Consider the following 54246-nt stretch of genomic DNA (forward strand, 5'->3'; position numbering starts at 1 on the left):
ACGCGAACTGTCGTGGCTGCGCCGGCGCGCCGACCGGGTGCTGTGGCTGAATCCGCTGGCGACGGCGGCGGAGTACGAACCGACCGCGCGGGGGATGGCCGCCGCCCTCCCTTTCGTCGACGGCCTGTTCGCGTTCGCCGGCGAACGCGACGTGCGCGAGATGGCCCGACAATTGTGTCGGCAGGGCGCGGGCGGCCGCGTCGGCTACGAGTTCGACCCAAGGCGGACGGCGGCGGCGACGGAGGGGACGGCGGCGACGGACGCGAACGGACGACCGACCGCGCGGTCGACGCGCGAGACACGCGGAACGAGGACGAACGACCCATGAGCACGACCGACTGGAGCCTCCCGGAGACCGACGTTTTCGACCAGATACGCGCAGCGCTCGACGACGACGCGGACGCCGTCCTGGCGACCGTCATCGACGTCGAGGGGAGCGCCTACCGCAGGCCGGGCGCGAAGATGATACTCAGACCCGACGGCAGCGGCGCGGGCAGCATCACCGCCGGCTGTCTGGAGGACGAGGTGCGCGCCCTCGCGGCCGACGTGCTGGCCGACGGCGACCCGCGCGTGGAGACGTGGGACCTCACCGGCGAGGACGACGTGTGGGGTCTCGGCGTCGGCTGCAACGGCGTGATAACCGTCCTGCTGGAACCGCTCGGCGACTCCTACCGACCGGTCGTCGAGGCCCGACTCGGCGGTGACCCCATCGGCGTCGCCACCGCCGTCGGCGGCGAGGGCGGAACGAGCGCGGGGTCTCCCGCGTTCGGCGCCCGCGCGTACTACGACGGGGAGGGCTTCTCGGGCATCGCCGCCGGCGTCTTCTCGGACCCGGACGTCCTCGCCGAACTCGAACCCGCGATGGCGACGCTGTACGAGGGCGGAAAGGCCGAGACGGTCACCGTCGAGATGAACGGCGGGACCGTCGAGGTGTTTCTCGAGGGCGTCCGCCCGCCGCCGGAACTCGTCGTCTTCGGCTCCGGACCGGACGTCGCGCCCGTCGTGGAGTTGGCGAAACTCGTCGACTTCCGCGTCACCGTCGTCTCCTTCCGCGGCGGGAAAGCGGGCGAGGAACGGTTCCCCCGCGCCGACGAGGTGGTCTCCTCGGCGCCCGCCGACGTAGACACGGCGTGCGAGTGGGACGAGGACACCTACGCCGTCGTGATGACGCACAACTTCCTCGACGACCGTATCGCGCTCGAAGAACTGCTCGAAACGCCCGTGCCGTATATCGGGCTGATGGGCCCACACGACCGCTTCGAGGAGATGTGCGAGGAGTTAGCCGAGGACGGACGAACGCTCACCGAGGCCGAACGCGAGCGGATTCACACGCCCATCGGACTCAGCCTCGGCGGCGACTCGCCGTACCAAATCGGCTACAGCATCGTCGCCGAACTGCTGGCCGTCGCCAACGACCGGACGCCTCAGCACCTCAGTCGGCGCGCCGGCCCCATCCACGACCGGGTGGAGGTGGGGGCAGATCCGAGCGAATCACCGGAGTGAGTCGAACCCGACCGTCAGGGTTCGCCGGTGAACACCTTCGCCTCGCCGCTCTCCGTGAGGCCTATCTCGACGGACGTGTCGAGGTGGTTCCGACTGGAGTGGCCTTCGAGCATCCCGTACAGGTGTGCGTACAGTTCCGGGCGGCAGTAGGCCACCTTCACGCCGGCGTCGTCGCCGCGGGCGTACACCTCGTCGACGAGGGCGTCGAACGACGTGCCCGACGGGACGGTAAAGCGCACGGGCGCGCGGAGCGTTCGCACGAGTTCGAGCGTCCGGCGCGCCTTCTCGACGTTCGTCTCCGCGGCGCGTTCGACGGCGCTCACGTTCGCGTCCGTGGTCCCCAACCGCTCGGCCACCTCCTTCTGCGTGTGCCCCTTCTCGCGGAGTTCGAGCACCTCTCGCTGCCGGTCGGTCAGTATCGTCGCCTCGGTCGCCACCATGGGGACTCAAACAGAACCGTTTGAGATAGTCTTATTGGTCGAACGACTCTCTTTGACCGCATGCCTGACGCTGACTCGTCGGTCCGCCGTCGGTCCGTTCTCGCGGGCGCGGCGACGGCGATGGCCGGCCTCGCCGGCTGTACTCGCGTTCTCGGCCACGCCGGTGACGGCGCGAGCGATGTCGGCAGGAACGCGACGGCCGGCGGCGGAGACGACGGGTCGGCGACGGTGTCGATGCTCGCGGCCGGGAGTCTGAACAACGCTATCGAGAACGGACTCGGACCCGCCGTCGACGCGACGATTCAGGTGGAGGCGCACGGCTCCGCCCGCGTCGCCCGCCTCGTCGCCGAGGGACAGAAGGACCCCGACGTCGTCTCCGTCTCCGACGTGGCGCTGTTCGACTCGCCGCTTCATCCGGACTGGTACGTCGAGTTCGCCACGAACTCCGTCGTCGTCGCCTACAACGCCGACACCGAGGGAGGCCGACGCGTCGCGGACGCCGGCGCTGACGGTTGGTATCGGCCACTGCTCTCCGGGGAGGTGTCGCTCGGCCGGACGGACCCGGACCTCGACCCCCTCGGCTACCGGACGCTGTTCGCCCTCGAACTCGCCACCGACCACTACGGCACCGACGCGAACCTCCGGGAGGCGATACCCGCGAAACGGCAGATATACCCGGAGACGCAGCTCGTCAGCCAGTTCGAGACGGGGGCGATAGACGCCGCGTTCACCTACCGCAACATGGCCGCCGAGCGCGGGTACGACTACGTCGAACTGCCGCCGGAGATAGACCTGAGCGACCCCGACCGCACGGAGGCGTACGCGACGGCCGACTACGAACTGCCGAGCGGCAAGGTGGTTGAAGGCGGCCTCATCAGCTACGGGTCGACGCTCCGACACCACTCGCCCGCGGCCCGCGCGGTGTTCGACGCGCACGTCGCCGGCGACTATCTGTCCGATTTCGGGTTCGTTATCCCCGACGAGTACCCGCGGTACACCGGAGATGTTCCCGACGCCGTCGCGGACTGACGCCGCCGGCCGGTTCGACCGGCTGTCAGTCGCCCTGCTGCTCGGCGCGGTGCTTTTGTGCTACTATCTCGTCCCCCTGCTGTCGCTCCTGGTCGCCCAGTCGCCCGCGGCCGTCCTCCGCCGCCTGTCCGACCCCGCCGTCGTCTCCGCCGCGAGCACGTCGCTCGCCGCCTCGACGGTCAGCGCGGCCGTCGCCACGGTGTTCGGCCTGCCCCTCGCCTACTGGCTGGCGCGCGCGGACGGACGCGCCGCGACGCTCGTCACCGCCGTCGTCGTCCTTCCCCTCGTCCTCCCGCCCATCGTCAGCGGCATGGTGCTTCTCACCGTCGTCGGCCCCGGCACGTTTCTCGGAGACCTCGGGGCGTCGGCCGGCGTTCCCCTCACCCGCTCGCTCGCCGGCGTCGTGTTGGCCCAGACGTTCGTCGCCTCGCCGTTCGTCGTCGTCACGGCGAAGTCGGCCTTCGAGGGCGTTGACCGGAGCCTCGAACACGCCTCGCGGTCGCTCGGGAAGAGCCGTCTGTCGACTGTTCGGCGCGTGACGCTCCCGCTAGCGTGGCCGGGCGTCGTCGCCGGCATCACGCTCGCGTTCGCCCGCTCGATGGGCGAGTTCGGGGCGACCATCATGCTCGCGTACTACCCGCGGACGATGCCGGTCCAGATATGGGTCTCCTTCTCGACGCTCGGTCTGGAGAACGCCTTCCCCGTCGCCGTCGTCCTCCTCGGCGTCGCCGTCGCCACGCTCGTCGCGCTGAACGCCCTCGGCACCAATCCCTTGGAGTGAGATGCTGGAACTGACCGGACTGCGGAAGTCCTACGCCGGGTTCGAGTTCGGGCCGGCGGACCTCGCCGTCGACTCGGAGGTGCTCTGCGTGCTCGGCCCCTCCGGGAGCGGGAAGACGACGCTGCTCTCCGTAGTCGCGGGCATCCTCTCGCCCGACGCCGGCCGCGTCTCGCTCGACGGGAGACGACTCGACGGGCTGCCGCCGGAGCGGCGCCGCACGGGAATCGTGTTTCAGGACGGCGCGCTGTTCCCCCACATGACCGCCCGCGAGAACGTCGCCTACGCGGCGGACGGCGACGATTCCGTCGAGGAACTCGCGGACCTCTTGGAGATACGCGACGCGCTGGACCGCAAGCCGGCGGCGCTCTCCGGCGGGGAGCGACAGCGCGTCGCCCTCGCCCGCACCCTCGCCGCCGACCCGGACGCTCTCCTCCTCGACGAACCGCTGTCGAGCCTCGACGCGCCCATCCGCAACCGCCTCCGCGACGAACTCCACGACCTGTTCGACTCGCTCGACGTTCCCGTCGTCTACGTCACGCACGACCAGCGCACGGCGACGGCGCTCGGCGACCGCATCGCCGTCCTCCGCGACGGGACCGTCGAACAGGTGGGGACGCCCGCGGACGTGCTCGACCGGCCGCGGAGCGAGTTCGTCGCCCGGTTCACCGGTACCGACAACCTGTTCGACGCGACGGTGACGGGCCGGGCGGACGGCGGGGACGGGAGCGACGCCGGCGACGAGGTCCGTCTCCGCGTCGGTGACCTCCGACTCCGGGCGGCGGCCCCGCCCGGCGCGCCGGCCGAGGGGGACGTCGTCGCCTGCGTTCGCCCCTCGCGCGTTCGACTCCGGCCGACGGCCTCGGTCGGCGGGGAACCCGACGACGGAAACGACCCCGACGAGGAGGGGAACGTGCTTCGGGGGACCGTCCGTCGATGGCTGAACGAGGGCGACGGCTACCGGGTCGTCCTCGACGTCCGCGACGCCCCCGTCTCGCTGACGGCGCGTGCGACGCCGCACCGCTTCGAGCGAGCGGGGATACGAGACGGCGCCGCCGTGGCGGCCGTCGTCCCGGCGGCGGCGATTCACCTGATCCGGTGAGACGGCCTCGTCTCCGTCCGCTCCGACCGGCTTCGGATGAACAATCCCCCTCCAGCGGCAATATTCTCTCCAATATTTCTAACATCTTTTTTAGACTGCCAGCAGGCTTTTGAATTAACAAATTATTATTATGGAGCATGTCTCGAACGACGGCGGACAAAAACCGATGGCTCATCGCCCTCTCGGCGGTGGCGATTCACCTGTCCATCGGGAGCATCTACGCGTACAGTATCTATCAGATACCGTTGAACGAGTCGCAGGGGTGGGGAACGTCGAGCGTCACGCTCGCGTTCTCCATCGCCATCTTCGTGCTCGGCATTACGGCCGCCTTCCTCGGCAAGTACGTCGAGGAGTACGGACCGCGGCTGGCCGGGTTATCCGCGGCCGTCCTGTACGGTCTCGGGATGGTCGGGTCGGGCGTCAGCGTCCTCATCGGGAGCCTCCCGCTGTTTCTCGCCACGTTCGGCGTCGTCGGCGGGATGGGACTCGGACTCGGCTACATCTCCCCCATCGGAACGCTCGTCGAGTGGTTCCCCGACCGACGCGGGATGGCGACGGGCCTCGCGGTCATGGGCTTCGGCGCCGGCGCCCTCCTGACGGGGCCGCTCGGTAACTTCCTCATTCAGAGCACCGACGTCGCGACGACGTTCTTCGTCCTCGGCGTGCTGTACTTCGTCCTGATGTCGCTCGGCGCGAGTTACCTCGCGAAGCCGCCGGAGGGGTGGCTCCCCGAGGGGATGGAGGACGAGGAGAACGCCCACGAGAAGGCCAAGAGCGCGCTCTCGGGGCTCGACAACCTCACCGCCGTGGAGGCGCGGACGACGCCGCGCTTCTGGATGGTGTGGCTCATCGTCTTCATCAACGTCTCCGCGGGCATCATGCTGCTCGCGTTCGCCTCGCCCATGCTCCAGCAGGTCGGCGGCGCGACGGCGACGACGGCGGCGTTCATCACCGGCTACATCGGCATCTTCAACGGCGGCGGTCGCATCTTCTGGTCGACGCTCTCGGATTACATCGGCCGGACGACCACGTACGGGGCGTTCATGGTCATCCAGATAGTCGCCTTCTTCGTGATGCCGGCGATAACGGCCGTCTGGACGCTCGCGGCGGTCATGTTCCTCGTCATCACCTGCTACGGCGGCGGGTTCGCCTGCCTCCCGGCGTACCTCAGCGACCTCTTCGGCACCGAGGAGGTCAGCGCCATCCACGGCTACGCCCTCACGGCGTGGGGCGTCGCCGGCGTCGCCGGCCCGCAACTCGCCTCGTTCGTCCTCGAAGCGACGGGCAACTACACCAGCGCACTGTACGTCATGAACGGCGCCCTCGTCGTCGGGTTAGTCACGGTCCTCGTTCTCCGCTGGCGCATCGGACGCGTCCAGTCGTCGAATCGGACGAGCGAGACGGCCGCGAGCGACTGACTCGCCGCCTCCTCGGACCCGTCTTTCTCTTCGCTTTTCTCTCCGACCCCAGTCGCGGACTCTCGGCGAAAACGTTTTGTCGATTTAGGTGGGCCTAAACAGTATGCTCGGCGAAGCGACGAACGAGACGGGACCGGCGCGGCCTCCCGCGGCGGGGCGGAGGTAGGTCCCGATGGTGGGAACGACGCTGGTCGAGATACGCGAACACCTCGAAGCGCTGGCGGACGACGAGGGGGAGTTCGCCCTCGTCTGCGGGCGCACCGGCGAGCGGCCTGCTCCGGTCGCAGGCGAGCGGTTCGAGACGCGCGCCGTCGCGCGGAACGCCGCGCGGGCGGCCGAGCAGTACCGCACGGCGCTCCGCCGCTACGACCCGCACCTGCCGTTCTACGACCTCGTGGTGTGCCAGGGCGTCGGCGCGCGCGGCCGCGGCCGGACCGACGCCGTGACCGGCGAGCGAGCGCATCCTGATTCCACAGACTCCGCGAGAGCGGCCGATGCGGCCGCGTCAGACGCCGTTCGGTCGCGGCGCGTCGAGTTCTGTCACGGCGTCGCCGCGGCGGTGTTCGAGACGCTCTCCGAGGCCGGTTACGGCGCCGTCGAGACGGCCGTGATGGACGCCTATCTGGAACTCGCGGAGCGCGTCCCCGACCCCGACGACCTCTGTCTGTGCCTCCTGGAGAGCATGGCGACGGAACTCGACGGGCGACTCTCGGCCGCCGAGCAGGCGGACGTGCTCGCGCGCGCCGCCGACCGACTCGCCTCGGCGGCGGTCGGACCGAAGCGGGTGAAGCGCCCCCTCCGACGGAGTGGAACGAGGCATGCGACGGAACCGGCGCGTCGGTGACGGCGACGCTCGCCCGCCTCCGCGCGTTGGGTCTCGTCGGCGACTACAGCCGTCTGTCGGCACCCGCGACGGACGAGGCGCAGACCGTGGTGGCGGACGTCTCCGGCTACGCGCTCTCGCCGCAGAGCGGCCGACTCCCCGTGCTCCCGGTCGTCCTCGAACTCTCGCGCCGCCGACCCGACCGCCCGCCCTCGGCACTCCGGGTGACCGAGGCGGACGGGGGGTGGCGAGTCGCGTTCGCGTTCTCCGCGACGGACGAACCGGCGGGGCTGACGTGCGCCCCGATTCGACCGGCGGGCGAGACCCGATGACGAACGACGCGCGACGGACCCGCGGCGACGCGTGGGCGTGGGCGCTGCTCTCGCTGTTCGGACCCCCCTCCGCGGACGATGGGACGGACGGAGAGAACGGCGACGGAGCGAGCGGGCGAGAAAGAAGCCGACGCTGACGCCGGTACCCGTACACCCGGTGACCGTACTCTCGGACCTCTTCTCGTTCCCGCCGACTCGAACCGCGTTCTTTTTCACTTTAGGCCCACCTAAACACTCGTGATGAGCGTCGAACGACGACCGTCCGAGGAGGGTTCGGCGGAGTCCGAATCGGCCGCCGCACCCCAGTTGTCCGTCTGCGAGAGCCGCCCCGGTCGGTCGGTGTTCCTCGAATCGGGGAACGCCGACGGCTGGATAGCCAGCGACCTCACGCTCGACGTGGGTGAAAAGCGATGAGCGACGACCCCGAGTCAGACTCCGAACGGACCGTCATCCGTTCGGGACGCGACTTCGAACAGGAGTTCCGCCTCGACGCGCAGGAGGCGGGCGAGTTCCTCGTCGCCCTCGGCGAGCAACTCCGCGACGGCGACGAACTCACTCTCTCGACCGACGAGTGGGAGCTTCCCTTCGCGTTCGGCGAACCCGTCGAACTGGAGATAGACTTCGAGGGCGTCGGCGAACCGGAGCTCGAAATCGAACTCGAACTTCCGGGCCGGACCGACGAGACGGCCCCGAACGTCGACTGAACTCCCTCAGCGGTCGGCGTTCGGGTCGTACTGCGACGACGTCCGGAGGTGGAGTCTGAGCCCGGCGGCCCCGACGGCCGCGAGCAGTCCGGTCGTCCCGGCGACGGCGGCGACGCCCGTCGGCGTGAGCGTGTCCACCGGCCCCTCGCCGACGAAGACGACGCCGCGCATCCCGCGGTCGCCGTACGTCGTGCACTCGTACTTCGAGAGGCCGTCGCCGTCGAACGCGAGGGCGAACTCGTGGTCCGTCCCGCGGACCCGTTCGCTCGCGTAGCCGAGTTCGTCGTCCACCACGTCGTAGGCGCCGGCTGTCCCGACCCACTCCCAGACGACTGTCGTGCCGGGGTCGACGCGTATCGCGGCCGGTTCGAAGGCGAACTCGCCGCCGTTGCCCATCGCCCCCACTTCGACCGTCACCTCCGACTCGCCGCGGCGGTCCGCGACGCCGTCGTAGTTATCTGTCCTGTCCAACCAGCCGTCGAACGACGGTTTCTCCGCGTCGCCGTCGTCGCTCGCGCCGTCGGCGGGTCCGTTCTCCCCTCCGGACCCGCCGGGCAGCGCTACCGCGGCGTCGCCGACGACGAGTGCGCCCCGCATCCCCATCGCCGAGTGGGGCGCGCAGGCGTAGGGGACGACGCCCGCGACGGGCGCCTCGGTCGAGAACGTCGCACCCGCTTCCGAGTAGTACTCGGACTCGAACGACCCGTCCTCGGCGACGACGTTGTGGCTGCCGCCCGCCCCCGTCCACTCCCACGTCACGGTCACGCCGGGGTCGACGCGGACCGCGACCGGCGAGAACCCGAAGTCGCCGCCGTTGCCGGGCGAGCCCACTTTCACCACCACTTCGTCCTCCCCGGTGGCGTCGACGACGGCGTCGGCGCCGTCGGTCTTGGCGAACCACTCGGTCAGGTCCGTCTCCTCCGCCGCGCGAACCGGGCGCGCGAGGAGCGGTCCGCCGACGAGTCCGGCCCCGACCAGCGCGCCGGTGCCGGCGAGCACGTCGCGTCGCGTGCAATCGGTCATGGTTACGCCTCGTACCCCGCGTACGCCATCACCTGCTTGAACAGGTCGGTGTCCATGACGGGCGTGTAGACGATGGCCGTGAGCATCCCGCCCGGATACGACGACCCGTTGCGGACGTGGTCCACCTTGTGGCAGTGGACGAGGTAGATGCCGGGGTCGGCGTCCGCCTCGAACTCGACGGTGTAGCGCTCCGCGGGCGCGACGTTCACCACGTCCTGTTCTATCTGCATCGCCTCGGGGATGGGTGACCCGTCCTTCTCGACGACGCGGAAGCGGTGGTTGTGCAGGTGCATCGGGTGCGCCTGGAAGCCGCCGTTCACCCAGTGGATGCGGACCGTGTCGCCGGGGTCGACGATGAGGGGCGACCCCGTCTCCGGGTGGAACGTCGCCGGCGCCGACTTCCCGTTGACGGTGAACGTGTCCATCTGCCGGGCGGTGATGTCGTAGACGGCGTCCTCGCCGCCGTACTGCCGCGAGAGGCGGGTATCCCACTCCTTGACGGTCATGTAGTACTCTTTGTCAGCGCGCTCGTACCCCTCGGGTTCGACCCGCAGGACGCCGTACATCCCCATGTCCATGTGCCGCGGCGTCTGGTAGTGGCAGTGGTACAGGTGCGTGCCGGCCACGTTGGCCGTAAAGTCGTAGGTGTGCTTCTGGCCGGGTTCGACGGTGACGCCCGTCGTCGTCGGCACGCCGTCGTTCTCCCACGTCTTCCGCAGGCCGTGGACGTGGAACGTGTGCGGCATGTCCATCCCCGTGTTGTCGAGTGTGACGCTGAACTCCTGCCCCTCCGTGATGCGGAGGATGGGCCCCGGCACCGACGGCGTGCCGTCGTCGGCCTGCCACGCCCACACGACGGGGAGCGTGATGGGACCGTTCATCGTCTCGCCCGGGTGCACGTGGTGCACCGCGTTCACCGCCTTCAGCGTCACGTGGTTGTTTCGCTCTTCGAGGCCGACCACTTCCGGCCGGCCGGTCGTCGGCAGGTCGCCTGCGACCTGCGCCGCCGCGCCCGCCGGGTTCACTTTCGTGACCGTCGGCGTCGAACTGGTCAGACACCCGGCCGCGGCGGCCACGCCTGTCGACCCCGTCGCCGCGAGGAACTGTCGTCGCGAGATTCCGTCCCCGGGAGCACCGATTTCACCCTTCATCAGTTTCTCTTTATCGGGGACGGTACATATCGGATACCGGTAACTCCCGAATCGCGAGAATAATGTGTGTGATTCGCACGCATTCACCGGGTAGAGACGCCGGTCGTCGGCGCCTTGAGTTCGCGAAAAGGAGATTCGGTCGTCGGTCGGAAGCCGTCTCCGTTCTCAGGCGCTCGCGCTCGCGTTCGCCGGTGCCTCGGTCTCGGCCGGGGTCGACTCAGCGGCGGTCGCGGTCGCCGTCTCGTCGCTCTCGGTCTCAACCGCCGTCTCAGTCGCGGTCTCGGTCATAGTTTCGGTTTCGGTGGCCGATTCGACTTCGGTTTCCGTCTCGGTCGCGGTCACTGATTCGGTCTGCGTCTCGCTCTCTGTCTCCGTCACCATCTCCGCGCTCGTCTCTTCGTCCGAGTCGGGGAGGTCGGCGAGCGGGTCGGGTTCGTAGAAGCGCCAGAGGCCGTTGTGGCCCTGGTAGGCGTTCTCCTCTTCCTGCTCGAATTCCGTCTTCTTCGAGAACTGATACTCCGCGACCTCCGCGTAACCGCGCTCTATCAGGTCGGCGTTGAGGGTGGCGGTGTCGCCGTCGTCGACGTACACCTGAAGCGTGCCGGAGTCGTCGCGGCGGTCCGCGACGGAGTCCACGTAGATTCGCACCTCTCGGCCTTCAACCTCGCTAGCGACGAAACTGGTCGCCCTGCCGCCCCAGTCGTTGAGCCAGGCTTCGCCGCCCTCTTCGGTCGCCATGCCGAGGTAGTCGTCCTCGGTGTAGTCACCGTCGGGGGCGTCGACGCCAACGAGGTCAACTTTCTCCAAGCGACCGTCGGGGAACTCCACGAGCAGACTGTCGCCGTCGGCGGCCATCGTGACCGTCACGGTCCATTCGGTCTTCGGTTCGGGTTCGGTTTCAGTCTCCGTCTCGGTCTCAGTCGCCGTTTCCTCCTCGTCCGAGTCGGGGAGGTCGGCGAGCGGGTCGGGTTCGTTGAAGCGCCAGAGGCCGTTGTGGCCCTGGTAGGCGTTCTCCTCTTCCTGCTCGAACGCCTCTTTCTTCGAGAACGAGTAGTCGGCGACTTCGGCGTAACCGCGCTCTATCAGGTCGGCGTTGAGGGTGGCGGTGTCGCCGTCGTCAACGTACACTTGGAGGGTGCCGGAGTCGTCGCGGCGGTCGGCGACCGAGTCGACGTAGATCCGCACGTCTCGCCCGCCGATTTCGTCGCTTACGAAGCCGGTCGCCTTGCCGCCCCAGTCGTCGAGCCAAGCCTCGCCGCCGTCTTCCGTCGCCATCCCCTCGAAGTCGTCCTCCGAGTAGTCACCGTCGGGGGCGTCGACGCCGACGAGGTCTACTTTCTCCAAGCGACCGTCGGGGAACTCCACGAGCAGACTGTCGCCGTCGGCGACCGTCGTGACCGTCACGTTCCACTCGGTCTGCGGTTCGGGTTCAGTCTGCGCTTCGAGAGCGCTTGCGGACGACGTCGTCGCCGCTCCGTCGTCGTCGGCCGTCTCACCGTCGGACGCGCTGCCGTCCGTATCGGCGTCCGAGGAGGCGGCGGCTGACGGGTTATCGTCCGCGCTTGACGCGTCGTCGGAGGTGTCGGAGTCCGACGTGGAGGAGTCGGAGGCGGAAGCGTCGGACTCGGGCGCGTCGTCGTCAGCCGACGCGGATTCGTCGTCCGAGTCGTCGCTCGACTGCGCCTCTGTAGTCGTCTCCGTGTCGTCGGCGTTCGCCGACTCCTCGCCCGCGTCCGTCGCGGGGACGGTCGCGGACTCGGCGTCCGTCGCTGTCGCGGAGAGGGTCGAGGCGGCGGCCTCCCCGCGCGTCGAGTCGGCCGCCGTACTGTCTACCGATTCGTTGCTCCTCACGATATCGCCGTCGGAGGATGCCGATTGCGTACCCGCAGCGGTGCAGCCCGCCGTGACGAGGAGGAGGGCGACCACGAGTGTTGCCAGCCGGGACATTCTGTTTGAAATCACTCCATGATAGGACATATAATTCAGCATAATTCTCCGTGATATAATATCGTGTTAGAATGAGTTTCTCTATTTACTACTATTTTAACCGCGGTTGTACGCGGCTAACTCGCCGGAACACGGGCGTTAGGGCGAAACTTCCGCTCGAACGGTCGAACGGCGGACCGCCCGTCATTCGCCCCCGTCGAGGGTCCTCTCGGGTCAGTGAGGTTTCAGATATCTCTCCGCGAAGTCCGAATCGACGGTTCGCACGACGCCCGTGTTCGGGAGGTCCTTCCGCTTCGCACCCGCCAACCGACCCGTCGAAACCTTCGGTTACGAACTTCATTCCGGGCTCGTTACACGAAATATGTCCGTGCAGTAAGGTCACAATTAGAGGCAAAAAAGGTCGTGTCCGGCCGTCGCGCGCGAAATCGATGCGCGGCACGGAAACGGACGGTAGGAGGCTTCAGCGTGCGGTTTTTACGTTTCGGCGCCGCCGCGCCGCGACGGACGGAAGCGCGCGTGCGCGGAGACCGGCAGGTCGGCGCGGACGACGCGCTCACGAGTGCTGAGATGGTCTTTCGAGCGCGTTCGTCCGTCGGATTTCCCTCGGCAACCCCCGGAGTCGGTGCGCCAGCGTGGTCGACGGTGCGTCGAGGCGCATCGTTTCTCGCGCGTCGTGTCGAACTGTACCCCTCGAAGATAGGCTCTTGTCCGTCGCTCGCGGACTCCCCGCATGGACGAGCAGAGTGGGTCGAACCTGGACTGGAGGGCTGCGGCGGGACTCTCACACTGCCCGTCGGCGTCGGCGCGGTGACCGAGAGTCCGCTGTTGGGGGTCGCCGCGGCGTGCTGTCTGCTTTTCGCCGTCGGTGTCATCTACCCGTTCGCCGCGTTCACGGCCGAATCGGGGTGAACGAGCGGTGAAGCGCCCGCCGGTCGGTCCATCGCTCCGACGCTCCGGCTATCCGAGCACCACGTCCAGCGTCAGCATGATGATGGCGCCGGCCATCATTCCGAGCGTCGCGAGTCGCTCGTGGCCGTGCATGTGCGTCTCGGGGATTATCTCGTCGCCGATGACGTACAGCATCCCGCCGGCGGCGAACCCCATCGCATACGGGAGGACGGGGGCGGCGACGACGACGGCCCACGCGCCGAGGAGCGCCAGCGGAATCTCAACGGCGCCCGCGCGGATGCCGGCGACGGCGGCGTAGTAGCGCCGACCCATCCCGGCGTTGACGGCGGCCACGGAGACGGCCAACCCCTCGGGGATGTTCTGGATGCCGATAGCGAGCATGAGAGCGATAGCGTTGCTCACGTCGCCCGACCCGAATCCGACGCCGACGGCCAGTCCCTCGGGCATGTTGTGGAGCGTGATGGCGACGGTGAACAGGAGGACGCCGAGGACGCGCGAGTCGGCGTCCCGCGCCATCTCCTCGGCCCGCTTTATCCCGCCGTCCGTCTCCGCCCGTTCTGACAACCGTCCGCTGACGAGGGGGCTGACGTACCGAACCCAGTGTTCGGCCTGGTCGAGGAGGGCGACGCCGAGGACGAACCCGACGAGCACCGGAACGATGCCGGCGAACTCGAACCCTCCGACGGCGAAGGGCCGATAGGAGGAGTCGGAGGCGAACTCGATGCCGGGCAAGAGCAGACTCGTGAAACTCGCCGACAGCATCACGCCCGCGGCGACGCCCAACGACCCGTCCAGCGCGCGTTCGGTCGGATTCCGCCACACCAGCACCAACACCGCCCCGAGCAGGTTCATCCCGGCGATGACGACGCCGCCCGCGAGACCCTGCATCACGGGATTCGTTCCGACGATATCGACGAACGTCTGTTCTACGGACGCCACGCTCGGTATCCTCCGAAACCGGTGAGATTCGACATGCTCTATCTGTGACGGAGAGCAACGTAAAGCTGTAGCCGGACGTACCGACGCGTGGCCGGTCACCGTTTCCGCGGATTCGCGCCGCTCGGCCGGCCGAACGACCCCACAAGAGTTATCCAGACTGAACGTTCACTTTTCGCCATGGAGCGGAACTCGCAGAAGCGACCGTGGCTCGCCGCCCTCTTCGGGTTGGTCACGGGTGCCGGTCATCTCTATCTCCGACGGTGGAAACGGGCGGTGGGGTGGATCGGTCTCTCGTTCGCCACGTCGCTGTTGGTCGTCGACCCCGCCGCGCTACAGGCGTTCTACGAGGGGACGGGACCCATCGAACCCGTCCTGCCGGTGCTCGTCGTCGGTTTCGCCAGCCTATTCGACGCCTACTTCCTCGCGCGGGCGCAGAACGAGGCGGCGCGCCGCACCGTCGACGCGGACGGGACCATCACGCACTGTCCCCACTGCGGCAAGGAACTCGACGGCGACGTCGACTTCTGCCCGTGGTGTACGACGGAACTCGACGAGTTCCGAGTCGCCTCGCCCGCCGACTCCGCCTTCGACTCGGATTCGGACGCCGACGCGCGCGAGTAACTCCTTTCTCCTCGCCGACCCGTCCGACCGCCGCCCGTTCCCGCGTCACTCCTCGGCGCCGAGTCCGGCCGCGGCGGCGATGCCCTCGGGGTCCTGGAGTTCCTCGGCCAACTCGTCGCGCCGCCGCGTGAGTTTTCGATAGGCGTCGACGTTCGTATCGCCGTTGAACGCCGCGGTCTTCGCCAGCGTCGAGAGGTATCGTCGGACCGTCTCCTCGCGCGGCGTCAGCAGGTCCTCGACCGTCTCCGTCAGCCCCGTCGCCGTCACCGGCTTCCGGAGGTAGCGGTCGAACGGGACGGTCAGCGCCGCCTCGTCCAGTCGGTCCGAGGCGAGGAGCACCACGCGGACCGACGGATACTCTTCGGCGATACGGCGGGCGACGCGTTCGCCGGCGACTTCCGGCATCTTCCGGTCGAGCAGGACCACGTCCACGGTTTCGTCGACCATCGACAGTCCCTCCCGCCCGTCGTTGGCGGCGCGGACCTCGTACCCCTCCAGCATCGACGCGTACAGTTCGGTCAGGCGCGCGTCGTCGTCGACGACCAACACGACGGGCGCGCCCTCCGCGCGATAGCGTTCGGACCACCGACCGAGGTCGAACAGCACGTCGGCGAGGGAGTTTCCGGCCTCCGTCGGGGCGTACTCGACGCGGAGCGGTCGCTCCTGCAGTTCGCGTCGTTCGACGACGCCGGACTCCGTGAGGTCCGCGAGCGTCTCGTTGAGCACCTTCGAGGAGACGTCCAATCGCCGTTCGAGTTCGGAGAACCCCGCCGGCCCCTCGGCCACCAGCGAGTAGACGACGGCCGGGTGCCACTTCTTCCCGACGACGGTCGCCCCGTCGAGCACGGCGCGAAGCGGCGGTTCTCGGTCGCTCATCGTCGGCACATCTACCAGCCCGACTGATAACGATTTCTCTCGTCGGTCGTGGTGTCGGGAAAAGCGCCGCGCGGCGGGACGTGGCGGAGGGGGGATGGATGGGGGTGCGCCGGTGAAGGCGCGTCGCCGTCGCAACCACCGAAAGGGGGGGAAACACCGCGCGAACGCGCGGTATTGGATGACCGGTGGATGCGAGCCCCGCCGTGTCGAACGCTTTCGTGCCGGACGACACAGTGACGCTTCGCAGTGGGGGTCCGTGTCGGCAGGACCCGGTCGCCCTGGCAACTATTGCTACTCTCGGCTGATAAAAGACTCTTAGCTAACCTACCGGTCTGCCCCTCACTTACTTCGAGGTTAGTCTCTCGCGCGAAGTTCGACGACGAACGCGCCGTCGTCGACTCTCACTTCGCCGCCGTAGACGCCGACGAGTCGCTCGACGAGGTATCGGTCGATGTCGGCGTCGGAGCGTTCGAGGTCCGTCCCCGTGCCGAGCGGCGGTTCCGCGCTAACGCCCGCGCCGTCCGAGTCGGCGTCCGCTACGCGGACGCGAACCGTCTCGCCGTCGCGTTCGGCGGAGACGTGGAGCGTCGGGGTGTCGCCGCGGTAGTTCGACACCGCCTCGTTCAATAGACTTCGGAACACCGAGCCGAGGAGGTGGTTGGCGGCGACGCGGCACGCCGGCACCGCCCCGAGTTCGATGCTCGCCCGGGGGAACGCCTCGCGCCGCGACTGCACCGCTTCTCGAAGTGCCTCGCCGAGGTCGGTCGGTTCGACGGCGGTCGCCGCTTCGTCGGTGATGGTCGCCGCCGCGTCGCCCGCTACGTCGGTCAGTTCCAACGTGTGCCGGCCGTTGTCGAGGATTCGGTCGAGGATTTCCTCGCCCTCCTCCGTGACGTGGTCGCGGAGGACGTCCGCCCATCCGACGATGACGGCCATGTCGTTGCGGATGTCGTGTCGGAAGAGACGGTCGAGCGACTCCAACTCCGCCACCCGCTCGGTCGGAGTGAGGCCTCCGACGGTGCGGTCGCCGCCGGAGACGGCCGCGCGGATGCGGCGTTCGAGCGTCGCCGCCTCTCGGTCCGCGATTTCCTCCGCGTCCGCTCCACCCGCCGACTCGCCGGTCCCGCCGTCGGACCGGTCGTCGCTCCCGCAGGCGACGACGTAATCCGCCGCGCCGGCGCGAAGCGCCTCCCGCGCCGTTCGCTCGTCGCCGACGGCCGTGTACAGCACCACCGGTACCCGCGGGGCCGCGGCGCCGACCGCTCGTACCACCTCGACGGCGTCGCCGTCGCTCAACGCGTGGTTCGTCACGACGCAGTCGTACAGTTCGACGTCCCCGGCGGCCGCCCATCCGGCGACCCCCTCCACCTCGATTCCGTCCCGGTCCCCGAGTCGCTCCGCCGACACCGCCGTCGGGTCGTCGTCGCCCTCGACGAACAGCACCCGCACCCGTCTCTCCATATGTCACAGTTGGTGAACGAGTACAAAAGTCCTCGCGCCGTTCGTCCGCGGCCGACGGTCCGCGATTCCGCTCTTCGACGCTCGTCGTCTCGGAGTCGAAGACGACGGTGGCGACGGTCACCGGGCCGCGGCGCCCCCGGGCGCGCGACGTTCGTACCACGTGGGACATCTCCTGCTCGTTTTTGTGCGCTTCTCGTTATTATCCGTCGCACTCTCGAACGGATGGGTTCGTTTCCGCTCGCCCCTCCGGAATCCAACGCAGAACTAAATCCCGCGGGGGCGAACCGTCGGGCGATGACCTACCAAGTCGTCGCCAGCGACTACCACACGGTTCGCCCGGACGTCCTGCGCGAGACGCTCGACGGCGTTGCCGACGTGACGCTCGTCGAACTCGGGTCGACGGAGCGTCTCGTCGACGCCTGTCGGGAGGCCGACGCGGACGCCCTCATCACCGACATCGCCACGCCCGTCACCAGCGAGGCACTCGACGAACTCGACCTGTCGGTCGTCGCCCGCGCCGCCGTCGGCTTCGACAACGTCGACGTGGTCGCCGCCGAGGAACGCGGCGTCGTCGTCACGAACGTCCCCGGCTACTGCACCGACGAGGTGGCGACGCACACCGTCGCGCTCCTGTTGTCGGCGGTCCGCGCCGTTCCCGAGGTGAACGACCGAATCGTCGCGGGCGAGTGGCCGACCGCCGACTCGGTCGCCCACGAGGTCCACCGCCTCTCCGGGCGGACGGTCGGCTTCGTCTCCTTCGGCGCTATCGCCCGCCGGACCGCCGAGATGGTCTCCGGGTTCGGCCTCGACGCGGTAGCCTACGACCCCTACCTCGACCCCGAGGACCTCGACGACGACTCCGACGTGGACCTCGTCGACTTCGAGACGCTCTTGGAGCGCTCTCACTACGTCGTCGTCAACGCCCCCGCGACCGACGAGACGCGTGGGATGTTCGACGCCGAGACGTTCGAGCGGATGCGCGAGGACGCCGTCCTCGTGAACACCGGCCGCGGGGCCGTCGTCGACGAGGATGCTCTGCTCGATGCGCTCGACGCCGACGAGATAGACTGCGCCGCCCTCGACATGTTCGAGTCGGAACCCCTTCCTCCCGAATCGCCGCTCCGCGACCGCGCGGACCTCGTCGTCACCTCGCACACGGCGTGGTACTCCGAGGAGGCCAGCGCCGAGGTGAACGAGACGGCCGCCGCGGACGTGCGCCGCGTGCTGACGGGGGAGACGCCGGCGCACGCCGTCGACCCCGACTGGAAGTGACTCAATCGCGGACGTACGTGTCCCGCACCGTCGTCGCCAGCATCCCGTCGCGGTCGAAGACGATGTAGACGGCGAGGAACGGTTCGTCCACCGGTCGCAGCACGAACACCTCGCGGGCCTGCTCGGACTCCGGCGGCACCTCCACCTCTCCCTCGCCGACGTCGACGCGGCGAACCAGCGGTTCCAGCGGCGTGACGCCGTCGCGGAACTCCTCGAAGAGGTCGCGCGCGCCGGACTGCTTGGCGAAGACGTACAGCGCGCCGTTCGGGTCGCCGTCGGTGTTGCGGGTGACGCGGCCGTTCATCCCCTCGTTCTCCGCCTCCGCGACCATCCACGCCTGCTTGGCCGCCTCGAACATCCCGGTGACGCCGTCGGCGAAGGTGAACGTCGTCTCGGCGACGACGGAGACGTCCGCGAACCGCGGGTCGCCGTCGCGCCACGTCAGATCGGCGTCGACGACGTTGCCCGCGGCGAGCGAGTCGACCGCCGCGGCGAGTTCGCCCTCGTAACCCGTCGCGTCGACGTATGTCGGGTCGTAGGACTCCTCGGGCGGCGCGGCGTCCGAGTCCGCCTTCGAGTCCGAGGCGTCCTCGGACAGTTCCACGAGGAGGAGTTCGTCGGGGTCGCGGGGGCGTCCGAGGACACGGTAGCGACCCTCGGTTGTCAGATCCATGCCACCGCTTCCGGCCCAATCGAGAAAAGGCGGGCGGTTTCGGCGCCGACCGGCGCTCAGTCCTCAGTCGTCGCCCAGCGACTCGACGGCGCCCTTGAGGCCCGCCGTCGTCTCCTCGGACTGCTTCGTGATGCGCCATCCGGTCACGCCCATGACGATGAGGATGGCCGGCGAGAGGAAGCCGAGGAAGTAGTACGGCGCGTACTGGAGCGTCGGCACGCCGAGCACCGTCGCCATGTAGACACCGCCGGCGTTCCACGGAACGAGCGCGCTTGTCGTCGTCCCCGCCGCCTCGACCGCTCTGGAGAGGTTTCTGCTCTCTAAGTCGAACTCGTCGTAGAGGCCCCGGAGGCTCATGCCGGGGACGACGATGCTCATGTACTGCTCGGCGGCGAGGACGTTCATCCCGAACGCCGAGAGCGCCGTGCCGGCGGTCAGACCGCCGACGCTGCGGATGGACTGCCCGAGGCGGTGGGCGACGACGGCGAGGACGCCCGTCCGTTCGAGGATGCCGCCCAAGGAGAGGGCGGCGACGACGACGGTGATGGTCCACGCGGACCCGACCAGTCCGCCGGACGAGAGCAGGCCGTTCACGAGTTCGACCCCCGTGTCGGCCGTCGTGCCCGACTGCGCGACTTCCATCGCGGCGACGACGCCCTCGACGGATCGCGGTCCCTGCACGAGAATCTGCGTCGCCACGCCCGCGAACACGCCCGAGGTGATGGCGGGCAGGGCGGGATAGCCGCGGATGGCCAGCGCGAACGTCAGCGCGAGGGGGGCGAACGTCAGCGGCGAGACGACGTACGCCCCCGAGATGGCGGACTGAATCTCGGCGATGCGGCCCGGCGGGATGGTTCCGGTCGCCGCGAAGCCGAGGTAGGTGTACAGAGCGAGCGAAATCAGCATCGCGATACCCGTGCCGACGCGCATCGTCCGCACGTGCGTCATCAGGTCGGTGTTCGTCACGGCTGCCGCGAGGTTCGTCGTGTCCGACAACGGCGACACCTTGTCGCCGGTGTACGCGCCGGTCAGAACGGCGCCGGCGGTCATCGGTTCGGGGACGCCGAGGCCCGCGCCGATGCCGATGAACGCGACGCCGAGGGTGCCGGCCGTCGTCCACGACGACCCGATGGCGAACGCGACGACGGCGGCGAGCAGCGTCGCCACCGGCAGGAACACCCGCGGGGTCAGGAGTTCGAGTCCGTAGTAGATGAGCGAGGGAATCGTCCCCGCGCCCGTCCACGTCGAGATGAGCATGTAGATGACGAAGATGATGAGTATCGCCTGCATGCCCATCCGAAGGCCGTCGACGATGCCCTCGTACATCGACTCCCAGGAGACGCCGTACCAGTACCGACCCACGAGGCCGGTGAAGGCGATACCGAACAGGAGCGGTATCTGGGGGTCGAGGTCCAAGGCGATGGCGCCGACGCTGAGGAAGACGAGCATCCCGACAATCGGGACGAGCGCCTGCCCGACGGAGGGGCGCACCTCCGCCGGGATGTCCTCGTACGTCAGCGGTTCGAACGATAGTGTCGCCATTACGACGCCGGATATGCCGCTACAGCATTTGTAGCCGTCGTCTCTATGCGCTATAGATATTCCTTCCCGCGGTGCTCGGTCACACGGAAGCGAGCCACCCACGGCGCGGACTACCGCGGTGCCCGTCGCCCCCTTACTCCACTCGCTCCGCGGCGAGTCGGAGTAGCCCGTCGAGTATCTCCGGCGTCGTCGGGTGGTACGCCCGGTCGGGCACCTCGCGCACGTCCATCCCGCGTTCGACGACCACCTGCATCGTCTTCGCCATCACGTCGGCGTGGAGATGGAGGCCCTGGTAGCCGAGGACGGTGCCGTCCGTCCCGACGACGAGCGTCGCCCGCCCCCGAGGGGCCAGCTTCGTCTTGAACACGCCGTCGCGGGCCGCTTCGCGGCGGACGGCGACGTGGTCGAGGCCCGCCTCCTCGGCCGACGCCTCGGAGTGGCCGACCCGCGCGTACGGGTAGACGGCCGCCCCCGAGAAGACGACGTGGTGGTGGACGTTCTCGTAGGACTCGGGCGACTCGCCCCGTTCGGCGGCGAGGATATTGTCGGCCGCCACCTGCCCCTGCTCTTTCGCCACGTGCAGTATCGGCTCCTTTCCGTTCGCGTCGCCGACGACGGACACCCGGTCGTTCCCCCGCGCCCGCATCGTGTCCGCGACCCACCCCTCCTCGCCGGGGTCGATGCCCGCCATCTCCAGTCCGAGGCCGTCCAGCGCGGGGCGGCGGCCGGTGAAGAGGAACAGCGACTCGGCGTCGAGTGCGTCCGGTCCGTCCGGCCCGTCGACGTGCACGCGGACCCCGTCGTGGGTCTTCTCGACCCGCTCTTCGGTCGTCTCCGTGCGAATCTCGACGCCGAACTCCTCGCGGTACAGCGAGAGTACGTCGTCGCCGAAGGCGGGGTCGGCCTCGTCCAACGGTCGCTCGTCGTGTTCGACGACGGTGAGGTCCACGCCCGCCTCCGCGAGGTAGGGGACGAGTTCGAGACCGACGTAGCCGAACCCCATCACGACGCCGGAGTCCGGCAGGTCGGTCGCGTCCAACACGTCGGCGCTGGTGAGATAGTCGACCGAGTCGAGGCCGGACACGTCGGGCACGTTCGTCGTCGACCCGGTGGCGACGACGACGTGGTCGGCCTCGATTTCGTCCTCGCCCACGCGGAGCGTCCGGTCGCCGACGAATCGGGCCGTCTCGTGGCGGAACTCGACGCCGTCGCGACTCGCCATCTCGCGGACCGCTTCGCGGCGGTGCGCCGCGAAGTTCGAGACGTGCTCGTTCTTCGTCCGTACGACCGCGTCGAGGTCTATCTCCGGCGGGTCGCCGTCGAGGCGGTGGTCGTGGCGGGCCCGGTAGCGGTGCTCGGCGGCCGACAGGACCTCTTTGGAGGGCATACAGCCCCGGAGGATACAGAGGCCGCCGCCGGGTTCGCCGTCGTCGACGAGCGTCAGTCGGTCTATCTCGGAGCCGACGGCGTCGAGGAGTCCCTCGGCGGCGGCGACGCCCGCGCTTCCGTATGCGCCGACGATGACCACGTGCGTCATATCCGATAGGAGGACTGCGGGGGAATAGTCGTTCGGGGTTCGCGGAAGCCGACCGACCCGGGGTCGACGCTCCCCGCTCTCGCCGGGGACTACCGGCGCCGAACCGCGACCAGCGCGGCGCCCGCGAGGGCGAGGAGCGCCGCCGTCGCGCCGAATCCGGGCATCGAAGACGCGGTTTCGGTTTCGGTCTCGTCTCCGCTTTCGGCGCTCGACGACGTCTCTTCGCCGTCCGCGGCCGTCGTCTCGGCGGCACCGGCGTCGTCCGTCGTTTCGGCCGTCGTCTCCGTCGACGCGTCCCCGGCCGACTGCACCGTCACGGTCCGCTCGGAGAAGTGATTGAGGGCGACGTACACGTCCGTCGACGCGTCGGCCTCAGCGTCCCCGTCGGCGACGGCGTACGCCGGTCGCTCGCCGTCGTTCGCGGCGGCCCGGAGTTCGCTCGCGGACTCGACCCGCGCGGCCGCCTCGCCGTCGACGGTCACTTCGAGCGAGTCGCTCGCGTTCGCCGCCGCGCCGGAGACGGAGGCGAGGACGACGGCGCCCTCTTCGACCGAGCGCTCGACGGCGAACGTCGCGCCCTCGGCGGACCGTTCGGCGACGGTCACCGTCGTGTTCCCGTCGTAGCGGACGACGCTCGCGGACTCCTCGCCCGCCTCGCCGGTGAGGTAGAGTTCCGCCGCCGCCGTGCCGTCGGCGATGAGTTCCTCCGCCTCGCGGTCGCTCTCGGTTCGTTTCTCGCCTTCGTTGTAGGCGCGGAGGACGATGCGTCCGTCCTCGCCGACGCGGGCGACGACGTCGCCGTCGTCGCTCGTCGTCACGGAGGCGTTACCGACGGCGACGAAGACGCCCGTCGCGTTCCCGCTCTCGACGACGACGCGCGAGTCGCCCTCCGCGGACGCCGTCGCGCCGTCGCTGACGTTCGTGCGGAGCACCTGCGACCCGTCGTCGCTGGCGACGACGAGGTTCCCGTTCGGCGTGTCGTGGACGCGGAGCGTCGCGCCGCTCTCGGCGGTCACCGTCGCCGCCGCCTCGGCGTTCGCGGACGTGGAGAGGGAGACGGCCGACCCGGAGACGTCCGCCGCCGTCGACAGCGAGGCGCCGACGTCGGTGCCGAGGCCGTTCTCGGTCGACCCGCCCGAGTCTCCGGACCCGGCGGATTCGACGCGGAGCGAGTCGAACACCGTCGCCCCGCCGACCGTGTAGTTGGCGACGGCGTCCGCCCGCGCGTCGAACGCGACGTGCGCTCCGGCGTACGCGTCGTTCTGTTCCTGCGTCGCGGCCGCCGCCCCCGACGCGGGGACGACGGCGGCGACGACGAGCATCGCTGCGAACACTGCGACTGCGCGTTTCATTACACTACGTACTAGCGAACTTCACCGTAGAGTACCTTTTGGTATAGCGTACTTTCACCTGTAGCTACTAAAACAACGCTCGAAAACGACCGTTAGAAGCCGTTACCTCGAGATGCCGCCCGCGTCCTCCTCGACGACGGCGTCGACTTCCGCGGCGGTGACGACGGCCAGGTCGCCGTCGACGGTCCGCTTCAGCGACGCCGCCGCCGCACCGTAGGCCAGCGATTCGGACACGCCGCCGCCGTCGAGTCGCTTGGCGAGGAACCCGCCGACGAACGCGTCGCCGGTGCCGATGGCGTCGAACGTCTCCGACTCGTAGACGCCCTGTTCGTGCAGTTCGCCGTCGTGGTACGCGAGCGACCCCTCGTCGCTCAGCGTCACGACCACCGTGTCGAGGTCGTACTCTTCGGCCAACTCGCGGGCGACGTCCGCCGGGTCGCCGTCGCGGCCGAGACAGGCGGCGATGTCGCGTTCGGCTCCGACCAGCACGTCGACGTTCGGGAGCAGCGACCGGTACGTCTCGCCGGCCTCCTCGGGCGTCCACAGCTTCGACCGGTAGTTCAGGTCGAACGCCGTTCTCGTGTCGGCGGCCGTCGCCGTCTCCAACAGCGACGCCGTCGTCTCCGCCAGCGTTGCGGAGAGCGCGGGCGTGATTCCGCTGGTGTAGAACAGGTCGGCGTTCTGCACCGCGCTCCCCGGCAGGTCGTCGGGCGTCGCCGTCGTCACGGCGGCGTCCGAGCGGTCGTAGATGACGTTCGTTCCGCGCGGCGACCCCCCGTGTTCGACGTAGTACGTCCCCATCCGGGTCGCCTCGGGGTCCGCCCACGCGACGCCCGTGCGCACGCCGTGGCTCCGCAGTTCCGAGACGACGCGCCGACCCAACGGCGAGTCCGGCAGCTTCGAGAGCCAGACGGCGTCGGCGCCCAGTCGAGACGCCGTGACGGCGACGTTGCTCTCCGCGCCGCCCGGATGCACGTCCAGCGTTCGCGTCCGTTCCAACCGCTCGCCGCGGGGCGGCGAGAGGCGTAGCATCGTCTCCCCGAAGGTCACGATGTCGGTCATAGCTCCTGCTTCAGCGACCCGGCACATAAGTCCGGTCGGTCCGCCGTCGACGGTGAGGTGGGGCGGGGGGAGACCCTTACTCCGCCCGTCGCCCGCCGTGGCCCGGGTAGTCCCGCTCGAACCGGTCGGCCAGTTCGTCGCCGCTCAGTTCGATGAGGACCGGCCGGCCGTGCGGGCAGGCGTAGGGGTTCTCGCAGTCGTCCAGCGTCGAGAGCAGGTCCACGACGGACCCCTCGGTCAGCGAGGTGTTGCCCGTCACCGACGGGTAGCACGCGAGGTCCGCGAGCAGTTCGTCCGCGACGGCGTCCACCGTCTCCCGGCCGCCCGACTCGCCCTCGCTCACGAACGCGGTCAGCGCGTCCCGCAGGAGTTCGGGTCGGAGCGCCTCCGCGAACACGGCCGGGACGCTCCGCACCTCGACGGTCCGCTCGTCGGTTCGCTCGGCGCGGAATCCGGTCTCCGAGAGCGCCTCGCGGTACTCCTCGAACAGCGCCGCCTCCCGCGCGGTGAGTTCCACCCCCACCGGGTCCGCCAGCGCCTGCGTCGCCACGTCGCCGGCGAGTTCCTCCTGCAGGCGCTCGTAGTTCACCCGCTCGTCGGCCGCGTGCTGGTCGACGAGCACCATCCCGTCGGCCGTCTCCGCGACGACGTAGGTGTCGTGTAGTTGGCCGAGCACGCGCATCGGTGGCAGCGAGTCGAACTCGGGTTCCAGCGTCGCCGCCTCGCCCGACAGGTCGCGCTGGACCGTCGGCGCACCGAGACGGCGCGAGCGGTCGCTCCCGTCTCGGGCGTCTTCGGTACCCGTCGCGTCTCCGCTTTCCGCGTCGGTCGACGCGCCGTCCAGCGATGACTGCGTCGCCTTGGCCGCCGTCGGAGACGGGTCGTCTCCGGACGACGGCGGCGATTCGCTCGTCGTCCGGGGCGTCGCCGAGTCGTCTTCGACGGACGCGCTCGGCGTCTCCGGCGCACGCTCGGGCCGTGAGCGGGTCCGCCCGGCCGAGACCGACCACGCCTCGTCGTCGGTCACGTCTGTCTCTCCGTCCGCTTCTCCCTCCCCGTTCGGACGGTCGCTCCCGGCGAGTTCGCCCGGGCCGGTCTCGCTCCCGTCGTCTCGGCTGGTCGTCTCCGACTCGCCCGACCGGGCGCCCGACGACGGGGGTTGCGGGCTGTGCCCCTTCCCTCCGCGGGCCTCCGTCTCCGGCGCCTCCGGTACGGGTTCCACCTCGTCGGGCGCGGAGCGACCCCGCGGCGCCGACGAACGGACGAGTCCCTCCGCTAAGAGCGCGGACTCGACGGCGGATTCGACGGCGGATTTCACCCCGGACTCGTGGTCCCACCTGACCTCCATCTTGCGGGGGTGGACGTTCACGTCCACCGTCTCCCGCGGCACGTCGACGAACAGGACGGCGAACGGGTACCGGTCGCTCGCGAGTTGGCCGCCGTAGGCGTCCAGGACGGCCTCCCGGAGGAGTCGGTCCGTGACGTACCGCCCGTTGACGAACGTCGAGAGGTAGTCGCGTCCGCTCCGGGTCGTCTCGGGGTGGCTGACGAGACCCGTCACGGATTCGACGGGGCCGGCGTCGGGTTCGGCGTCGACGCGGACCATCGACTCGGCCACCTCCCGCCCGTACACCGACAGCACCGTCGACTCCAGACTGCCGCGGCCCTCGGTGGCGAACACCTCGCGGTCGTCGTGTTCCAGAGACAGCGCCACGTCCGGGTTGGCGAGGGCGTACTGCGTCGCAACGGTGTTGACGTGGTCGAACTCCGTCGCCGTCGTCTTCAGGAACTTCCGGCGCGCCGGCGTGTTGTAGAAGAGGTCCTCGACTTCGACGACGGTGCCCGCCGGACACCCGGCGGGGCGCAGGTCGGTCACCTCGCCGCCCTCGACGCGGAGTTCGGTCCCCGCTCCGTCGCCGCCGCGGGGTTTCGACCGGAGCGTGAGTCGGGAGACGGCGCCGATGGTGTGCAGCGCCTCCCCCCGGAACCCGAGCGTCCCGACGCCGGCTTCGAGGTCGGAGACGTCCGAAATCTTGCTCGTGGTGTGCTCCTCGACCGCCATCTTGACGTCGTCGCGGTCCATCCCGACGCCGTCGTCGCGGACGCGGACGCCCTCGGTGCCGCCGGCGTCGACGGCGATAGAGATGCGATTCGCGTCGGCGTCGAGGCTGTTCTCGACGAGTTCCTTGACGACCGAGGCGGGTCGCTCGACCACCTCCCCGGCGGCGATTTGGCGGACGGTCCGGTCGTCGAGGGCGCGTATCGCCGGGCGGCCCTCGCCCCCGTCGCTCACTCGTCGTGCACCTCCAGGGCGTTGCTCACGGCGTCGCCCTGCGGACCGCTCAGTCGGCGCTCGGCCTTCCGCGGCGAGAGCCACTCGTACCCGGCGTGTTCGTGACTCAGCGATACCGCCCGTTCGGCGACGATACCGTGGTAGTAGACGCCGAAGCGCCCGTTGTCGTCGTCGTTCCGCCACGCGGTCGCGTGGACCGGTTGTCCGAGGTCCACGTTCAGGCCCGTCTCCTCCGCTATCTCTCGCTTGACGCCTTCCTCCGCATCCTCGCTGGCGCCGAGGCGGCCGCCCGGCAGCTCCCATCCGTCGTCGGTCGTCCGCTGAACGACGAGAACGTCGCCGTTCGGAGCGAACAGCACTCCTCGAAGACTCACCGTCGCCTGGAGTGGTCTCTCAGTCATTGTAACACAGTCGGCGTTGCCGCCCTTGTAGTTTCGCCATGATATCAGGCGGTGAGGGTGTCCCGTCGTCTCTGTGGCCCGGTTCGTCACCGAGTCCTCCGAGCGTCCGAGTTCGGTGAGAACGTATTCTCGACGGAGCATATATCGATGCGCTATCTACTATATAGCGCGTCCGCTATCCTCATCGCGCGGTCGTGGGGACTCCCATTCGACACCGACGCGGAGGGAACGGCGGCGCCGGCGGCGGCTACCGCTCCCCGTCCAACCGCTCCTGCCACTCCTGCACGCGTTGCATCAGTTTCAGCGGCGACGTGTCGTTGACGTCCGTCTCGCGCAGTTCCGAGAGGACGGCGTCGAGTTCGGGGTCGGCGGGCGCTTCGGGCGCTCCGCTCCCCTCGTTCGGCGCGCCGCCCGCCTCGCCGTTCGCCGCCCCGAGCGACTGGCGGGTTGCGGCCGTCTCGCCGTTCGTGCCGCCGCGCCCGCTTCCCCCGTCTCCATCTCTTCCTCCGCCTTTGCCTCCGCTTTCGCCGAACTGACCCGAAGAGAGGTCGAACACCGCCTGCACGGGTTCGTCCGTCCCGCCCCCCTTCGCCTCGACGGCCTTCTCCGCGCGGAGTTTCGCCAGCACCTCGTCGGCACGCGAGACGACGGGGCCGGGAACGCCCGCGAGGTTCGCGACGTGGATGCCGTAGGAGCGGTCGGTCGGTCCGTCCTCGACGGTCCGGAGGAAGGTCACGTCGCCGTCTCGTTCCTCCGCCGCGACGTGGACGTTCGCCACGCGGTCGAGGTGGTCGGCCAGCGACGTGAGTTCGTGGTAGTGCGTCGCGAACAGCGTCTTCGCCCGCACCTCGTTGTGGAGATACTCCGTGGCGGCCCACGCGATGGAGATGCCGTCGTACGTCGCCGTCCCGCGGCCGACTTCGTCCAGAATCACCAGCGAGTCCTCCGTCGCCGAGTGGAGGATGTTCGATAGCTCTTGCATCTCCACCATGAACGTCGAGCGCCCCTGCGCGAGTTCGTCCAAGGCGCCGACGCGGGTGTAGATTCCGTCGACGACGCCGATTTCGGCCGACCGCGCGGGGACGAAGCTCCCCACCTGCGCCAGGAGGACGATGAGCGCCGCCTGCCGCATGTACGTCGACTTCCCGCTCATGTTCGGCCCGGTAACGATGAGGAAGCCGCGCTCGTCGTCCATCGAGAGGTCGTTCGGCACGAACTCCGTCGTGCGCTCCACGACGGGGTGACGGCCGGCGTCGATGCGGAGCGGTCCCGACTCGGTCAGCGTCGGGCGCACCCAGTCGTTGCCGGCGGCGTGCGTCGCTAGCGACGCCAGCACGTCTATCTCGGCCAGGGCGCGCCCCACGTCCTGCAGGAGTTCGGCCGCCTCGGCGACGCGTTCGCGCAGGTCGCAGAAGAGTTCGTACTCCAACTCGCCGCGTGACTCCTCAAGCCGCAGGATGTCGCGCTCTCTGTCCTCCAACTCCTCGGTGACGAACCGTTTCGAGTTCTTCAGCGTCTTTATCTCGCGGTAGTGTTCGGGCACCTCGTCGGCGACGGATTTGCCCACCTGGATGTAGTAGCCGTCCGTCTTGTTCCGGTCGACGGTGACGTGCGAGAGGTCGTACTCGCGCTTCTCCCGGTCGGCCAGCGTGTCGATCCAGCGTTCGGCCTCCTCGTGGCTGTCGATGAGTTCGTCGAGTTCGTCGTCGTAGCCCCTTTTAAATAAACCGCCCTGCCGCACCGTCTTCGGCGGGTCCTCGGCGAGGGCGTCGGCGAGTTCTTCGCGCAGGGCCGCCGCCGCCTCCCGGTCCGGTCGGGCCACCACGTCCGCGAGGGGCGAGTCCGCCAGCGGCCCGTCCTCTATCGCCTCGGTGACGGCGGGGAGGACGGCGAGGGTATCGCGCACCGACAGCAGGTCGGTCGCGCCCGCGCTTCCGGAGGCGGCGCGCGCGGCGAGGCGTTCGAGGTCGTACGCGCCGTCCAACTCGTCGCGCACGCGTTCGCGGGCGAGAGCCTCCCGCGCCAGCGCCGAGACGGCGTCCAGACGGCGTTCGAGTTCACCTCGCTCGCGGTGCGGGCGGGTGACCCACTCGCGGAGGAGGCGGCCGCCCGGACTCGTCACCGTGTGGTCGATGGCGTCCACGAGCGACCCCTCCGTCCCGCCGTGCATCGTCTCCGTCAGTTCGAGGTTTCGCTGGGTCGTCGCGTCGAGTTCGAGGTGGTCGCGCGTCTCGTACGTCCGCAGGCGGGTCATCGACCGGCGGACGCCCGTGCCCGTCTCCTCGACGTACCGGAGGAGGGCGCCCGCGGCGCGGACGGCCAACTCCGAGTCGAGGCCGACGCTCTCCAGCGTCTCGCGGCCGAACTGCTCGCGGACGACGTGTCTCGCCCGGCCGGGCGCGAAGGCGTCCGCCTCGAACAGCGACAGCGAGGCGTCCGTCTCCTCGCGGAGGCGGCGCAGGAACTCGTCGTCGCTCCTGACACCGGGGCCGGGGAGAATCTCCACGGGCGCGAAGCGGTAGAGTTCGGAGTGGGCCGCGTCGGCGTCGGCCGTCTCGGTGACGAAGAACTGCCCCGTCGTCACGTCGGCGAATGCGAGACCCACCCGGTCGCCCCTTTCATCGGCGACGACGGCGGCGATGTAGCGCGCCTCGGCGTCGGACGTCTCCAACAGCGTCCCCGGCGTGACGACGCGCGTCACCTCGCGGTAGTGGCCGCCGTCGTCGCCGTCGAACTGGTCGGCCACGGCCACCCGATAGCCGCGTTCGACGAGCACCTTCAGGTACGGGACGAGGTCGTCCACCGGCACGCCGGCCATCGGGTACGACGACCCGTGCGAGGACTTCTCCGACACCTTCAGGTCCAACTCCTCGGCCACCAACTCCGCGTCGTCGGCGAAAAACTCGTAAAAATCGCCGCACTGCATCGTCAGGATGTCCGCGCTCGTGTCGGACTTCAAAGAGAGAAACTCCTCGACGATTCCCTGCGAGGTCATACCTCCCCTCCGCGTCGCGGCCGATAAAACGCTGTGGTCTGTCGGACCGGGGGCCTCCTCGCGGGCGAACGTTCAAATCCGATGACGAGGTCACGCCCGCCGTGACCTGAGAGTCGCCGCGGACGGGCGTGCGGAGCGCGGCACATCCGTTCGCGGACGCGCCGGTGCCGCCGTGTTCGCCCTTCTGCGCATCCTCGCCGACCGAGCGTCCGCGCGGCCGAAATCGTCTCCCGCCGGAACGTCCTTGCGCTCTCCGGTCGCCGCCCGAGACCGTGTTGTCTGTTATCATCTATGAAAATCAGCTAGGAAGAATTATCAACTATCTGTTTAAATTGGAGACGATGTCGAATTCGTTGCTCACCCGACTCTCGGACGCGCTCTCGGTGGGCGGCGGTGACCCCCGCTCCGACGGCGGAACCGGTACCGACGCCTCGGGGACCGTCACCGGCGTCGCACGCTCGCTGACCAGCACCCAACTGCTCGAAGGAATCGGCGCCCCGACGTTCGTGCTCGACGCCGAGGGAACCGTCGTCGCCTGGAACCGGCAGTTAGCGGCGCTCACCGCGGTTCCCGCGTCGGACGCGCTCGGCTCCCGGCACGCCAGCGAGGCGTTCTACCCCGACGGTCGACGGGCGAAGACGTTGGCGGATAAAGTGCTCGAAGCGCCGACCGACGCCGACGAGGTGTTCGACGTACCGGCTACGGGCGACGGCGGGTTCGAAGACCGGAGCACGATGGTCACCGGCGACGGCGTCGAACGGCACATCCGGTTCGTCGCCCGCCCCGTTTTCGAGCGGAGCGAACTCGTCGCGGTGGTGGAGACTATCTACGACCGCACCGACGTCGTCGCCCGCGAACGGGCGTCGATGCGCCTCGTCGAGGAACTGCTCGCCACCGTCGGCGCCCTCGCGGACGGCGACCTGTCGGCGCGCATCGAGTTCGAGGGCGACGGGCACCTCCCCGAGACGACGCTCTGCGTCGTTCCGGAGTTCAACGCGATGGCGGAGCGCTTCGAACGACTGGCCGACGAGGTGGACGAGACGGCGGTCCGCCTCGGCGAGGCCATCGAACGCGCCGCGAACGCGGCGACGCGTATCGACGACAACGTCGCCGACCAGGCGGACCTGCTCGACAGCGGCGCCGGCGAGATGGAGGACCTCTCGGCCACCATGGAGGAGATAGCCGCCACCTCGGACGAGGTCGCCGCCTCGGCCGCGCAGGCACAGACGGCCGCCGAGGACGCCCGCGGCGCCGGCGAGTCCGTTCGCGCGGCGACCGACAGCGTCGTCGAAATCTCCGCGGACCTCCTGGATACGGTCGCCGAACTCCAAGAGCGGATGGAGGCCATCGAAGCGGTCGTCGAGGTCATCGCCGAGGTGGCCGACCGGACGAACCTCCTCGCGTTGAACGCCAACATCGAGGCGGCGCGGGCGGGCGAGGCGGGGTCGGGGTTCGCCGTCGTCGCCGACGAGGTGAAGCAACTCGCCAACCAGACCCACGAGCACACGGAGGACATCGCGCGGAGCATCGCCGAGATACGCGAGCAGGCCGACGAAACCGTCGACGCCTCCGCGCAGTCCCACGAGCAGATTCAGGTCGCCTCGGGGGAGATATCCGACGTGTTGATCGCGCTCGACGAGATAGCCGAGGCGACCGGAACGGGCGCCGACGGCATCGCCGAAGTCGCCCGCGCGACGGACGGACAGGCGGAGAACATCGAGGAGGTGACGACGACCATCCAGAGCGCCCAGTCGCACGCGTTCGACGCCCGCGACGCGTCGAGCGAGATAACGGACGCCACGGCCGACCAGACGGTGGCGCTCGGCGAACTCACCGACCGGGTCGCGCGCCTCTGCGGGGGCGACGTGTCGGCCTCGTTCGACGCCGAGGCGTTCGGCGCCGAAACGTTCGATGCGGACGCCCCCGGCCCCGGCGCTCGGTCGGACCTCGAAGCGCCTGCGCGGTCCGAGGCGACCCGACCGACCGGCGGCGACTGACGGCGGCGGAGAGGCGAAGCCGACGGGTCGAGCGCTCTTCTCCCGGCCTACTCGACCGACACCGCGCAGGCGTCGGTGTACTCGACGCCGTCGAGGGAGTCGATGGGGTCCTCGCCGCAGACCGGACAGTCGGGATTGCGGCGATAAGGCACCGTCTCGAACGTCATCTCCATCGCGTCGTAGAACAGGAGGCGGCCCGCGAGCGGTTCTCCTTCTCCCAAGACGAGTTTCACCGCCTCGGTCGCTTGGATACAGCCGAGGGTGCCGGGGAGGACGCCGAGCACGCCCGTCGTCGCGCAGTCGGGGACGGTGCCGGGTTCGGGCGCCTCGGGGAACAGGCAGCGATAACACGGCCCGTCGGGAACCAGCGTCGTCGCCTGCCCCTCGAAGCGGTAGATTGCGCCGTGGGCCACGGGGATGTCGCGAATCCGGCAGAAGTCGTTGACGAGAAACCGAGTCGGGAAGTTGTCCGAGGCGTCGACCACGACGTCGTAGTCGCCGAGGATGCCGACGTTCTCCTTACGCAGGCGCGCCTCGTACGTGTCGACGTCCACGTCGGGATTGAGGCCGCGGACGTAGTCGGCGGCGCTGTCGACCTTCGGCCGTCCTACGTCGCCGTCGCCGTGCACCACCTGTCGCTGGAGGTTGCTCCGTTCGACGGCGTCGTCGTCGACGAGTCCGAGGTGGCCGACGCCCGCCGCGGCGAGGTACTCGATGGCGGGCGACCCGAGGCCGCCGGCGCCGACGACAAGTACCGAGGCGTCAAGCAGTCGCTCCTGTCCCGGCGGCCCCACCTCGTCCATGATGATGTGTCTGGAGTACCGGTCCAGTTGGGTGGCGTCGAGAGAGAGGCTCATACCGGACGTTGGTCGCTGGCGCGAATAAACCCGCGCCCGCCGGAAAGATGGTCGGGTTGGTGGCGGGGTTCGGCGGGGAGACGGGGGCGTCTTCGCCGCCGTCCCTCACGACGAATCGTGACGAGTAGTCGGAACCGAAGAGCGTTTGCCGCGCGCGACGAAGCCCCGCCACATGGTGACGGAAACGACGCCGGAGACGCTCGTGGCGAAACTCGAAGACGACGACGCGGACACCACCGTCGTGGACATCCGCGACCCGTCCTCGTACACCGCCGAACACATCGAGGGCTCGGTGAACCTTCCGGCCGACCGTCTTTCCTTGGCGAGCGTCGACTCCGAGTGGAGCGACGACATCGTCGTCGCTTGCTACATCGGACAGAGTTCCCGTCGGGTCGCATCGATGCTCGACTCCCACCTTGACGCCGACGTGACCAGCCTCCGCGGCGGCTTCGACGCCTGGGACGGTCCCGTCGCGTCCGGACACGACGCCTGACGTTCGGACGCCGGACTCACCGCTTTCTCTGTCACGCTGCTCGAACCCGGACCGGCGAGCGCGCCGCTTTCGCAGTCGACGCCTCGAAAGAAAATAGATGGTTCGTCGCCGGCGTTCCGGCCGTCTCGGGTCGACCGAGGGTTACTTGCCGCGGCGACGGCCGCTACCGATGCTGGGGCGCGTGTGCTCGGCGCCCTTGCCGCGGGCGTTGAGACCGCGGTTGGACGTGCCGGCGTTCGTCAGACCGCGGAAGGCGCGGCCCTTGTGGTCGTCGCTGCAGATCCAGTTGAGTTCGTCGTCGTTCTGGATGGCCGGGTGCTCGGGGTCGACCATGATCACCTCGTGCCACTTCTGGGAGCCGTCCTCACCGACCCAGTAGGAGTTGAGCACGCGCAGGTTCGGATGCTTGCGCGAGGCTCGCTCCTCGGCGATGCGCTGGATGCTCTTGCGGCGACCGATGCGGTTGACGCCCTGCCGCTTCGAGCGTCGTCCGGCCTTGTGGCGCTGCTTGCGCGCGCCGCCCTTGCGGACGGAGACGCGGGCCACGATGATGCCCTGCTTGGCCTTGTAGCCGAGTTCGCGCGCCTTGTCGAGGCGCGTCGGGCGGTCGACGCGGACGATGGCGCCCTGGTCGCGCCACTCCTGCTTTCGCTGCCACTGCAGTTCGGCGAGTTTGCCGTCGCCGGGGTTCTTCCACGCGTCTTTGATGTGGGAATAGAAGCTTCGTGCCATAGTTTCACCACGGGCGCTTGCGATTCGGAGGCGCTCTACGTCGACCGCACTCCACATGTCGTCCCGAGTGCTCGGGTGCCCGCTGGCGTCCCGTCCGACCAGCGAGTTGTCGACTCTACCGTCGGTTCGCCTTTAACGACTTCGAATCGGCCGACGCCGTGCCGCGGCGTGACAGTGTCGGGCGTGGGTCAGACGTCGAACGGCGGCGGTCCGAGCAGTTCGACGTCCGACTCCGCCACGAACGCGTCGAGGCGGGCCAGTTCGTCGTCGTCCGGGCCGTCGGCGGGCACCGTCGCCTCCGCGACGCGCGTCCCTACCTCGCGGAACATTGTCTCTCCCGGCGAGACGAACAGCAGCACCCGAGTGCCGTCGGCCGCGATGCGGAAGGCGTGAGGGACGTTTCGAGGGGCGAAGACGGTGTCGCCCGGACCCGCCGACAGCAGGTCGCCGTCCGCGAACAGTTCCACCGCGCCGTCGAGGACGTACCAGCACTCGTCCGTCGACCGGTGGACGTGCAGCGGCGTCACCACCCGATTCTCGTCGCCCCGGCGCTCGACCACCTCGAACGCCCCACCCGTCTCCTCGCTCGTCGCCTTCCGTAGCGCCAACGCGCCCAGCGCGTGGTACGCCTCCCCCTCGTCCCGTCGCCGGACGAACGGCCGCGGCCCGTCTCCGTCTTCCGTGCGTGTCACTCTCTCGCAGTACGCGTTCGAACGATAAAGACCGGTCGGTACCGCGCGCTCGTTCGAGGACGGACGAACGCCGAACGCGCGCACACGGGATGGAACACTCTCTCGGCGGGGAGTACGGCAGTATAAGTGACCGTGCTCTGCATGTACCCGCATGGACGACGCGGCCCTCGTGGACCTACTCGAGCGGTTCGGCTTCTCCGACAAGGAGATAGATACCTACCTCACCGTCCTCGAACTCGGCGAGGCGAAGGCGAGCACCATCGCGGACGAGGCGGACGTCTCGAAGCGCTACGTCTACAGCATCGCCGAGAAACTCGAAGACCGCGGGTTCGTCGAGGTGAACGACCACGCCGTGCCGACGACCATCCGCGCCCGTCCTCCGGCCGACGTCGTCGACTCGCTGTCGTCTGACTTGGACGACATGGGACCGGCCCTCGAAGCGCGCTTCTCCCGCGCGGCCCCGCGGTCGGAGCGGTTCGAGGTGGTGAAGTCGCGGGTGACCGTCATCAAGCGCGTCTCCGAACTCGTCGCCCGCGGGGAGACGGAGGTGACGCTCGGACTGCCGTACTCGCTGGTCGAGGAGGTGGCCGACGAACTCCGCGCGGCGGTCGACCGCGGCGTCCTCGTCTTACTCATCGTCACGGGCGTCGGTCCGACCGACGAACTCGACCTCTCGGGGCTGGCCTCGGTCGCCCGGGCCTGGGAGGCGCCGATGCCGACGATGCTCACCGTCGACCAGAGCGCCGGCCTCGTCGCGCCGACGGAGATGGTCACGCGGTCGAACACCGGCGCGCAGGCCATCGTCTTTGCGCAGGAGCAACTCGGTCCGGTACTCGTCGGGTCCTTCCTCGGCAACTACTGGCCGATGGCCGCCGAGACGTACACCTGCGACCCCGACACCCTGCCGGCGACGTACGACGACTTCCGACACGCGGCGCTGCAGGCGACCATGCAGGTCCGGGCGGGCCGCGAGGTGGCGGCCCGCGCCGTCGGCCGGTCGACCCACGTCGAGGACGGCCGGACCGAACTGGCGGGCGTCGTCGTCGACATCCGACAGGGCCTCCTCGAACCGTCGAACAACTCCTTTCCCGTGGAGAACGCGCTCATCGTCGAGACCGAAGACGGAACGTTCAGCGTCGGCGGAAGCGGGGCGTTCATCGAGGACTTCGAGGCCGAGACGGTCGAACTCCGGGTCGTCGAGTAACTCCTTCGAGCGACCGCCATCTCATCGGCGTCCTCGCCGGACAGGCCGGCGACATCGACCGGTCCGATACTCCCGAAGTCGCCGAACGCCGAGGGCGTGATGGGCGTCGGGAGTCGAGCCATGTTCGACCGGATGCTCGACGCCGTGAACGCGACCGGAATGGAACCGGTCGTCGACCGGGTCTTCGACTTCGAGGACGCCCGCGAGGCCTACCGGTACGTCGACCGCGGCGAGCATCGGGGAAAAGTCGCCGTCGGTATCGACTGAGCGGCCGCGCCGACCGCAGTGCCGCCGCGTGCGACCCATCTAGGGTCGGGGGTTCCGCCGACGACGCGGCGGACTCCGAGCCGCGAGACCGCACTCTCACCGACCGCACTGCCCGGTCAGTGCACCCCTGAGCGAGGGGACGTTGTACTAACAGCCATAGTTTTTTTCATAGATGAACCTGATTATTAGAGTGCATCTTTGAAACGGCGCGGGAGACGGCGCCGTCGGTGCCACCGACTCGGACGACTGCGGGAGATTCGGACACCGGACGGAGATACAACAGTGACCAGGACACGACGCGCCTTTCTGAAGCGCGGTGGTGCGGCCGCCGGAATCGCTGCGACGGCCGGTTGCACGAGCGTGCTCGGTATCGAGGCGACGAACACGGTGAAGGTGAGTTCGATGCGCTTCACCGAGGACATCATCCTCGGCTACATGGCGCTGGAATCGCTGCGCGAGAACACCGACCTCACCGCTCTGGACGAGACGGGACTCGGCGGCGTCACCATGAACTTCCGCGCCGTCAAGAACGGCGAGGTGACGCTGTACTGGCTGTACTCGGGCGGCGCGTGGGCGACGATACCCCCGAAACACGACCGCGTCATCCCCGACGCCGAGGAACTGTATCAGGCGGTGAAACAGGAGTTCGAGCGCGTGTACGACCTCCAGTATCTGAACCGGGCGCCGTTCAACAACACGTACGTCCTCATCGCGGACCCCGCGTGGGTCGAGCGAACGGGCGTGCAGACGATGAGCGACTTCGCGCGCTACGTCAGCGAGGGCAACACCGACTTCACGGTCGTGATGGGTCCCGAGTTCCAACAGCGAGCGGACGGCTGGCCGGGACTGGCGAAACACTACGGCTTCGAGAAGATGCGCGGGAACCTGAACGTCCGCAACGTCGGGTCGTCGCTCACCTACCAGATCGTCGGCGAGGGCGGCGCCGAGGTCGGCATGGGGTTCAGCACGAACCCGAAAATCCGACAGTACGGGCTGAAGACGCTCGAAGACGACGAGCGGTTCTTCCCCATCTACAACCCCGCGCCGCTGGTGAACGGCGAGGCGCTGGAGGCGATGCCGGAGATGCGCGAACCGCTGAACGCCATCGGGCCGACGCTCGACACCGAGACCATCATGCGGCTCAACGGACTCGTCTCGTTACAGGGACGGGACCCACAGACCGTCGCGCGCGAGTATCTCCAATCGGAGGGGCTGATCTGAGATGAGCGCCCTCTCGTTCCTCGGCGAACTCCTCTCGTTCGCCGCGGAGAACGCCGGTCGACTCGCTCGACTGTCGTACGAGCACGTCGCCATCACCCTCTGGACGCTCGCTATCGCGCTCCCGGTCGCCGTCTCGCTCGGCACGCTCATCAGCTACTACGAGCGGGCCGCGACGGTCGTCCTCTGGGTCGCGGGGGTGCTGATGACGATTCCCGCCATCGCCTTCTTCGGCGTCCTCGTCCCGGTCCTCGGTATCGGCAACCCGCCGACCATCGCCGCGTTGGTCGCCTACGCGCAGTTGCCGGTCATCCGGAACACCTACATCGGGCTCACCCGGGCCGACGACGCGGCCATCGAGGCCGGAACGGGCCTCGGGATGAGCCGGCTCGAACGCCTCCGACGCGTCCGACTCCCGGTGGCGCTACCTGTGGTGATGGCCGGAATCAGAAACGCGGTCGTCATCCTCGTCGGCCTCGCCGCCATCGGCGCGTTCATCGGGGCCGGCGGCCTCGGCGACTTCATCTTCTACGGCATCAGCGCCGGCGACACGGCGATGATCGTCGTCACCACGGTCGTCCTCTCGGTGCTCGCGCTCGCGTTCGACTACGCGTTCGGGGTGCTAGAGCAGTGGCTCCGACTCCGCAACGGCGAAGAAGTCGACGAAGCGCTCGTAACTCGGTCACTCACTGCGGTTCACGCACGACTCACATGATCAGATTCGACGACGTCCACAAGCGGTACAGCGACGGAACCCACGCGGTCCGCGGGCTCGACTTCGAGGTCGAGGAGGGGACGACGACCGTCCTCGTCGGCCCCTCCGGGTGCGGGAAGACGACGACGATGAAGCTCGTCAACCGCCTGGAGGAGCCGACCGACGGCACCGTCTACTACGACGGCACGGACGTGAGCGAACTCGAAGCGACCGAGCTTCGCCGACAGATCGGCTACGTCATCCAGGACATCGGGCTGTTCGACCACATGACCGTCGGAGAGAACGTCGCCACCGTGCCCGAACTGAAGGGTTGGGACGAGGAACGAACCGACGAGCGGGTGGACGAACTGCTCGACCTGATGGGGCTCCCGCCCGCGGAGTACCGGGACCGACACCCCTCGGAGCTCTCGGGCGGCCAACAGCAGCGCGTCGGCGTCGCCCGGGCGCTCGCGGCCGGCCCCGACGTCATGCTGATGGACGAGCCGTTCGGCGCGCTCGACCCGATCACCCGCGAGGAACTGCAGGACGAGTTCATCGACATCCAGCGGGAGATAGAGACGACCATCATCTTCGTCACCCACGACATCAACGAGGCGCTGAAGATGGGCGACCGGATCGCCATCCTGCGGGAGGGCCAACTCGTCCAGTACGACACGCCGACGGCGCTGCTGAACGAACCGAAGACGAAGTTCGTCGAGGAGTTCGTCGGCCCCGACCGGACGCTCAAACGGCTCCGCGTGCTCCGCGTCGAGGAGGTCATGCAGCCCGAGGTGCCCGACGAGCACGCCGACGTCGTCGACGCGTTCCGCGGGGACGACGCCGTGATGGCCGACGGCGGCGAAATCGTGCCGGTGTCGCCCACCGATAGCGCCCAGGTCGCGCTCTCGCGGTGCATCCAGGCCGACGTCGAGGCGCTGCCCGTCGTCGAGGACGCGTCGGTCGTCGGCGTCGTCACCGAGTCGGCCATCCGTCAGTCGGAGGGCACATGACGGGACTCTTCGGGCTGCTCGCGGAGACGTGGGCCTACCTCCTCGCGAACTCCGACCGCTTTCTCGAACTGTTCCGCGAGCACCTTCTGCTGGTGTTCGTCTCCGAGGCGCTCGCGGTGGCTGTCGCGATTCCGCTCGGGATACTCGCGACGCGGAACGACCGGGCGAAGGGCGTCGTCGAGACCGTCGGCAACGTCGCCCAGACCATCCCCACGCTCGCCATCATCGCGCTCATGTTCCCGCTGTTAGGGCTGGGCTTTCTGCCCGCGCTGGTCGGGCTGTTCGTCTACGCGCTGCTGCCGGTGCTGACGAACACTATCGTCGGCCTCGAAGACGTCGACGACGGCACCGTGGAGGCGGCCCGCGGGATGGGGATGTCGGAGTGGACGGTGCTGCGGAAGATTCGGCTGCCGCTCGCGCTGCCCGTCATCTTCGCCGGCATCCGCACCAGCACGGTGCTCAACGTCGGCACCGCCTACCTGGCGTTCTTCATCGGCGGCGGCGGACTCGGCGTCTGGGTCATCGGCGGGATTCAGCTGTTCAACACCCCTCAGCTCCTCGCCGGAGCCGTCAGCGGCGCGCTGCTCGCCGTCAGCCTCGACGGCCTCCTCGCGCTGGCGGAACGACGGCTCGGCGACGAGGCGAGCGCCGGCCGGGCCGCGGCGAGCTAACCGGTCGACTTCGACTCGCAGTCGACGGCGGGAACACCCGTCCGGCCGAGTCCTCTTCTCTCTCCGACTCGACGAAGACGAAGAGCAGTGCGCTTCGGCCGCGTGATTCGGCCGTCATTACGGCAGAACGCCATACGGCTGAACCGCGACGAAGCCGTCCGGTCCCGAGAGCCAGCGGACGCGAGCGAACTTCTTCGACTCGGGCACGACGGTCACCGCCGAGCGTTCGGTAGTAGCCGAAGTGGCGAAGCGGCGAACCCGGCGAAACCGGATTTCGTATCGCAGTATCTGGTTTACGTCGGCGTTCCTGCTGAACGGGCAGAAACTCGGAACCCAGCAGTAGAACGGTGAGAACAGCCGATACGGAAGATGACACGAACAGGCCGGCGAGAGACGGCCTCACTCGGCGAACGCGCGAAGCGTCTCGAACTCGTTCGCGGCCACCGCGTCGCACAGCGCCGGGGAGTCCACCTCGTCGGGCATCGCGGCGGGGTACTTGCGGCGGAAGTAGTCGAGGAGGTTCTTCACGTCGCGTTCGAGCAGTTCGCGCGCGTTGTCGTGTTCGGTGGCGACCGCCTGCGGCCAGTCGAAGACCGTCACTCCCTCCTCGCCGACGGCGACGTTGTACTCGCTCATGTCGGCGTGGACGTACCCCGCCTCGTAGGCGCCGGCGACTTCGTCGACCACGAGGTCGAGGACGCCGACCACCTGCTCGGACTCCAGTTTCGCCCGGTCGAGTTCGATACCCGCGAGTTTGTCCATCACGATGGCGTGGCGGTTCTGATCGATAGGCCGCGGCACCGCGACGTCCGGATAAAGGTCTTCGAGCACCTCGTACTCCCGTTCGGCGGCCTTTCGAGCGGTGTAGAGCCACGAGACGTGCTGGTTCTCGGAGGTGTACTCGCGTTCGCGCATCACCTCGCGGAAGTTCGTGTACCCCTCACGGTGGAACTTCAGCGCCAACGGTTTGTACGACTGCACCTCGAACACGTCGCTCTCCTTGCCCACGCCGAGGGGGGCGCCGACGCCCTGTATGGTGTCGCGTTTCGAGAACGTTCGGAGCGCGAGAGCGTCGTAGCCCTCGACGGCGAGTTTGTACCCCTCGTACTGGATGGTCTTGCGTTCGACCAGGTCGCGGCGCATGCAGCGGTTCAGTCGGTACTCCACGTTCTCGGCCGTCAGACCCGAGAGTTCGGGGAGTTTGCCGCGGTTCACCCACTCGCCGAAGCGCATCCCCTGTTCGACGCCCGACAGGAGATAGAAGTCCTCGGCTTCGAGTTCCGCCATCACACCCGCGACGTTCCGCACCATACCCGACCGACGCCCGCGATGCCTAAAAGGGCCGCGAGTCGTCGCAGTAAACTACATAGTGCGATACAGAATCGGAGAATCGAACGGTCCCCTTCGCTTCAGCGGAGTGCGGCGACGAGGCCCCTATTCGAGCGATGCCCGTCTCGCGGTTAATCGATTGAGTGGGTACGTGACCGTCGAGGTGGCGGTAGCGGCGACGTTGGGGACGACGGCCGAGGTGAGCGAGGCGATTCGCTCGGCCTGCTGAATCCAGTCTGCGCCGCTGGACGCGGCTTCGTCCGGCGCACAGCCACCGAAAAAGCGTCTTCGTCCGTCTGTCAGACCCTATTTCTGCAATCGACCCGCGCCGGTCCTTACTCCACGTCGATGACGACGGGGTCGTCGCTATCGTCGTCCTCGGGGAAGTCGCCCAGTCCGCCGCCGCCGAAGTCGTCGTCGAAGTCGAACTGGTCCTGCAGGTCCGACATCGCCATCTCGAAGTTCCACTGGTTCGCCTTCCAGACCGCGTCGAACAGCGTGCCGACGTACGGAACCGCGCCGCCGGCGGTGTCGATGGCGACGTTCGCCAGCATGGCGACGAGCGTTTTGTACGAGACGCCGAGGCGCGCCGACTCCGCGACGATGTACAGCGAGAACGCCGCGCTGGCGAGGTCGCCGACGACGGGGACGACGCCGAGTATGGGGTCGAGGCCGATGCTGGTGTTGGTCCCGGGTACGTCTATCAGCTCGTCGAAGGCGTGCGCGACGGTTCGCATCCGCTCGACGGCCGCCTCGTCTACCCCCTCGGGAATCTCTCCGTCGTAGCCGTCGAACTCGTCTGCGAAGTCGTCTCGTTCCATGAACAGTCGTAGGGCGCGAACACTGAAAAACCCCGTGGCGGACCGTCTCGCTACCGTTTCTCTCCGTTCGGGCGGAGTATCCGGCGCTTCGAACGGTGCGCGAGTAATTCGAACGGAACGCACCCTTTCGACGAAGTCGCCCCGACGGAGCTATGCTTATCACTGTTCGAGAATATCAGGGAACGATGGTGGACGGAATCGAGATACCGGACGACGCGCTGCGGGCGAAAGTGAAGGGGGAACGCGCGGGGGCGAACGTCGGCGGGATGCAGTACATCGGCTACGAAGTCGGACTGACGACGAACAGCCTCCACGTCTACGGGAAACACTGCAACGCCGACATCGCCGAGGAGGACTTCCGCTACGTGGTGGTCCCCCTCGACAGCGTCCGGGCGGTCAAACTCGCCGACCTGAAAGACCGGGGTCGGTCCGTCGAGATTCTCCTCGGCGAGACGGACGACATCGTCCTCTACAGCGAGAGCCAGAAGACGCTCGGGGAGAACCTCCGGCGTCTCTTCCTCCTCGTCTCCCGACTGCTCTCCTGAGCCGACGGTATCTGCGGAGCCGCGACCGACGAAACCGCTTTCCGGGGCTCCCGCGTAGCCCGCGACATGAGCGACCCCGACGCCGGACCCGACTCCGACGAGGCGTGCGGTCCGCTGGCCGACCGCGAGTGGCGACTCATCCGCGAGGAGGCCAGAGACGGCGCGATGCAGATGGCGCTGGACGAAATCGCCGCCGAGACGGCCGCCGCGGGCGGCCCGCGGACGGTTCGCGTCTACCGATGGGAGCCGAGCACGCTCTCTCTGGGCTACCACCAGGACCCCGAGACGGTCGACTGGGAGCACTGCGAACGCGAGGGCGTCACCGTCACCCGCAGACAGACCGGCGGCGGCGGCATCTACCACGACTTCGACGGCGACATCTCCTACTCGATTATCGCGCCGAAGGCGGAACTGCCGGGCGACCTACTGGAGAGCTACCACCTGCTCTGCGCGCCCGTCCTCGACGCCTTCTCCCGCCTCGGCGTTGACGCCGACTTCGTCGAGGAGTCGGTGCCGGAGATATGGCATCCGGCGTGCTACCTGCGCGAACTCCACCCCGCACACGACGTGGTCGCCGGCGGGAAGAAGGTGAGCGGCAACGCGCAGTACCGGCGAAACGACTCGGTCGTCCAGCACGGGTCGCTGACCTACTCGGCCCGCGCGGCCGAGCACCTCGCGGTGTTCGCCGGCCACGACGTGAGCGCCGAGACGTTCGCGGACCGAGTGGGCGGCATCGACGAGTTCTCCGACGCCTCCCGCGCGGAGGCCGTCTCGGCCGTCGAATCCGCCCTCGCCGAGTGGGCCAACGCCGCCGAGGGCGCGTGGACCGACGACGAACTCGCTCGCGCGCGCAATCGCGCGGAGGAGAAGTACGCCGACGACGAGTGGGTTCGACGCGACCCGCGTGAGCGGTCGCGGTAGAACTAGAACCCGAACGTCTCGACGTCGTTCCCGCCCAACTCGCGGACGACGGCGTCGTGAATCTCGCCGACCGGCGGCGTGTCGCGCGTCGGGTCCAGCCAGTGTTCTCCGACCCACTTGTAGCGGACCGTCAGGTCCTCGTCGACGAGGAAACAGGAGCGGTGCGCGCGGTGGGAGACGCCGAACGCCCGGTAGCGCACGCCGAACGCGTCGGCGAGTTCGAGTCGCGTGTCCGCGAATAGCGGGAAGCCGAGGTCGAACTGGCTGATGAACTTGCGGTGGAGTCGCTCGCCGGACTTGCTCGCGCCGACCACCTGCACGCTGTCGCCCGTGGCGAACCAATCGAAATCGCGGAACTCGCACCACTCGGAGACGCAGTCGGGGCTGAAGTCCGCCGTGTAGAAGTTCAACAGCACCGGCCGCTCGGCGACGAGTGCCGACAGCGTAACGTCCGTCGTCTCTCCGTCCGCCCGGACGAGTCGCCCGCCCACGTCCGGCACCGTCTCCCCCACCGCGAGCCCGACTTCTGACATATACGATGACTACACAGTACCCGAGTATATACTTTCTCGGGAGGTGGGACCCACGTTCGAGAAGCGTCCGGCGCCCGCCGTCCGAAGTCACTATACGTCCCTCCCTCCTGCGGTCTGCCATGCGCGTCGGAGCACACGTCTCGATGGCCAGTTCGAAAGTCTCCTCGGACGAGGAGACGCCGCCGCACGGCAACGTCGCCAACGCGGTCCACCGGCAGGTCGCCTTCGGCGGCAACTGCGGGCAGATATTCACCACCTCGCCGCAGGTGTGGCGGGACCCCGACATCAGCGACGAGGAGGCGGAACTCTTCCGAGCGGAAACGGCGGAGAAACTCGACGGTCCGTGGGTAATCCACTCGTCGTACCTCGTGAACCTCTGTACGCCGAAGGACGACCTCCGTCGGAAATCGCTCGAATCGATGCAGACGGAGGTCGACATGGCCGAGAGACTCGACATCCCGTACGTGAACGTCCACCTCGGCGCGCACACCGGCGCGGGCGAGGAGCAGGGTCTGGAGAACGCCGTCTCGGTGCTGGACGACCTCGACATCCCCGAGGGCGTCACCGTCCTCGTCGAGTCCGACGCCGGGAGCGGAACGAAGATGGGCGACGAGTTCGAGCACCTCGCCTACGTCATCGGGGAGTCCGAACAGGACCTCGATATGTGTCTCGACACGGCCCACGCGTTCGCCGCGGGTTACGACCTCTCGACCGAAGAGGGGGTGTACGACACCGTCGCGGAACTCGACGACGTGGTCGGCCTCGAACACCTCGCGTGCGTCCACCTGAACGACTCCAAACACGAGTGCGGGACGAACAAGGACGAACACGCCCTCATCGGCGAGGGTCTTATCGGCGAGGAGGGAATGTCCGCGTTCATCAACCACCCGGACCTCGCGGACGTCCCTCTCGTCTTGGAGACGCCCACCGAGGACGGCAAAGGGTTCGCGTGGAACATCGCGCGCGTGAAGGAACTCCGCGAGGGCGAGTAGCGAGTTCGCGGTGCGCTGTCGTCGCCCGACTGCCCCTCTCTGTTCGCTGTCAGGTAGGAAGATTGATACTCGGTAGGGCGCAACTCCGCGACGATGACCTTCCGCGACCACCCCGCCTTCTCGCGTCGCTCCGCCCTCCGCGTCGGCGCGGCCACCGGGTTCGGTCTCGCCGTTCCGAACGCCGTCGTTCCCGCCGCCGCCCGCGCGGACGACGACGGCGCGGCGACGACTGAACTCACCGTCGCCACGCGCAACCTCGGTCTCGGCGCGAATCTGTTCGCCCTCTTTCTCGTCGAGTCGATGCAGGGCCTCGCGCGCACCGTCGGCGACCTCTATACCGATATCGAGCGGAGCGCCCCGACCGACCGGATGCGGGCTATCGCGGGTGAACTCGCGCGGACGCGGCCCGACGTGGTCGGCGTACAGGAGGCCGCCCTCGTCCGAACCGACGACGCGGGCGACGGCGGCGCGGGCGGCCCCGACGCCGAGACGGTCGCCTTCGACTTCCTCGCGGACCTCACCGCCGCCCTCGAAGTCGAGGACGAACCGTACGAGGTGGCGGGGGTGACGACGAACGCCGACGCGGAGTTCCCCGGCCTCGTCGACGGCGACGAGATCGACGTGCGCCTCACCGACCGCGACGCCGTCCTCGTCCGCGCCGGCGCCGACGTCGAGGTGACGGAGGCGTCGCCCGCGACGTTCGAGAAGGCCCTGACGGTGCCCCTCGGCGACGACCGGACGTTCCGCGTCGACCGCGGGTACGGCGTCGTCGACGCGACGGTTCGGGGCGAGTCGCTGACCGTCGTCAACACGCACTTGGAGTCGGCGTCCGAGAGCGTCCGCGGCGCTCAGGCCGAGGAACTCGCCGCCGCCCTCGAATCGGTCGACGGCCCCGCGATACTGCTCGGCGACCTGAACGACGGCCCCGAGTTCGAGGGCGGCGCCTACGAGACGCTCGCCGAGGGCCGAATCGACGCGTGGGCGTCGGCCCGCGACGGGGACGGAGACACCTGCTGTCGGGCGTCGACACTGGACGGACCGGGGTCGATGGACACGCGTGTCGACCACGTTCTCGTCGGAGGCGGTCTGACCCCGACCGACGCGCGGTTGGTCGGCGCCGACGCCGAGAGTCGTCTGACCGCGACCGTCGACGGCGAGTCGCGGACCCTGTGGCCCTCCGACCACGCGGGCGTCGTGGCGTCGCTCCGGACGGAGGGGACAGTAGCGGCGGCCGCGGGGATGGGAACGCAGACGGCGCCGGCGGACGAGACGACGGAGACAACGGAGACGGCGGCCGGGAACGACTCCGACGCCCTCGAAACCGAGGGCGAATCCGGAACTGACACGCCGCCGACCGAGTCGGCGGACGCGGCGACGGACACCGGGGCGGGCGGCGACGACGGGTCCGCGGGAACGGACGGACCGACGACGGCGACCGACGCGCCCGGATTCGGTCCGCTCGCGGGTCTCGCCGGCGTCCTCGGCGGTGCGGCCGAACTCGTGCGACGGCGGAGCGACCGTCGGGAGTGAATAGACGGACGGCCGCGACCCGGACCGCTTTTGCCGTTCGGCGGGCAACGCCGACCGTGCGGAAGTTCTCCCCCGAGTACCTCCGGCGGACGCGCGACGGCATGTGGGCGGAGTCCCGCGAGGCCCTCGCGGACCTCTCGTTGGCCGACCGGACGCGTGTGCTCGACGTCGGATGCGGCACCGGCGAACTCTCCCGCGTGCTTGACGCGGAGACGCCCGGCGAGGTGGTCTGTCTCGACGCCGACACCGACCTTCTCGGCGTCGCGCGTCGGGAGACGGGCCTGCCCACCGTCGCGGGAGATGCGACTCGCCTCCCGTTCGTCGACGACGCGTTCGACCTCGCGGTGTGTCAGGCGCTTCTCGTGAACCTCCCCGACCCGGCGGAGGCGCTCGACTCCTTCGCCCGCGTCTCCTCGGACCTCGTCGCCGCCGTCGAACCCGACAACGCGGCGGTCGGCGTGGAGTCGACCGTCTCCGCGGAAGTCGCCCTCGAACGCTCGGTCCGGGAGTCCTACATGGAGGGCGTGCGGACGGACGTCGCCCTCGGCGACCGACTGCCCGACGTCTTCGAGGCCGCCGGCCTCCGCGACGTGCGGACGCGCCGGCACTTCCACCGGAAGGTGACCGAACCGCCGTACGACGAACTCGACTTGGAGGACGCCGCGCGAAAGGCCAACGGCGCGGGACTGGCCGCCCACGAGACCGAACTCCGTCGGACGCTGTCGGACGCGGAGTACGACGCCCTCCGCCGCGACTGGCGCGAGATGGGCCGGTCGGTGGTCGAACAGATGCGCGAGGAGCGGTACCACCGGGCGGAGGTCGTCCCGTTCGACGTGGTGGTCGGTCGCGTTCCCGACTGAGAGCGTCGTCGATGGGAACGGGACCCGCCGACGCTCAGCCCAAGAACAGGTCGACGAGGTTGCCGCTGGACCGTTTTCGATACAGCTCCGAGTAGCCGCAGTTCGTACAGGTGACGACCGTGAACGTCCGGTTCTGGACGTCGAAGAACTTCGAGAGGCCGGTGCCGCTGGTCGCGATGCTGTCCATCTCCGTCTCGGTGCCGCCACATTTGGGGCACCCGCGGTCGCCGTCGCGCGCGTCGTGTGCGTCGTGGCTCATTGCGTTCGATACTGACCGGGTCGCGGCCTGTAGCTTGGTGGGATAATCGCGTTCGCATCGTGACAGTCGCGACAGCAGCGACGCTCGCGGGGTAACGAATAGGGTCGCGTCGGTCCGACGAGAGAGTATGCCCGCAACGTCGCTGTTCTTCGTCCTGTTCGTCCTCCTCGCGATAGGCGTCCCGATAGCTCTCTACCTGCTCATCGACCGCGAGACGGACCAGTCGGAGACGATGGACCGCGCGGACGCCGAGCGAAGAGCGAAAGAGGAGTCGCGGCGCGACCGGTGGTAATCTCGACCCGCCTCACACCACGTCGCCGCGAACCGTCGCGCCCGTCTGCGAGGCGCGGTACTCGCGGACGGCGTCGGCGGCCGTCTCGGCCGTCGCGTCGTCCATCCCGAGCATCGTCAGCGCCTCCGACAGCGTCGGGAAGACGAGGTCCCCCTCCCGGAGTTTCTCCAGCGCCGATTCCGAACGCCGCCCCTCGGCGTACAGGCAGACGCCGCGCGGGTCGAGAATCTGCTCGTAGGCGTCGCGCGCCATCGCACCTTTCAGTCGCTGGGTGACGTTGTCGTCGAAGGAGGCGTTGCAGACTTCGAGGTGGACGGGTTCGTCCTCGGGGAGGAGGTGGGCGGCCAAGCACTTCTCCGGGGCGGCGTACCCGTTGCTGTTCGCGCGAAGGTGCTCTGGGTACGCCTCGGCCCACTCGGCGGAGACGCTCTTGCCGACGCCCTTCACGCCGTGCGAGCGCTCGAACGCCTCGCCGGCCTCGGTGTCGCTGCGCATCAGGAGGTCCTTCGTGACGTACACGTCGAGTCGGTCCACCGGGTCGAGGCCGAGGGCGACGTCGCCGTACACCCACACCTCGCGGATGGGGACGGGCATCGGGTCGGACTCGACGGCGTCGAGGACGGTCTCCACTCGGTCGACGGCGCGGGCGCGTTCCATACCCGGTGTCGGACGCCGGGAGACAAACGGGTTTCGACGCTCTCCTCTCTTCTCCCTCCGCTCCGTTCCGGCCGGACAGCGAAACCCGTATTCGTGCCGGCGGGTTACCGTGCGGTGATGGAGTGCGACAAGTGCGGCCGGGACGCGGTGATGCACGCGGGGTACTCGGGGGCCCACCTCTGCGAGAACCACTTCTGCGCCTCGGTGGAGAAACGCGTCCGCGGCCGGATTCGGAAGGACAGTCTGGTCCCGCGCGACGCGACGCCCGAGGACCCCAACCACTGGGTCATCGGCCTCTCCGGCGGGAAGGACAGCGTCGTGCTCACCCACATCCTCGACGAGACCTTTGGGAAGGACCCCCGCATCGAGATGACGGCGCTGACCATCCACGAGGGCATCGAGGGCTACCGCGACGAGAGCGTCGACGCCTGCGTCGAACTCGCCGAGGACATCGAGATGCGCCACGAACTCGTCACCTACGAGGAGGAGTTCGGCGTCCGCATGGACGACGTGGCCGAGGAGGACCCCGAGAACATGGCCCCCTGCGCGTACTGCGGCGTCTTCCGCCGGGACCTCTTGGAGAACTACGCCGCGGAGTTCGGCGCGGACAAGATGCTCACGGGACACAACCTCGACGACGAGGCGGAGACGGCGCTGATGAACGTCCTCGAAGGGAACGTCAAGCAGATGGCGAAGCACTTTGACGCCAGTCTCGGCCCGTTCGAGGAGCGGAACCCGACCGAGGAGTTCGTCCCCCGGGCGAAACCGCTCCGAGACATCCCCGAAAAAGAGGTCGCCCTCTACGCCCACCTGAAGGACCTCCCCGCGCACATCACCGAGTGCCCGCACGCCTCCGAGGCGTTCCGCGGGGAGATTCAGGAACTCATGCTCGACTTGGAGGACCGCCACCCCGGCACCCGGCACTCTATCATGTCCGGATACGAGGAGATAGCGGAGATGGCCGCCGACCGCTACCGCGGCGACGGGGAGGCGGACCTCGGCGAGTGCGAGCGCTGCGGGTCGACGACGGCGCGGGACGTCTGCCGGAAGTGCCGACTGCTGGAGTCGGTTCGCGCCGTCTGAGCCGACCGGTCGGTCCGACCGTCGCTTCGAAACGTGAGCGACGGCGACGGCTCGGAGTCGAAGAGAAAACGTGAGAATCGGGGTGCGACGAGCGGAAACCGCCCGTGCGGGCCTCCCGTCTACCGGATGACGTCGAGACCGTTCTTGCGTTCCGACTGGTCGCGGCCGCCGTCCGACTGCCACGACCCGTTGACCGAAGAGCGACTTTGCTGTTGGGACTGCGACTGTGCGCGTCCGTCGTCGCTCGCGTCGAACTGCGAACCGCCTTCGATACTCTGGCGGGATTTGTCCGCCTGCTTCTGCGTCGACGGTCCGAGCACCTGCGCGGACTGGACGCCCGTCATGATGGCCATGACGCGGACTTTCCCCTTGTACTCGTCCTGGATGCGAGCGCCCCAGATGACGTTCGCGGAGGCTTCCAGCCGTTCGGTGATGTTGTTCGCGATGCCCTCGGCCTCTTTCAGCGTCAGGTCGGGACCGCCCGTGATGTGGACGAGGCCACCCGAGGCCCCGCGGTAGTCCACGTCGAGAAGCGGGTGGTTCATCGCGTCGTTCACCACCTCTTGGGTCTTGTTCTTGTCTTGAGTCTCGCCGACGAGCATCACCGCGACGCCGCCCTGATTCATGATAGTCGACATGTCGGCGTAGTCGAGGTTGATGAGCGAGGGTTGGGTGATGGTCTCGGAGATGCCCTTGACCGTCTCCGCGATGATTTGGTCCATCACGGAGAACGCCTTCCCGATGGGAAGGTTGGGCACGTAGTCGAGCAGGCGGTTGTTGTCGAGGACGATGATAGAGTCCGCCTCGTTGCGGAGTTTCTCCAGCCCTTCCTCGGCTTTGACCGTCCGCGCGCGTTCGACGTTGAACGGGGTCGAGACCATGCCGACGACGATTGCGCCCTGTTCTTTGGCTATCTTCGAGACGACGGGCGCGGCGCCGGTACCGGTGCCGCCGCCCATGCCGGCCGTGACGAACACGAGGTCCGCGTTACCGAGCACTTCCTTGATGGTGCCCTGCGCCATCTCCGTGGCGCGTTCGCCCATCGAGGGGTCGCCGCCGGCGCCCAGCCCCTGCGTGAGGGATTTGCCGACCAGAATCTTCGTGTCGGCCTCTATCATCTTCAGGTGCTGTTTGTCGGTGTTGATGGCCACCGTTTCGGCGCCGTCGACGCCGATGTTGTAGAGGCGATTGACGGTGTTGTTGCCGGCACCGCCGCAGCCGACGATGACGATTCGGGGGTTTCCGAACTCGTCGTCGTCCGACCGGTCCGCGGCCTCCTGTTTCTCCGCCTCGTCGCGCTCCATGGCCTCTCTGACGATATCCTGCATCGTCTACACCTTGGCCCAGCCGCGTTTGGTCGAGGATTCCCGGTTCTCGACTTGTTGTTCGTTCAACATCTCACGCACGGCGGATCGGATCGCCTCGGACCGGTTCGGGAACTCCCCGGTCTCGACCATGCGTTCGACTTCTTCGATCTGCTGCTTCGGAATTCGTAGTGTCACACGCTCCATTTTATGCATTCCCCCGGTAAGACGGCGCGCACGTCTCGTGCGAGCGTCTTACACACCGAAACCGACGGACAGGAGCGACCTCCGTCCGTCCGACCGGCCGTGTAAGACAACCGTCTTACGCGACAGTTACCACAGACCGGTATGATATAAATGTAACGGACGTGTGTAAGACACTATTCGCGATTATCCCGTATACGCCCGGAAGAAGGTCAGCTACGGTCGAGTACGTCCGCCGCGGACGTCCGACGACCGCACCCCGGACAGAACGCCCAGTCCGAACGCACCTCGTCGCCACACTCGCAGAACACGCGGTGCGTCGCCTTCTCGCCGCAGTTCGCACAGTACACGTCGTCGGCGTCCAGTCCCTCGCCGCACTTCTCGCACGACTTCTCGTGCGCGCCGGCCGCGGGAGACGGGTCCGCTCCCGGTGTCTTACGCTCGGCCACCTCGCCGCGAGACGAACTCTCGGACGCGTTTGCGGGCGTTTCGGCGGCTGCCCCGTCGACGCTGATGTTGACGTTTACGTCCTGCGCTCGGCCGGGGGCGGACATCTGCCCGGTCGCGAGTCGTTCGGTCAGCACCGCGTCGACGCGCTCTCTGACCAGTTCGTCGACGCGGGCGCGAAGCGCGTCGTCGACGGCGGACTCGGCGTCCGACGGCGCACCGTCTCCCCTTGTTTCCGACTTCGACTCCGTCGAACGCTCCGCGCCGTCGAGGTAGAGGCGAAGCGCGTCGCGCATCGCCTCGCTCTTGGAGGTGTCGAGACCCTCCATACGCTCGACGAGTTCCTCGTCGGCGCGGAACGTTATCTTACTCATCGGGGTACTCATTCTCACGGCTCTATTTTAATCTTCCCACACGTCGGACGTTCGCCGCCGTCGGCAAGTGGCAACCGTTAAAACGGGTGACGGGCTACGGACGGGTGCCCGCTCTTAGCTCAGCCTGGTAGAGCAGCCGACTGTAGATCGGCATGTCCCCCGTTCAATTCGGGGAGAGCGGATTAACTTGTACATCCGATCGAGCGAATTGTGCACGGAAGTCACAGCCCGGGAGCGAACGCAGTGTGCCACCCGGAATGTCTTCCGGCGTTCAATTCGGGGAGAGCGGACTTTTCCTGCGGGCGAAGTGAGCGAGTTCAAATCGCCGCGGTAGCCAGGAGCGGAGCGACCGAGACGCCGACCGTTCTGCCGCTTTGCCCCACACTTACACTCGTTCCGCCCGGTATCAGCCTATGGACAAACGGACGCTCGGAACCACCGGGTTCGACGTGACGGAGATCGGACTCGGAACGTGGCAACTCGGCGGCGACTGGGGGGAACTCACCGACGAGGAGGGGCGCGAGGCCGTCCGCGCCGCCCTCAACGAAGGCATCGATTTCCTCGATACCGCCGACGTGTACGGCGACGGGCGGAGCGAACGCCTCGTCGGCGAGGTGCTCGACGAACGCGACGCGTGGGACGAGGTGACGGTGGCGACGAAGGCGGGTCGACGCCTCGACCCGCACGAGTCAGACGGCTACGACGCCGACAACCTCGAACGCTTCGTCGACCGAAGCCGCGAGAAACTCGGCGTCGAGACGCTGGACCTCCTGCAACTGCACTGCCCGCCGTGGGAGACGTACTACCGCCCGGAGACGTTCGAGGCGCTGTCGGACCTCCGCGAGGCGGGCAAACTCGCCCACTACGGCGTCAGCGTCGAGAAAGTCGAACAGGGGCTGAAAGCCATCGAGTACCCCGGCGTCGAGTCGGTACAGATCATCTTCAACCCGTTCCGCCAGCGGCCCGCCGAGCGGTTCCTGCGCGAGGCCGAGAAGCGGAACGTGGGCGTCGTCGTCCGCGTCCCCCTCGCGTCGGGCCTCCTCGCGGGCGCGTTCGACGAGGACGCGGAGTTCCCCGAGGAGGACCACCGCAACTACAACCGCGAGGGCGAGGCGTTCGACGTGGGAGAGACGTTCGCGGGCGTCCCGTTCGAGACGGGCGTCGAGGCGGCCGAGGAACTCGAATCGGTCGTCCCGGAGAACGCGACGATGGCGCAGTTCACCCTCCGCTGGATTCTCGACCACGACGCGGTGACGACCATCATCCCCGGGTCGCTCGACCCCGACCACATCGCGGACAACGTCGGGGTGTCGTCGCTGCCGTCGCTGTCCGTCGACAGACACCGACGGGTCGAGGACGTGTACGACGACTCCGTGCGCGAGCACGTCCACCACCGCTGGTGAGCGGTCCGAACCGAGACGACGAGACCGGACCGAAGCCGCTCAGCCCTCGAACGGGTCCTCGTAGCCGTTGCGGATGAAGTAGCGAACCCAGTTACCCTGCGTGCGGTCGGCGGGGTGGTCGGCGACCTGCTCGTACCGCACGACGCCCTCTTCGTCTATCACGTACGTGGCGGCGATGCCCGTCAGGCCGTGGCTCGTCTCCTCCGTTCCGCTGTACTCCTCGACCACCTCGCCGTCCGGGTCGGCCAGCAGTTGCAGGTCGAGGTCGTAGCGGTCCCGCATCTCCGTCAGCGGTCCGAGGGGGTCCGTCACGACGGGGAGGATATCGACGTTGTCGTGGAACCAGAGGTCGTACGACACCTCCGAGAACGTCTGAAGCTGTTCCGCACAGAAGCTACACCAGTGACCGCGGTTGACGAGGACGACAGTGGGTCCGTCCTCGAGCGTCTCCGAGAGCGTCGTCTCGCCGCCGTTCGTGCTTTCGAGCGTGAAGTCGGGCGCGTCAGAACCTTCGAGACTCATCGTGGTCGGACGGTGGGCCGTCTCCCTCATAGTCACACGGCGGTTCCGCGGCGGGCGCGCAGGACCGACGGATACCGGAGCGACCCGGCGACTCCCGTCGGCTCCGACCGCCCGTCACGCCTTTGGGCGCAGCGACGCTATCTCGACCCATG

Annotated in this window: 58 protein-coding genes and 1 tRNA gene (2 of these 59 cut by a window edge); 32 read left to right on the forward strand and 27 right to left on the reverse strand. The window is 68.5% G+C overall.

Annotation, left to right across the window (positions count from 1 at the left end):
- Both NDI76_RS03490 and NDI76_RS03495 read left to right on the forward strand, forming a co-directional pair.
- Positions 1-328: the 3' end of a VWA domain-containing protein gene (locus NDI76_RS03490; RefSeq protein ID WP_310922624.1), read on the forward strand. It extends 1076 nt beyond the left edge of the window; the window shows 328 of its 1404 coding nt (coding positions 1077-1404); the start codon falls outside the window, past its left edge; the stop codon is at positions 326-328.
- On the forward strand, positions 325-1503 hold the full coding sequence (locus tag NDI76_RS03495; protein WP_310922625.1) for an XdhC family protein: 1179 nt from the start codon (positions 325-327) through the stop codon (positions 1501-1503). The genes NDI76_RS03490 and NDI76_RS03495 overlap by 4 nt, the downstream gene beginning before the upstream one ends.
- A gap of 14 nt (positions 1504-1517) precedes the next feature.
- Here NDI76_RS03495 and NDI76_RS03500 read toward each other — a convergent pair whose 3' ends face one another.
- Positions 1518-1943: a Tfx family DNA-binding protein gene (locus NDI76_RS03500; RefSeq protein WP_310922626.1), complete on the reverse strand. Its 426-nt coding sequence runs from the start codon at positions 1941-1943 to the stop codon at positions 1518-1520.
- A gap of 60 nt (positions 1944-2003) precedes the next feature.
- Between NDI76_RS03500 and NDI76_RS03505 the strand changes: the two genes are divergently transcribed.
- The 9 genes from NDI76_RS03505 (at position 2004) to NDI76_RS03545 (ending at position 8129) form a co-directional block, all read left to right on the forward strand.
- Positions 2004-2972, forward strand: a complete 969-nt coding sequence (locus NDI76_RS03505) for an extracellular solute-binding protein (RefSeq protein ID WP_310922627.1) — start codon at positions 2004-2006, stop codon at positions 2970-2972.
- Complete coding sequence (locus NDI76_RS03510; protein WP_310922628.1) at positions 2947-3753, forward strand: molybdate ABC transporter permease subunit; 807 nt, start codon at positions 2947-2949, stop codon at positions 3751-3753. The genes NDI76_RS03505 and NDI76_RS03510 overlap by 26 nt, the downstream gene beginning before the upstream one ends.
- Before the next feature lies 1 nt (position 3754).
- Positions 3755-4852 carry an ABC transporter ATP-binding protein gene (locus tag NDI76_RS03515; protein ID WP_310922629.1) on the forward strand — a complete coding sequence of 366 codons (1098 nt, stop codon included), beginning with the start codon at positions 3755-3757 and terminating at the stop codon, positions 4850-4852.
- Between the two features lie 137 nt (positions 4853-4989).
- Complete coding sequence (locus NDI76_RS03520; protein WP_310922630.1) at positions 4990-6270, forward strand: L-lactate MFS transporter; 1281 nt, start codon at positions 4990-4992, stop codon at positions 6268-6270.
- 172 nt (positions 6271-6442) lie between these two features.
- On the forward strand, positions 6443-7114 hold the full coding sequence (locus tag NDI76_RS03525; RefSeq protein ID WP_310922631.1) for a DUF7551 domain-containing protein: 672 nt from the start codon (positions 6443-6445) through the stop codon (positions 7112-7114).
- The gene (locus tag NDI76_RS03530; RefSeq protein WP_310922632.1) at positions 7111-7425 is read left to right on the forward strand and encodes a DUF7551 domain-containing protein; all 315 of its coding nucleotides are present in this window, start codon (positions 7111-7113) and stop codon (positions 7423-7425) included. Before NDI76_RS03525 ends, NDI76_RS03530 begins: the two co-directional genes overlap by 4 nt.
- Positions 7422-7562 carry a hypothetical protein gene (locus NDI76_RS03535; protein WP_310922633.1) on the forward strand — a complete coding sequence of 47 codons (141 nt, stop codon included), beginning with the start codon at positions 7422-7424 and terminating at the stop codon, positions 7560-7562. The genes NDI76_RS03530 and NDI76_RS03535 overlap by 4 nt, the downstream gene beginning before the upstream one ends.
- A gap of 103 nt (positions 7563-7665) precedes the next feature.
- A complete protein-coding gene (locus tag NDI76_RS03540; RefSeq protein WP_310922634.1) occupies positions 7666-7839 on the forward strand; it encodes a hypothetical protein in 174 nt (57 codons plus the stop codon).
- On the forward strand, positions 7836-8129 hold the full coding sequence (locus NDI76_RS03545) for an amphi-Trp domain-containing protein (protein ID WP_310922635.1): 294 nt from the start codon (positions 7836-7838) through the stop codon (positions 8127-8129). Before NDI76_RS03540 ends, NDI76_RS03545 begins: the two co-directional genes overlap by 4 nt.
- Before the next feature lie 6 nt (positions 8130-8135).
- On the opposite strand, the gene NDI76_RS03550 is transcribed toward NDI76_RS03545, so the two are convergent.
- The 3 genes from NDI76_RS03550 to NDI76_RS03560 all read right to left on the reverse strand — a co-directional run bounded on the left by NDI76_RS03550 (position 8136) and on the right by NDI76_RS03560 (position 12250).
- Positions 8136-9152: a halocyanin domain-containing protein gene (locus NDI76_RS03550; protein ID WP_310922636.1), complete on the reverse strand. Its 1017-nt coding sequence runs from the start codon at positions 9150-9152 to the stop codon at positions 8136-8138.
- 2 nt (positions 9153-9154) lie between these two features.
- On the reverse strand, positions 9155-10303 hold the full coding sequence (locus NDI76_RS03555) for a multicopper oxidase domain-containing protein (RefSeq protein WP_310922637.1): 1149 nt from the start codon (positions 10301-10303) through the stop codon (positions 9155-9157).
- Positions 10304-10468: 165 nt separating this feature from the next.
- A complete protein-coding gene (locus NDI76_RS03560) occupies positions 10469-12250 on the reverse strand; it encodes a thermonuclease family protein (protein ID WP_310922638.1) in 1782 nt (593 codons plus the stop codon).
- 465 nt (positions 12251-12715) lie between these two features.
- On the opposite strand from NDI76_RS03560, the gene NDI76_RS03565 reads away from it, so the two are divergent.
- Positions 12716-13159, forward strand: a complete 444-nt coding sequence (locus NDI76_RS03565) for a hypothetical protein (protein WP_310922639.1) — start codon at positions 12716-12718, stop codon at positions 13157-13159.
- Positions 13160-13207: 48 nt separating this feature from the next.
- On the opposite strand, the gene NDI76_RS03570 is transcribed toward NDI76_RS03565, so the two are convergent.
- Entirely contained in the window at positions 13208-14098 is an 891-nt protein-coding gene (locus tag NDI76_RS03570) for a ZIP family metal transporter (RefSeq protein WP_310922640.1), read from the reverse strand.
- Positions 14099-14275: 177 nt separating this feature from the next.
- Here NDI76_RS03570 and NDI76_RS03575 point away from each other — a divergent pair, with 177 nt between their 5' ends.
- A complete protein-coding gene (locus tag NDI76_RS03575) occupies positions 14276-14719 on the forward strand; it encodes a zinc ribbon domain-containing protein (RefSeq protein WP_310922641.1) in 444 nt (147 codons plus the stop codon).
- A 45-nt stretch (positions 14720-14764) separates the two neighbouring features.
- On the opposite strand, the gene NDI76_RS03580 is transcribed toward NDI76_RS03575, so the two are convergent.
- Positions 14765-15595: a winged helix-turn-helix transcriptional regulator gene (locus tag NDI76_RS03580; protein ID WP_310922642.1), complete on the reverse strand. Its 831-nt coding sequence runs from the start codon at positions 15593-15595 to the stop codon at positions 14765-14767.
- 354 nt (positions 15596-15949) lie between these two features.
- Complete coding sequence (locus NDI76_RS03585; protein WP_310922643.1) at positions 15950-17056, reverse strand: hybrid sensor histidine kinase/response regulator; 1107 nt, start codon at positions 17054-17056, stop codon at positions 15950-15952.
- A 294-nt stretch (positions 17057-17350) separates the two neighbouring features.
- Between NDI76_RS03585 and NDI76_RS03590 the strand changes: the two genes are divergently transcribed.
- Positions 17351-18328 (forward strand): C-terminal binding protein, encoded by a 978-nt coding sequence (locus NDI76_RS03590; RefSeq protein WP_310922644.1) that lies wholly within the window; start codon positions 17351-17353, stop codon positions 18326-18328.
- Position 18329: 1 nt separating this feature from the next.
- Here NDI76_RS03590 and NDI76_RS03595 read toward each other — a convergent pair whose 3' ends face one another.
- The 8 genes from NDI76_RS03595 to mutS all read right to left on the reverse strand — a co-directional run bounded on the left by NDI76_RS03595 (position 18330) and on the right by mutS (position 30183).
- A complete protein-coding gene (locus tag NDI76_RS03595; RefSeq protein WP_310922645.1) occupies positions 18330-19001 on the reverse strand; it encodes a DUF6663 family protein in 672 nt (223 codons plus the stop codon).
- 63 nt (positions 19002-19064) lie between these two features.
- A complete protein-coding gene (gene arcD / locus NDI76_RS03600; RefSeq protein WP_310922646.1) occupies positions 19065-20543 on the reverse strand; it encodes an arginine/ornithine antiporter ArcD in 1479 nt (492 codons plus the stop codon).
- A gap of 133 nt (positions 20544-20676) precedes the next feature.
- Positions 20677-22080, reverse strand: a complete 1404-nt coding sequence (locus tag NDI76_RS03605; protein ID WP_310922647.1) for a dihydrolipoyl dehydrogenase family protein — start codon at positions 22078-22080, stop codon at positions 20677-20679.
- Between the two features lie 89 nt (positions 22081-22169).
- Positions 22170-23432, reverse strand: a complete 1263-nt coding sequence (locus tag NDI76_RS03610; protein WP_310922648.1) for a PGF-CTERM sorting domain-containing protein — start codon at positions 23430-23432, stop codon at positions 22170-22172.
- Between the two features lie 102 nt (positions 23433-23534).
- Positions 23535-24494, reverse strand: coding sequence for a bifunctional 2-dehydro-3-deoxygluconokinase/2-dehydro-3-deoxygalactonokinase (kdgK1, locus tag NDI76_RS03615; RefSeq protein ID WP_310922649.1), 960 nt, complete (start codon positions 24492-24494; stop codon positions 23535-23537).
- Between the two features lie 76 nt (positions 24495-24570).
- A complete protein-coding gene (mutL, locus tag NDI76_RS03620) occupies positions 24571-26787 on the reverse strand; it encodes a DNA mismatch repair endonuclease MutL (RefSeq protein WP_310922650.1) in 2217 nt (738 codons plus the stop codon).
- On the reverse strand, positions 26784-27188 hold the full coding sequence (locus NDI76_RS03625; protein ID WP_310922651.1) for an NUDIX hydrolase: 405 nt from the start codon (positions 27186-27188) through the stop codon (positions 26784-26786). The genes mutL and NDI76_RS03625 overlap by 4 nt, the downstream gene beginning before the upstream one ends.
- Before the next feature lie 247 nt (positions 27189-27435).
- Positions 27436-30183, reverse strand: coding sequence for a DNA mismatch repair protein MutS (gene mutS / locus NDI76_RS03630; RefSeq protein WP_310922652.1), 2748 nt, complete (start codon positions 30181-30183; stop codon positions 27436-27438).
- A 341-nt stretch (positions 30184-30524) separates the two neighbouring features.
- Between mutS and NDI76_RS03635 the strand changes: the two genes are divergently transcribed.
- A complete protein-coding gene (locus NDI76_RS03635; RefSeq protein ID WP_310922653.1) occupies positions 30525-32180 on the forward strand; it encodes a methyl-accepting chemotaxis protein in 1656 nt (551 codons plus the stop codon).
- Between the two features lie 47 nt (positions 32181-32227).
- Here the strand turns inward: NDI76_RS03635 and ubaA are convergent, their stop codons facing one another.
- Complete coding sequence (gene ubaA / locus NDI76_RS03640; protein WP_310922654.1) at positions 32228-33037, reverse strand: SAMP-activating enzyme E1; 810 nt, start codon at positions 33035-33037, stop codon at positions 32228-32230.
- Between the two features lie 172 nt (positions 33038-33209).
- On the opposite strand from ubaA, the gene NDI76_RS03645 reads away from it, so the two are divergent.
- Positions 33210-33530 (forward strand): rhodanese-like domain-containing protein, encoded by a 321-nt coding sequence (locus NDI76_RS03645; RefSeq protein WP_310922655.1) that lies wholly within the window; start codon positions 33210-33212, stop codon positions 33528-33530.
- Between the two features lie 141 nt (positions 33531-33671).
- Here NDI76_RS03645 and NDI76_RS03650 read toward each other — a convergent pair whose 3' ends face one another.
- Both NDI76_RS03650 and NDI76_RS03655 read right to left on the reverse strand, forming a co-directional pair.
- Positions 33672-34262: a 50S ribosomal protein L15e gene (locus NDI76_RS03650; RefSeq protein ID WP_310922656.1), complete on the reverse strand. Its 591-nt coding sequence runs from the start codon at positions 34260-34262 to the stop codon at positions 33672-33674.
- Between the two features lie 188 nt (positions 34263-34450).
- Entirely contained in the window at positions 34451-34954 is a 504-nt protein-coding gene (locus NDI76_RS03655) for a quercetin 2,3-dioxygenase (protein ID WP_310922657.1), read from the reverse strand.
- 151 nt (positions 34955-35105) lie between these two features.
- Between NDI76_RS03655 and NDI76_RS03660 the strand changes: the two genes are divergently transcribed.
- The 6 genes from NDI76_RS03660 (at position 35106) to NDI76_RS03685 (ending at position 40018) form a co-directional block, all read left to right on the forward strand.
- Positions 35106-36158 (forward strand): TrmB family transcriptional regulator, encoded by a 1053-nt coding sequence (locus NDI76_RS03660; RefSeq protein WP_310922658.1) that lies wholly within the window; start codon positions 35106-35108, stop codon positions 36156-36158.
- Between the two features lie 99 nt (positions 36159-36257).
- Positions 36258-36425 carry a zinc-binding dehydrogenase gene (locus NDI76_RS03665; RefSeq protein WP_310922659.1) on the forward strand — a complete coding sequence of 56 codons (168 nt, stop codon included), beginning with the start codon at positions 36258-36260 and terminating at the stop codon, positions 36423-36425.
- A 282-nt stretch (positions 36426-36707) separates the two neighbouring features.
- Positions 36708-37646: a glycine betaine ABC transporter substrate-binding protein gene (locus NDI76_RS03670; RefSeq protein ID WP_310922660.1), complete on the forward strand. Its 939-nt coding sequence runs from the start codon at positions 36708-36710 to the stop codon at positions 37644-37646.
- 1 nt (position 37647) lies between these two features.
- The gene (locus tag NDI76_RS03675; protein ID WP_310922661.1) at positions 37648-38358 is read left to right on the forward strand and encodes an ABC transporter permease; all 711 of its coding nucleotides are present in this window, start codon (positions 37648-37650) and stop codon (positions 38356-38358) included.
- The gene (locus NDI76_RS03680) at positions 38355-39347 is read left to right on the forward strand and encodes an ABC transporter ATP-binding protein (protein WP_310922662.1); all 993 of its coding nucleotides are present in this window, start codon (positions 38355-38357) and stop codon (positions 39345-39347) included. Before NDI76_RS03675 ends, NDI76_RS03680 begins: the two co-directional genes overlap by 4 nt.
- Entirely contained in the window at positions 39344-40018 is a 675-nt protein-coding gene (locus tag NDI76_RS03685) for an ABC transporter permease (protein WP_310922663.1), read from the forward strand. Before NDI76_RS03680 ends, NDI76_RS03685 begins: the two co-directional genes overlap by 4 nt.
- A gap of 399 nt (positions 40019-40417) precedes the next feature.
- Here NDI76_RS03685 and NDI76_RS03690 read toward each other — a convergent pair whose 3' ends face one another.
- Entirely contained in the window at positions 40418-41329 is a 912-nt protein-coding gene (locus tag NDI76_RS03690) for a serine/threonine-protein kinase RIO2 (RefSeq protein WP_310922664.1), read from the reverse strand.
- A gap of 353 nt (positions 41330-41682) precedes the next feature.
- Positions 41683-42168, reverse strand: a complete 486-nt coding sequence (locus NDI76_RS03695; protein WP_310922665.1) for a DUF4112 domain-containing protein — start codon at positions 42166-42168, stop codon at positions 41683-41685.
- Positions 42169-42353: 185 nt separating this feature from the next.
- Between NDI76_RS03695 and NDI76_RS03700 the strand changes: the two genes are divergently transcribed.
- Both NDI76_RS03700 and NDI76_RS03705 read left to right on the forward strand, forming a co-directional pair.
- Positions 42354-42713 carry a hypothetical protein gene (locus NDI76_RS03700; RefSeq protein WP_310922666.1) on the forward strand — a complete coding sequence of 120 codons (360 nt, stop codon included), beginning with the start codon at positions 42354-42356 and terminating at the stop codon, positions 42711-42713.
- Between the two features lie 66 nt (positions 42714-42779).
- Positions 42780-43634: a lipoate--protein ligase family protein gene (locus tag NDI76_RS03705; RefSeq protein ID WP_310922667.1), complete on the forward strand. Its 855-nt coding sequence runs from the start codon at positions 42780-42782 to the stop codon at positions 43632-43634.
- Between the two features lie 2 nt (positions 43635-43636).
- Here the strand turns inward: NDI76_RS03705 and NDI76_RS03710 are convergent, their stop codons facing one another.
- On the reverse strand, positions 43637-44167 hold the full coding sequence (locus tag NDI76_RS03710) for a redoxin domain-containing protein (RefSeq protein ID WP_310922668.1): 531 nt from the start codon (positions 44165-44167) through the stop codon (positions 43637-43639).
- Between the two features lie 119 nt (positions 44168-44286).
- Here NDI76_RS03710 and NDI76_RS03715 point away from each other — a divergent pair, with 119 nt between their 5' ends.
- The 3 genes from NDI76_RS03715 to NDI76_RS03725 all read left to right on the forward strand — a co-directional run bounded on the left by NDI76_RS03715 (position 44287) and on the right by NDI76_RS03725 (position 47549).
- Positions 44287-45159: a deoxyribonuclease IV gene (locus NDI76_RS03715; RefSeq protein ID WP_310922669.1), complete on the forward strand. Its 873-nt coding sequence runs from the start codon at positions 44287-44289 to the stop codon at positions 45157-45159.
- Positions 45160-45252: 93 nt separating this feature from the next.
- The gene (locus tag NDI76_RS03720; protein ID WP_310922671.1) at positions 45253-46689 is read left to right on the forward strand and encodes an endonuclease/exonuclease/phosphatase family protein; all 1437 of its coding nucleotides are present in this window, start codon (positions 45253-45255) and stop codon (positions 46687-46689) included.
- A gap of 56 nt (positions 46690-46745) precedes the next feature.
- Entirely contained in the window at positions 46746-47549 is an 804-nt protein-coding gene (locus NDI76_RS03725) for a class I SAM-dependent methyltransferase (RefSeq protein WP_310922672.1), read from the forward strand.
- Between the two features lie 34 nt (positions 47550-47583).
- Here NDI76_RS03725 and NDI76_RS03730 read toward each other — a convergent pair whose 3' ends face one another.
- Positions 47584-47808, reverse strand: coding sequence for a zinc ribbon domain-containing protein (locus tag NDI76_RS03730; protein ID WP_425498318.1), 225 nt, complete (start codon positions 47806-47808; stop codon positions 47584-47586).
- Positions 47809-47935: 127 nt separating this feature from the next.
- Here NDI76_RS03730 and NDI76_RS03735 point away from each other — a divergent pair, with 127 nt between their 5' ends.
- Positions 47936-48100 (forward strand): DUF8143 family protein, encoded by a 165-nt coding sequence (locus NDI76_RS03735; RefSeq protein WP_310922673.1) that lies wholly within the window; start codon positions 47936-47938, stop codon positions 48098-48100.
- A 12-nt stretch (positions 48101-48112) separates the two neighbouring features.
- Here the strand turns inward: NDI76_RS03735 and NDI76_RS03740 are convergent, their stop codons facing one another.
- Positions 48113-48757: a DUF7095 family protein gene (locus NDI76_RS03740; protein ID WP_310922674.1), complete on the reverse strand. Its 645-nt coding sequence runs from the start codon at positions 48755-48757 to the stop codon at positions 48113-48115.
- Positions 48758-48874: 117 nt separating this feature from the next.
- Here NDI76_RS03740 and ncsA point away from each other — a divergent pair, with 117 nt between their 5' ends.
- Positions 48875-49840 carry a tRNA 2-thiolation protein NcsA gene (ncsA, locus tag NDI76_RS03745; RefSeq protein WP_310922675.1) on the forward strand — a complete coding sequence of 322 codons (966 nt, stop codon included), beginning with the start codon at positions 48875-48877 and terminating at the stop codon, positions 49838-49840.
- A 119-nt stretch (positions 49841-49959) separates the two neighbouring features.
- Here the strand turns inward: ncsA and ftsZ are convergent, their stop codons facing one another.
- The 3 genes from ftsZ to NDI76_RS03760 all read right to left on the reverse strand — a co-directional run bounded on the left by ftsZ (position 49960) and on the right by NDI76_RS03760 (position 52169).
- Positions 49960-51168, reverse strand: coding sequence for a cell division protein FtsZ (ftsZ, locus tag NDI76_RS03750; protein ID WP_310922676.1), 1209 nt, complete (start codon positions 51166-51168; stop codon positions 49960-49962).
- 3 nt (positions 51169-51171) lie between these two features.
- Positions 51172-51351 (reverse strand): ribbon-helix-helix domain-containing protein, encoded by a 180-nt coding sequence (locus NDI76_RS03755; protein WP_049916951.1) that lies wholly within the window; start codon positions 51349-51351, stop codon positions 51172-51174.
- A gap of 209 nt (positions 51352-51560) precedes the next feature.
- Positions 51561-52169 carry a double zinc ribbon domain-containing protein gene (locus tag NDI76_RS03760; RefSeq protein WP_310922677.1) on the reverse strand — a complete coding sequence of 203 codons (609 nt, stop codon included), beginning with the start codon at positions 52167-52169 and terminating at the stop codon, positions 51561-51563.
- A 108-nt stretch (positions 52170-52277) separates the two neighbouring features.
- On the opposite strand from NDI76_RS03760, the gene NDI76_RS03765 reads away from it, so the two are divergent.
- A tRNA-Tyr gene (locus NDI76_RS03765) sits at positions 52278-52351 on the forward strand.
- A 231-nt stretch (positions 52352-52582) separates the two neighbouring features.
- On the forward strand, positions 52583-53572 hold the full coding sequence (locus NDI76_RS03770; protein ID WP_310922678.1) for an aldo/keto reductase: 990 nt from the start codon (positions 52583-52585) through the stop codon (positions 53570-53572).
- A 39-nt stretch (positions 53573-53611) separates the two neighbouring features.
- Here NDI76_RS03770 and NDI76_RS03775 read toward each other — a convergent pair whose 3' ends face one another.
- Complete coding sequence (locus NDI76_RS03775; protein WP_310922679.1) at positions 53612-54094, reverse strand: peroxiredoxin family protein; 483 nt, start codon at positions 54092-54094, stop codon at positions 53612-53614.
- 149 nt (positions 54095-54243) lie between these two features.
- Between NDI76_RS03775 and NDI76_RS03780 the strand changes: the two genes are divergently transcribed.
- Positions 54244-54246, forward strand: partial view of a DUF5789 family protein gene (locus NDI76_RS03780; protein WP_310922680.1) — the beginning only. Its footprint extends 438 nt past the window's final position; the window shows 3 of its 441 coding nt (coding positions 1-3); it begins with the start codon at positions 54244-54246; its stop codon lies off the right edge, out of view.

The organism is Halogeometricum sp. S1BR25-6 (assembly GCF_031624495.1).
GTDB lineage: Archaea > Halobacteriota > Halobacteria > Halobacteriales > Haloferacaceae > Halogeometricum > Halogeometricum salsisoli.

What these genes read in the sequence shown, in the direction of transcription:
- NDI76_RS03495 (WP_310922625.1), top strand. Translation starts at nt 325, where the DNA reads ATGAGCACGACCGACTGGAGCCTCCCGGAGACCGACGTTTTCGACCAG.
- NDI76_RS03500 (WP_310922626.1), bottom strand. Translation starts at nt 1,943, where the DNA reads ATGGTGGCGACCGAGGCGACGATACTGACCGACCGGCAGCGAGAGGTG.
- NDI76_RS03505 (WP_310922627.1), top strand. Translation starts at nt 2,004, where the DNA reads ATGCCTGACGCTGACTCGTCGGTCCGCCGTCGGTCCGTTCTCGCGGGC.
- NDI76_RS03510 (WP_310922628.1), top strand. Translation starts at nt 2,947, where the DNA reads ATGTTCCCGACGCCGTCGCGGACTGACGCCGCCGGCCGGTTCGACCGG.
- NDI76_RS03515 (WP_310922629.1), top strand. Translation starts at nt 3,755, where the DNA reads ATGCTGGAACTGACCGGACTGCGGAAGTCCTACGCCGGGTTCGAGTTC.
- NDI76_RS03520 (WP_310922630.1), top strand. Translation starts at nt 4,990, where the DNA reads ATGTCTCGAACGACGGCGGACAAAAACCGATGGCTCATCGCCCTCTCG.
- NDI76_RS03525 (WP_310922631.1), top strand. Translation starts at nt 6,443, where the DNA reads ATGGTGGGAACGACGCTGGTCGAGATACGCGAACACCTCGAAGCGCTG.
- NDI76_RS03535 (WP_310922633.1), top strand. Translation starts at nt 7,422, where the DNA reads ATGACGAACGACGCGCGACGGACCCGCGGCGACGCGTGGGCGTGGGCG.
- NDI76_RS03540 (WP_310922634.1), top strand. Translation starts at nt 7,666, where the DNA reads ATGAGCGTCGAACGACGACCGTCCGAGGAGGGTTCGGCGGAGTCCGAA.
- NDI76_RS03545 (WP_310922635.1), top strand. Translation starts at nt 7,836, where the DNA reads ATGAGCGACGACCCCGAGTCAGACTCCGAACGGACCGTCATCCGTTCG.
- NDI76_RS03550 (WP_310922636.1), bottom strand. Translation starts at nt 9,152, where the DNA reads ATGACCGATTGCACGCGACGCGACGTGCTCGCCGGCACCGGCGCGCTG.
- NDI76_RS03555 (WP_310922637.1), bottom strand. Translation starts at nt 10,303, where the DNA reads ATGAAGGGTGAAATCGGTGCTCCCGGGGACGGAATCTCGCGACGACAG.
- NDI76_RS03560 (WP_310922638.1), bottom strand. Translation starts at nt 12,250, where the DNA reads ATGTCCCGGCTGGCAACACTCGTGGTCGCCCTCCTCCTCGTCACGGCG.
- NDI76_RS03575 (WP_310922641.1), top strand. Translation starts at nt 14,276, where the DNA reads ATGGAGCGGAACTCGCAGAAGCGACCGTGGCTCGCCGCCCTCTTCGGG.
- NDI76_RS03580 (WP_310922642.1), bottom strand. Translation starts at nt 15,595, where the DNA reads ATGAGCGACCGAGAACCGCCGCTTCGCGCCGTGCTCGACGGGGCGACC.
- NDI76_RS03585 (WP_310922643.1), bottom strand. Translation starts at nt 17,056, where the DNA reads ATGGAGAGACGGGTGCGGGTGCTGTTCGTCGAGGGCGACGACGACCCG.
- NDI76_RS03590 (WP_310922644.1), top strand. Translation starts at nt 17,351, where the DNA reads ATGACCTACCAAGTCGTCGCCAGCGACTACCACACGGTTCGCCCGGAC.
- NDI76_RS03595 (WP_310922645.1), bottom strand. Translation starts at nt 19,001, where the DNA reads ATGGATCTGACAACCGAGGGTCGCTACCGTGTCCTCGGACGCCCCCGC.
- arcD (WP_310922646.1), bottom strand. Translation starts at nt 20,543, where the DNA reads ATGGCGACACTATCGTTCGAACCGCTGACGTACGAGGACATCCCGGCG.
- NDI76_RS03605 (WP_310922647.1), bottom strand. Translation starts at nt 22,080, where the DNA reads ATGACGCACGTGGTCATCGTCGGCGCATACGGAAGCGCGGGCGTCGCC.
- NDI76_RS03610 (WP_310922648.1), bottom strand. Translation starts at nt 23,432, where the DNA reads ATGAAACGCGCAGTCGCAGTGTTCGCAGCGATGCTCGTCGTCGCCGCC.
- kdgK1 (WP_310922649.1), bottom strand. Translation starts at nt 24,494, where the DNA reads ATGACCGACATCGTGACCTTCGGGGAGACGATGCTACGCCTCTCGCCG.
- NDI76_RS03625 (WP_310922651.1), bottom strand. Translation starts at nt 27,188, where the DNA reads ATGACTGAGAGACCACTCCAGGCGACGGTGAGTCTTCGAGGAGTGCTG.
- mutS (WP_310922652.1), bottom strand. Translation starts at nt 30,183, where the DNA reads ATGACCTCGCAGGGAATCGTCGAGGAGTTTCTCTCTTTGAAGTCCGAC.
- NDI76_RS03635 (WP_310922653.1), top strand. Translation starts at nt 30,525, where the DNA reads ATGTCGAATTCGTTGCTCACCCGACTCTCGGACGCGCTCTCGGTGGGC.
- ubaA (WP_310922654.1), bottom strand. Translation starts at nt 33,037, where the DNA reads ATGAGCCTCTCTCTCGACGCCACCCAACTGGACCGGTACTCCAGACAC.
- NDI76_RS03645 (WP_310922655.1), top strand. Translation starts at nt 33,210, where the DNA reads ATGGTGACGGAAACGACGCCGGAGACGCTCGTGGCGAAACTCGAAGAC.
- NDI76_RS03650 (WP_310922656.1), bottom strand. Translation starts at nt 34,262, where the DNA reads ATGGCACGAAGCTTCTATTCCCACATCAAAGACGCGTGGAAGAACCCC.
- NDI76_RS03660 (WP_310922658.1), top strand. Translation starts at nt 35,106, where the DNA reads ATGGACGACGCGGCCCTCGTGGACCTACTCGAGCGGTTCGGCTTCTCC.
- NDI76_RS03665 (WP_310922659.1), top strand. Translation starts at nt 36,258, where the DNA reads ATGGGCGTCGGGAGTCGAGCCATGTTCGACCGGATGCTCGACGCCGTG.
- NDI76_RS03675 (WP_310922661.1), top strand. Translation starts at nt 37,648, where the DNA reads ATGAGCGCCCTCTCGTTCCTCGGCGAACTCCTCTCGTTCGCCGCGGAG.
- NDI76_RS03680 (WP_310922662.1), top strand. Translation starts at nt 38,355, where the DNA reads ATGATCAGATTCGACGACGTCCACAAGCGGTACAGCGACGGAACCCAC.
- NDI76_RS03685 (WP_310922663.1), top strand. Translation starts at nt 39,344, where the DNA reads ATGACGGGACTCTTCGGGCTGCTCGCGGAGACGTGGGCCTACCTCCTC.
- NDI76_RS03690 (WP_310922664.1), bottom strand. Translation starts at nt 41,329, where the DNA reads ATGGTGCGGAACGTCGCGGGTGTGATGGCGGAACTCGAAGCCGAGGAC.
- NDI76_RS03695 (WP_310922665.1), bottom strand. Translation starts at nt 42,168, where the DNA reads ATGGAACGAGACGACTTCGCAGACGAGTTCGACGGCTACGACGGAGAG.
- NDI76_RS03700 (WP_310922666.1), top strand. Translation starts at nt 42,354, where the DNA reads ATGGTGGACGGAATCGAGATACCGGACGACGCGCTGCGGGCGAAAGTG.
- NDI76_RS03705 (WP_310922667.1), top strand. Translation starts at nt 42,780, where the DNA reads ATGAGCGACCCCGACGCCGGACCCGACTCCGACGAGGCGTGCGGTCCG.
- NDI76_RS03710 (WP_310922668.1), bottom strand. Translation starts at nt 44,167, where the DNA reads ATGTCAGAAGTCGGGCTCGCGGTGGGGGAGACGGTGCCGGACGTGGGC.
- NDI76_RS03715 (WP_310922669.1), top strand. Translation starts at nt 44,287, where the DNA reads ATGCGCGTCGGAGCACACGTCTCGATGGCCAGTTCGAAAGTCTCCTCG.
- NDI76_RS03720 (WP_310922671.1), top strand. Translation starts at nt 45,253, where the DNA reads ATGACCTTCCGCGACCACCCCGCCTTCTCGCGTCGCTCCGCCCTCCGC.
- NDI76_RS03730 (WP_425498318.1), bottom strand. Translation starts at nt 47,808, where the DNA reads ATGAGCCACGACGCACACGACGCGCGCGACGGCGACCGCGGGTGCCCC.
- NDI76_RS03735 (WP_310922673.1), top strand. Translation starts at nt 47,936, where the DNA reads ATGCCCGCAACGTCGCTGTTCTTCGTCCTGTTCGTCCTCCTCGCGATA.
- NDI76_RS03740 (WP_310922674.1), bottom strand. Translation starts at nt 48,757, where the DNA reads ATGGAACGCGCCCGCGCCGTCGACCGAGTGGAGACCGTCCTCGACGCC.
- ncsA (WP_310922675.1), top strand. Translation starts at nt 48,875, where the DNA reads ATGGAGTGCGACAAGTGCGGCCGGGACGCGGTGATGCACGCGGGGTAC.
- ftsZ (WP_310922676.1), bottom strand. Translation starts at nt 51,168, where the DNA reads ATGCAGGATATCGTCAGAGAGGCCATGGAGCGCGACGAGGCGGAGAAA.
- NDI76_RS03755 (WP_049916951.1), bottom strand. Translation starts at nt 51,351, where the DNA reads ATGGAGCGTGTGACACTACGAATTCCGAAGCAGCAGATCGAAGAAGTC.
- NDI76_RS03760 (WP_310922677.1), bottom strand. Translation starts at nt 52,169, where the DNA reads ATGAGTAAGATAACGTTCCGCGCCGACGAGGAACTCGTCGAGCGTATG.
- NDI76_RS03770 (WP_310922678.1), top strand. Translation starts at nt 52,583, where the DNA reads ATGGACAAACGGACGCTCGGAACCACCGGGTTCGACGTGACGGAGATC.
- NDI76_RS03775 (WP_310922679.1), bottom strand. Translation starts at nt 54,094, where the DNA reads ATGAGTCTCGAAGGTTCTGACGCGCCCGACTTCACGCTCGAAAGCACG.